At 64.0% G+C, this 57,671-nt stretch carries 44 protein-coding genes (2 of these 44 running past the window's edge); 22 read left to right on the forward strand and 22 right to left on the reverse strand.

What is annotated here, in order from left to right; genetic code table 11:
- The 4 genes in view from BJ6T_RS40150 to BJ6T_RS40165 are tightly spaced (at most 21 nt apart) and all read left to right on the forward strand, a layout consistent with a single transcriptional unit that may run on beyond the window.
- Positions 1–817, forward strand: the 3' portion of a protein-coding gene (locus BJ6T_RS40150) for a CpaE/TadZ family protein (RefSeq protein ID WP_014498230.1). 449 nt of this gene lie to the left of the window's left edge; only the last 817 of its 1,266 coding nucleotides appear in the window; the start codon falls outside the window, past its left edge; it ends in the stop codon at positions 815–817.
- A 21-nt stretch (positions 818–838) separates the two neighbouring features.
- Complete coding sequence (locus BJ6T_RS40155) at positions 839–2,302, forward strand: TadA family conjugal transfer-associated ATPase (protein WP_014498231.1); 1,464 nt, start codon at positions 839–841, stop codon at positions 2,300–2,302.
- A gap of 16 nt (positions 2,303–2,318) precedes the next feature.
- Complete coding sequence (locus tag BJ6T_RS40160; RefSeq protein WP_014498232.1) at positions 2,319–3,296, forward strand: type II secretion system F family protein; 978 nt, start codon at positions 2,319–2,321, stop codon at positions 3,294–3,296.
- A gap of 9 nt (positions 3,297–3,305) precedes the next feature.
- Entirely contained in the window at positions 3,306–4,280 is a 975-nt protein-coding gene (locus tag BJ6T_RS40165) for a type II secretion system F family protein (RefSeq protein WP_014498233.1), read from the forward strand.
- A gap of 63 nt (positions 4,281–4,343) precedes the next feature.
- Here BJ6T_RS40165 and BJ6T_RS40170 read toward each other — a convergent pair whose 3' ends face one another.
- The 3 genes from BJ6T_RS40170 to BJ6T_RS40180 form a co-directional block, all read right to left on the reverse strand.
- A complete protein-coding gene (locus BJ6T_RS40170) occupies positions 4,344–5,156 on the reverse strand; it encodes a tetratricopeptide repeat protein (RefSeq protein ID WP_028170324.1) in 813 nt (270 codons plus the stop codon).
- A 93-nt stretch (positions 5,157–5,249) separates the two neighbouring features.
- Positions 5,250–6,752: a metallophosphoesterase family protein gene (locus BJ6T_RS40175; RefSeq protein WP_014498235.1), complete on the reverse strand. Its 1,503-nt coding sequence runs from the start codon at positions 6,750–6,752 to the stop codon at positions 5,250–5,252.
- Between the two features lie 250 nt (positions 6,753–7,002).
- Positions 7,003–7,206, reverse strand: coding sequence for a hypothetical protein (locus BJ6T_RS40180; RefSeq protein ID WP_014498236.1), 204 nt, complete (start codon positions 7,204–7,206; stop codon positions 7,003–7,005).
- Between the two features lie 220 nt (positions 7,207–7,426).
- Between BJ6T_RS40180 and BJ6T_RS40185 the strand changes: the two genes are divergently transcribed.
- Together BJ6T_RS40185 and BJ6T_RS40190 are read left to right on the forward strand one after the other, a co-directional pair.
- The gene (locus tag BJ6T_RS40185) at positions 7,427–8,800 is read left to right on the forward strand and encodes a leucyl aminopeptidase family protein (protein WP_014498237.1); all 1,374 of its coding nucleotides are present in this window, start codon (positions 7,427–7,429) and stop codon (positions 8,798–8,800) included.
- Entirely contained in the window at positions 8,793–9,659 is an 867-nt protein-coding gene (locus BJ6T_RS40190) for a C40 family peptidase (protein ID WP_014498238.1), read from the forward strand. The genes BJ6T_RS40185 and BJ6T_RS40190 overlap by 8 nt, the downstream gene beginning before the upstream one ends.
- A gap of 95 nt (positions 9,660–9,754) precedes the next feature.
- On the opposite strand, the gene BJ6T_RS40195 is transcribed toward BJ6T_RS40190, so the two are convergent.
- The 6 genes from BJ6T_RS40195 to BJ6T_RS40220 all read right to left on the reverse strand — a co-directional run bounded on the left by BJ6T_RS40195 (position 9,755) and on the right by BJ6T_RS40220 (position 18,248).
- Positions 9,755–11,392, reverse strand: coding sequence for an ABC transporter ATP-binding protein (locus BJ6T_RS40195; protein WP_014498239.1), 1,638 nt, complete (start codon positions 11,390–11,392; stop codon positions 9,755–9,757).
- 7 nt (positions 11,393–11,399) lie between these two features.
- Positions 11,400–12,578 (reverse strand): ABC transporter permease, encoded by a 1,179-nt coding sequence (locus BJ6T_RS40200; protein ID WP_014498240.1) that lies wholly within the window; start codon positions 12,576–12,578, stop codon positions 11,400–11,402.
- Positions 12,578–13,687 carry a microcin C ABC transporter permease YejB gene (locus tag BJ6T_RS40205; protein WP_014498241.1) on the reverse strand — a complete coding sequence of 370 codons (1,110 nt, stop codon included), beginning with the start codon at positions 13,685–13,687 and terminating at the stop codon, positions 12,578–12,580. Before BJ6T_RS40205 ends, BJ6T_RS40200 begins: the two co-directional genes overlap by 1 nt.
- A gap of 2 nt (positions 13,688–13,689) precedes the next feature.
- Entirely contained in the window at positions 13,690–15,564 is a 1,875-nt protein-coding gene (locus tag BJ6T_RS40210; protein ID WP_014498242.1) for an extracellular solute-binding protein, read from the reverse strand.
- A 14-nt stretch (positions 15,565–15,578) separates the two neighbouring features.
- Positions 15,579–17,480: an extracellular solute-binding protein gene (locus tag BJ6T_RS40215; RefSeq protein WP_014498243.1), complete on the reverse strand. Its 1,902-nt coding sequence runs from the start codon at positions 17,478–17,480 to the stop codon at positions 15,579–15,581.
- Positions 17,481–17,693: 213 nt separating this feature from the next.
- Positions 17,694–18,248 carry a c-type cytochrome gene (locus BJ6T_RS40220; protein WP_014498244.1) on the reverse strand — a complete coding sequence of 185 codons (555 nt, stop codon included), beginning with the start codon at positions 18,246–18,248 and terminating at the stop codon, positions 17,694–17,696.
- A gap of 219 nt (positions 18,249–18,467) precedes the next feature.
- On the opposite strand from BJ6T_RS40220, the gene BJ6T_RS40225 reads away from it, so the two are divergent.
- Both BJ6T_RS40225 and BJ6T_RS40230 read left to right on the forward strand, forming a co-directional pair.
- Positions 18,468–19,208, forward strand: coding sequence for a 3-deoxy-manno-octulosonate cytidylyltransferase (locus BJ6T_RS40225; RefSeq protein ID WP_014498245.1), 741 nt, complete (start codon positions 18,468–18,470; stop codon positions 19,206–19,208).
- 21 nt (positions 19,209–19,229) lie between these two features.
- Positions 19,230–20,090, forward strand: coding sequence for a prephenate dehydratase (locus BJ6T_RS40230; protein WP_014498246.1), 861 nt, complete (start codon positions 19,230–19,232; stop codon positions 20,088–20,090).
- Positions 20,091–20,116: 26 nt separating this feature from the next.
- Here the strand turns inward: BJ6T_RS40230 and BJ6T_RS40235 are convergent, their stop codons facing one another.
- Complete coding sequence (locus BJ6T_RS40235; protein ID WP_014498247.1) at positions 20,117–21,133, reverse strand: LLM class flavin-dependent oxidoreductase; 1,017 nt, start codon at positions 21,131–21,133, stop codon at positions 20,117–20,119.
- 398 nt (positions 21,134–21,531) lie between these two features.
- On the opposite strand from BJ6T_RS40235, the gene metF reads away from it, so the two are divergent.
- The 3 genes from metF (at position 21,532) to BJ6T_RS40250 (ending at position 27,523) form a co-directional block, all read left to right on the forward strand.
- Entirely contained in the window at positions 21,532–22,473 is a 942-nt protein-coding gene (metF, locus tag BJ6T_RS40240) for a methylenetetrahydrofolate reductase [NAD(P)H] (RefSeq protein ID WP_014498248.1), read from the forward strand.
- Between the two features lie 7 nt (positions 22,474–22,480).
- A complete protein-coding gene (gene metH, locus BJ6T_RS40245) occupies positions 22,481–26,335 on the forward strand; it encodes a methionine synthase (protein WP_014498249.1) in 3,855 nt (1,284 codons plus the stop codon).
- Between the two features lie 399 nt (positions 26,336–26,734).
- Positions 26,735–27,523, forward strand: a complete 789-nt coding sequence (locus BJ6T_RS40250; protein ID WP_028170325.1) for a hypothetical protein — start codon at positions 26,735–26,737, stop codon at positions 27,521–27,523.
- A 12-nt stretch (positions 27,524–27,535) separates the two neighbouring features.
- On the opposite strand, the gene BJ6T_RS40255 is transcribed toward BJ6T_RS40250, so the two are convergent.
- The gene (locus tag BJ6T_RS40255; RefSeq protein WP_014498251.1) at positions 27,536–28,165 is read right to left on the reverse strand and encodes a glutathione S-transferase family protein; all 630 of its coding nucleotides are present in this window, start codon (positions 28,163–28,165) and stop codon (positions 27,536–27,538) included.
- Positions 28,166–28,544: 379 nt separating this feature from the next.
- Between BJ6T_RS40255 and BJ6T_RS49810 the strand changes: the two genes are divergently transcribed.
- A complete protein-coding gene (locus BJ6T_RS49810; protein ID WP_080593934.1) occupies positions 28,545–29,534 on the forward strand; it encodes a T6SS phospholipase effector Tle1-like catalytic domain-containing protein in 990 nt (329 codons plus the stop codon).
- A gap of 97 nt (positions 29,535–29,631) precedes the next feature.
- Here BJ6T_RS49810 and BJ6T_RS40265 read toward each other — a convergent pair whose 3' ends face one another.
- Positions 29,632–30,600, reverse strand: a complete 969-nt coding sequence (locus BJ6T_RS40265; protein WP_014498253.1) for an ABC transporter substrate-binding protein — start codon at positions 30,598–30,600, stop codon at positions 29,632–29,634.
- A gap of 847 nt (positions 30,601–31,447) precedes the next feature.
- Between BJ6T_RS40265 and BJ6T_RS40270 the strand changes: the two genes are divergently transcribed.
- On the forward strand, positions 31,448–33,010 hold the full coding sequence (locus BJ6T_RS40270; protein WP_014498254.1) for a winged helix-turn-helix domain-containing protein: 1,563 nt from the start codon (positions 31,448–31,450) through the stop codon (positions 33,008–33,010).
- Positions 33,011–33,197: 187 nt separating this feature from the next.
- On the opposite strand, the gene BJ6T_RS40275 is transcribed toward BJ6T_RS40270, so the two are convergent.
- The 9 genes from BJ6T_RS40275 to BJ6T_RS40315 all read right to left on the reverse strand — a co-directional run bounded on the left by BJ6T_RS40275 (position 33,198) and on the right by BJ6T_RS40315 (position 47,028).
- A complete protein-coding gene (locus BJ6T_RS40275) occupies positions 33,198–33,791 on the reverse strand; it encodes a GNAT family N-acetyltransferase (protein ID WP_014498255.1) in 594 nt (197 codons plus the stop codon).
- Between the two features lie 194 nt (positions 33,792–33,985).
- Positions 33,986–36,433: a penicillin acylase family protein gene (locus BJ6T_RS40280; RefSeq protein WP_014498256.1), complete on the reverse strand. Its 2,448-nt coding sequence runs from the start codon at positions 36,431–36,433 to the stop codon at positions 33,986–33,988.
- A gap of 124 nt (positions 36,434–36,557) precedes the next feature.
- On the reverse strand, positions 36,558–38,063 hold the full coding sequence (gene glpK, locus BJ6T_RS40285; protein WP_014498257.1) for a glycerol kinase GlpK: 1,506 nt from the start codon (positions 38,061–38,063) through the stop codon (positions 36,558–36,560).
- Positions 38,064–38,332: 269 nt separating this feature from the next.
- Entirely contained in the window at positions 38,333–39,106 is a 774-nt protein-coding gene (locus BJ6T_RS40290; RefSeq protein WP_014498258.1) for an SDR family NAD(P)-dependent oxidoreductase, read from the reverse strand.
- Between the two features lie 168 nt (positions 39,107–39,274).
- Positions 39,275–40,417, reverse strand: a complete 1,143-nt coding sequence (gene pimD / locus BJ6T_RS40295; RefSeq protein ID WP_014498259.1) for a pimeloyl-CoA dehydrogenase small subunit — start codon at positions 40,415–40,417, stop codon at positions 39,275–39,277.
- 163 nt (positions 40,418–40,580) lie between these two features.
- Complete coding sequence (gene pimC / locus BJ6T_RS40300; protein WP_014498260.1) at positions 40,581–41,771, reverse strand: pimeloyl-CoA dehydrogenase large subunit; 1,191 nt, start codon at positions 41,769–41,771, stop codon at positions 40,581–40,583.
- Positions 41,772–41,906: 135 nt separating this feature from the next.
- Complete coding sequence (locus BJ6T_RS40305) at positions 41,907–43,094, reverse strand: acetyl-CoA C-acyltransferase (protein ID WP_014498261.1); 1,188 nt, start codon at positions 43,092–43,094, stop codon at positions 41,907–41,909.
- Complete coding sequence (pimA, locus tag BJ6T_RS40310) at positions 43,091–44,773, reverse strand: dicarboxylate--CoA ligase PimA (RefSeq protein WP_014498262.1); 1,683 nt, start codon at positions 44,771–44,773, stop codon at positions 43,091–43,093. The genes BJ6T_RS40305 and pimA overlap by 4 nt, the downstream gene beginning before the upstream one ends.
- A 158-nt stretch (positions 44,774–44,931) precedes the next feature.
- Positions 44,932–47,028 (reverse strand): 3-hydroxyacyl-CoA dehydrogenase NAD-binding domain-containing protein, encoded by a 2,097-nt coding sequence (locus BJ6T_RS40315; RefSeq protein WP_014498263.1) that lies wholly within the window; start codon positions 47,026–47,028, stop codon positions 44,932–44,934.
- Positions 47,029–47,157: 129 nt separating this feature from the next.
- On the opposite strand from BJ6T_RS40315, the gene BJ6T_RS40320 reads away from it, so the two are divergent.
- From BJ6T_RS40320 to BJ6T_RS40360, 9 genes are all read left to right on the forward strand, one after another.
- Positions 47,158–48,024: an IclR family transcriptional regulator gene (locus BJ6T_RS40320; RefSeq protein WP_014498264.1), complete on the forward strand. Its 867-nt coding sequence runs from the start codon at positions 47,158–47,160 to the stop codon at positions 48,022–48,024.
- Positions 48,025–48,090: 66 nt separating this feature from the next.
- Positions 48,091–48,888: an ABC transporter ATP-binding protein gene (locus BJ6T_RS40325; protein ID WP_014498265.1), complete on the forward strand. Its 798-nt coding sequence runs from the start codon at positions 48,091–48,093 to the stop codon at positions 48,886–48,888.
- The gene (locus BJ6T_RS40330; RefSeq protein ID WP_014498266.1) at positions 48,885–49,598 is read left to right on the forward strand and encodes an ABC transporter ATP-binding protein; all 714 of its coding nucleotides are present in this window, start codon (positions 48,885–48,887) and stop codon (positions 49,596–49,598) included. The genes BJ6T_RS40325 and BJ6T_RS40330 overlap by 4 nt, the downstream gene beginning before the upstream one ends.
- 12 nt (positions 49,599–49,610) lie before the next feature.
- A complete protein-coding gene (locus BJ6T_RS40335) occupies positions 49,611–50,489 on the forward strand; it encodes a branched-chain amino acid ABC transporter permease (protein WP_014498267.1) in 879 nt (292 codons plus the stop codon).
- 2 nt (positions 50,490–50,491) lie between these two features.
- Positions 50,492–51,511: a branched-chain amino acid ABC transporter permease gene (locus BJ6T_RS40340; RefSeq protein ID WP_014498268.1), complete on the forward strand. Its 1,020-nt coding sequence runs from the start codon at positions 50,492–50,494 to the stop codon at positions 51,509–51,511.
- 40 nt (positions 51,512–51,551) lie between these two features.
- On the forward strand, positions 51,552–52,781 hold the full coding sequence (locus BJ6T_RS40345; protein ID WP_014498269.1) for an ABC transporter substrate-binding protein: 1,230 nt from the start codon (positions 51,552–51,554) through the stop codon (positions 52,779–52,781).
- A 129-nt stretch (positions 52,782–52,910) separates the two neighbouring features.
- Positions 52,911–54,137: an ABC transporter substrate-binding protein gene (locus BJ6T_RS40350; protein WP_014498270.1), complete on the forward strand. Its 1,227-nt coding sequence runs from the start codon at positions 52,911–52,913 to the stop codon at positions 54,135–54,137.
- 240 nt (positions 54,138–54,377) lie between these two features.
- Positions 54,378–55,607: an ABC transporter substrate-binding protein gene (locus BJ6T_RS40355; protein WP_014498271.1), complete on the forward strand. Its 1,230-nt coding sequence runs from the start codon at positions 54,378–54,380 to the stop codon at positions 55,605–55,607.
- Positions 55,608–55,790: 183 nt separating this feature from the next.
- Positions 55,791–57,074, forward strand: a complete 1,284-nt coding sequence (locus BJ6T_RS40360; protein WP_014498272.1) for a glycerate kinase type-2 family protein — start codon at positions 55,791–55,793, stop codon at positions 57,072–57,074.
- Between the two features lie 143 nt (positions 57,075–57,217).
- Here the strand turns inward: BJ6T_RS40360 and BJ6T_RS40365 are convergent, their stop codons facing one another.
- On the reverse strand, positions 57,218–57,671 hold the 3' portion of the coding sequence (locus BJ6T_RS40365) for a MarR family winged helix-turn-helix transcriptional regulator (RefSeq protein WP_014498273.1). Its footprint extends 68 nt past the window's final position; 454 of the gene's 522 nt are visible here — the last part of the coding sequence; the start codon falls outside the window, past its right edge — the gene reads right to left on this strand; the stop codon is at positions 57,218–57,220.

Genomic DNA, 57,671 nt, shown 5'->3' on the forward strand with positions numbered 1-57,671 from the left:
GGCGCCCGAAGCCAAGGCGGTCGGCCGCATCATTGCCGTGGTCGGTGCCAAGGGCGGCGTCGGCGCGTCCACCATCTCCCACAACGTCGCCTGGGCGATTGCGCGCGACCTCGCAATGGACTCGGTCGTCGCCGATCTCGACCTCGCCTTCGGCACCGCCGGGCTCGACTACAACCAGGACCCGCCGCAAGGCATTGCCGATGCCGTGTTCTCGCCGGATCGCGTCGACACCGCCTTCATCGACCGCCTGCTGTCGAAATGCACCGACCATCTCAGCCTGCTGGCGGCGCCGGCGACGCTCGACCGGGTCTATGATTTTGGCACCGACGCCTTCGATGCCGTGTTCGACACGCTGCGCTCCACCATGCCCTGCATCGTGCTCGACGTTCCGCATCAATGGTCGGGCTGGACCAAGCGCGCCCTGATCGGGGCGGACGACATCCTGATCGTGGCGGCGCCTGACCTCGCCAATCTGCGCAACACCAAGAACCTGTTCGATCTGCTGAAGGCCTCGCGCCCCAACGATCGGCCCCCGCTCTACTGCCTGAACCAGGTCGGCGTCCCGAAACGGCCCGAAATCGCCGCCGCCGAGTTCGCCAAGGCGATCGAGAGCCAGCCGGTCGTCTCGATCCCGTTCGAACCGCAGATCTTCGGCTCGGCCGCCAACAACGGCCAGATGATCGCGGAGATCTCCGCCAACCACAAATCGATCGAGATGTTCCTTCAGATCGCCCAGCGCCTGACCGGCCGCAGCGAGACGAAGAAGCAAAAGTCGTCCTTGCTTTCACCCCTGATTGACAAGTTGCGGGGAAAATAAGCCGCCGCATGGAGTTGTTAAGTGTTCGGTAAGCGTAGCGGAACAGACACCGATACTCGGGCTCCCAAGCCCGGCGCCGTGTCGCCAGAGCCTGCCCAGGCTCCGGCGCCCGCGGTGTCGCGCGCGCCGCCCCCGCCGGCCGTCGCCTCGCCGCCGCTCGCCCCCGCGCGGCCGGCGCCGGCCATGGAATCCCGCCGCTCGGACAATTACTACGAGGTCAAGGCGACGATCTTCGGTGCGCTGATCGAGGCCATCGACCTCGCCCAGCTCGCCAAGCTCGACTCCGAGTCCGCGCGCGAGGAAATCCGCGACATCGTCAACGAGATCATCGCGATCAAGAACATCGTGATGTCGATCGCCGAGCAGGAAGAGCTGCTCGACGATATCTGCAACGACGTTCTCGGCTACGGCCCGCTGGAGCCTCTGCTGTCGCGCGACGACATCGCCGACATCATGGTCAACGGCGCGGACACCGTCTACATCGAGGTCGCCGGCAAGATCCAGCGCACCGGCATCCGCTTCCGCGACAACCAGCAGCTCCTCAACATCTGCCAGCGCATCGTCAGCCAGGTCGGCCGGCGCGTCGACGAATCCTCGCCGATCTGCGACGCGCGCCTCGCCGACGGCTCCCGCGTCAACGCCATCGTGCCGCCGCTGTCGATCGACGGGCCCACGCTCACCATCCGAAAATTCAAGAAGGACAAGCTGACGCTGGATCAGCTGGTCAGGTTCGGCGCGATCTCGCCGGAGGGCGCGGAAATCCTCCAGATCATCGGCCGCGTCCGCTGCAACGTGCTGATCTCCGGCGGCACCGGCTCCGGCAAGACCACGCTGCTCAACTGCCTGACCAACTACATCGAGCACGACGAGCGCATCATCACCTGCGAGGACGCGGCCGAGCTCCAGCTCCAGCAGCCGCACGTGGTGCGTCTAGAAACCCGCCCGCCCAACATCGAGGGCGAAGGCCAGGTCACCATGCGCGAATTGGTGCGCAACTGCCTGCGTATGCGCCCCGAACGCATCATCGTCGGCGAAGTCCGCGGACCCGAGGCGTTCGACCTGCTCCAGGCGATGAACACCGGCCATGACGGCTCGATGGGCACGCTCCACGCCAACAATCCGCGCGAAGCGCTATCGCGCTGCGAATCCATGATCACGATGGGCGGCTTCTCGCTGCCCTCGCGCACCATCCGCGAGATGATCTGCGCTTCGATCGACGTCATCGTCCAGGCCGCGCGCCTGCGCGACGGCTCGCGCCGCATCACGCACATCACCGAGGTGATGGGCATGGAAGGCGACACCATCATCACCCAGGACATCTTCCTCTACGACATGGTCGGCGAGGACGCCAACGGCAAGATCATCGGTCGGCACCGCTCGACCGGCATCGGCCGCCCGAAATTCTGGGAGCGTGCGCGCTATTACGGCGACGAGAAGCGCCTTGCCGCTGCGCTCGATGCGGCGGAAGTCGCGCCGAAGACATGAGCAGATCGGCGCAGCCATGAACATGCAGGTCCTTGCCCTCGCTTTCCTCGCCACCGCCGCCGTCGGCGGCATCGCCTGGGTGTTCCTTTATCCGCTCCTGTCGGGAGAACGGAAGGCGGAAAACCGCCGCGCCTCGATCGCGCGCGCCGATGCGCCCGCGGCCAAGCAGACCGAAAAGAGCCAGCGGTCGCGCCGCGAGCAGGTCGAGACGTCGCTCAAGGATCTCGAGGCGCGGCGCCAGCAGGAGAAGAGCGTTCCGCTCGGTGTTCGCCTGTCGCAGGCAGGGCTCGACTGGACGCCACAGAAATTCTGGATCGTGTCCGCCGTCGTGGCGGGAATGCTGTTCGCGATCGCCCTGTTCGTCGGCGGCGGCCTGCTTGGCGCCGCCGGTCTTGCCTTTGCCGGCGGCTTCGGCCTGCCACGCTGGGCGCTGGGCTTCCTGAAGAAGCGACGCGAAAACAAGTTCCTGGCGGCGCTGCCCGATGCGGTCGACGTGATCGTTCGCGGCATCAAGGCGGGCCTGCCACTGTTCGAATCGATCAAGGTCGTCGCCGCCGACTCGCCTGAGCCGCTGCGCAGCGAGTTCCTGGCCATCATCGAGACGCAGGCGATCGGCATGCCGCTCGGCGAGGCCTGCTCGCGTCTCTACGAGCGCATGCCGCTGCCGGAAGCCAACTTCTTCGGCATCGTCATCTCGATCCAGCAAAAATCGGGCGGCAACCTCTCCGAAGCGCTCGGCAACCTCTCCAAGGTGCTGCGCGACCGCAAGAAGATGAAGGAAAAGATCCAGGCGATGTCGATGGAGGCCAAGGCCTCGGCCGGCATCATCGGTTCGCTGCCGCCGATCGTGATGTTCCTCGTCTATCTCACGACTCCGCACTACATCTCGCTGCTTTGGACCCATCCGACCGGCCAGCTCATGCTGGTCGGCTGCGTCGTCTGGATGTCGATCGGCATCATGGTGATGAAGAAGATGATCAATTTCGATTTCTGACGGTGCCGTATGGTCGAATTCCTCGTTTCGAAACTGCATGATGTCCGCTTCATGACCATGCTGCTGGCGGCCATCGCCGCCAGCGCCACCGTCTATACGCTGGTGATGCCGCTTTTCGCCGGCGAAGGCCTCGCCAAGCGCATGAAGGCGGTGGCGAGCGAGCGCGAGCGCATCCGCCAGCGCGAGCGCGACCGCCTCAACAAGAGCGAGAAGGTCTCGCTGCGCCAAACGCCGAAGCAGGTCGTCTCCCGGGTCGTCGAGGACTTCAACCTCACCAAATGGCTTGCGCAGGAAGCCGCGCGCGACAAGCTCATCATGGCGGGCTATCGCGGCCAGGCGCCCTACATCACCTTCCTTTTCGCCCGCGCGGTGGCTCCGCTCGTGCTGTTCATCGGCTCGATCATCTACGTGTTTCTGATCGCGCATATGCAGCAGGCGATGCCGATCAAGATCGGCATCTGCATCGGTGCGGCCTATCTCGGCCTTCAGGCGCCCATGCTGTTCCTCAAGAATGCGATTTCCAAGCGCCAGCTATCGATCAAGCGCGCCTTCCCCGATGCGCTCGACCTGCTCCTGATCTGCATCGAATCCGGCATGTCGGTCGAAATGGCGTTCCGGAAGGTCGCCACCGAGATCGTGGGTCAGTCGATCGCGCTGTCCGAGGAGTTCACGCTGACCACGGCCGAGCTGTCCTATTTGCAGGATCGCAAGGTCGCCTATGAGAACCTGGCGCGGCGCACCGGGCTCGAGGGCGTCAAGTCGGTGTGTCTCGCGCTTCAGCAGGCGGAGCGCTACGGCACCCCGCTCGGGCATTCCTTGCGCGTCATGGCGCAGGAAAACCGCGACATGCGCATGAACGAGGCCGAGAAGAAGGCCGCCGCGCTGCCGCCGAAGTTGACGGTGCCGATGATCCTGTTCTTCCTGCCGGTGCTGTTCGTCGTCATTCTCGGACCGACCGGCATCAAGATCAGCGAGCTGCATTGACGGTCAAGACGCGGACCGTGCGCGGTCCGCCGGCAGCTTCAGGATTGCAAGATCAGGGTCTGATCAGTCGGGCTGGCTGAGCGAGGCGACCGGCGTCCGCTTCGGTGCGCCGCGCGGAGCGTCGCTGCGGCTCAGCATTTCCTTCAGGTAAGCGACATTGGCCGCGGCCTGGTCCGGCGGCAGGTCGGCCTTCACGATCGTCTCGGCTTCGGCGAAGCGGCCCTGGAGACCGACGACGAGGCCGAGATTCTGCCGCGCTCGAGTACTGGCGCGCGGCGAGGCGTAGGCCTGCCGCAACGCCTCTTCGGCCTTCGGCAGGTCCTTCGACAACATGTAGGACAGGCCGAGATTGGAGAGCACGCCGGGATCGCCCGGCGCGATCCTCAGCGCGCTCGCATAATAGGAACGCGCCTCGTCGTGGCGGCCCATCTGATCGAGCGCGGTGCCCTGCACCGAGAGCAGGCGCCAGTCCGGATTGTCGGGCGAGTGCGCCTTCGACAGCACGTCAAAGGCCTGCTGAAAATTGCCGTTGTCTGCGAGCGCGCGGCCATACTGCGCGAGCAGCGCCTTGTTGCCGGGATTGGCGATGGTCGCCTGCTCGAGCACGGCGGCGGCCTGGGCGCGCTGGCCGTTGGCGCGCAAGGCCTGGCCGTAGCCGAGCGCCGCGTCGGCGTCCTTGGGATTGGCGCGGTAGCGCTCGCCATAGACCTCGACGGCGCGCGCGGGATCGGCGGTCGCGGCTTCCGTCCGCGGCCCGACAGAGCCGGTGACGTCGGAGAGTTTCGACACGGCCGTGCAGCCGCCGAGGCTCATCGCCACTGCCGCCACCAGCGAAGTGGACGCGAGAAGCCGGGCAAGACTGAACCGTTGACGCATGACGCTTTTGACTCACGAGCGATTGATCGAGCCGAACGTGCCAGCAATAGTCTGTTAACCCTAACAGCGGGTTAACGTCAGCCTGGCTGCCCCTCACGGCGGTGTCTGCGGCGGCGGCTCGCCACCGAGGGCCAGATCGAGACCGAGCACCTTCACCGGCTCGTTCAGGCCGTGCAGCAGCAATTGCAGTCGCCGCCGCGCCTGAGCAACATCGACGCCCGCGCTCGGCATCCCGGGCCATTCGCGCCGGAAGTCGTCGCGGTTGACCAGCCGCTTCGCAAGCAGCTCGTCGAGCTGAACATCGTCAATGCCGAGCACGTCGGCGCAGTGCTCGATCAGGCGGCGCAGCAGCAACTTCACCGCGGCCAGCGCCTCGGCGTCATCCCTGCGCTCCGATCTTGCGAACTTGCCCTCGATATCGGCCCAAGCCCATGAGGTGACGAGATAGGCGTGGAGCGCGCTCGGCCAGTCCACCTCGGCGCCGGCATAGAAAGCGCGGCGCATCAGCAGCCGGCGAGCCTGTGCGGCAACTTGATCACGCTTCAACATCGCACATGAGGCGATCTCGATGGCCGACTGGACCGCGGGATCACGAGAAAAATCCCGTCCTGCCGGCAACCTGATGACGCCGTCCGGCAGGTTCGAGTCGAGCAGCCCGAAGGTGCCGTCGTTGCGCGGCCGCGAATAGCGCGTGATCGCGAACTCGTGCTCCGCGCGGCCGGCCTGGGACGAGGCGCCAAAATGAATGATGTTGAAGCCGGCATCGTCACCGGCCTGCCCGGTCGAGGACGGACAGGAGAGCACGTAGATCGTACGCCAGAAGGCTTCGCCGCTCTCGCTCCGTGTGGCACGCGGATCCGGGATCGAATAACGGGTGAGCCCCTCGACATGCCGGTGTCCGTGCAGGACCAGATTGACGTTGAGCGACGTCGCCGCTTCGAGGAAAGTTGCAGGCGCCGCGAGATACATCAGCGGTTCGTCGGGCACGCCGAGAAACCGCTTTCCTTCGCCGGTCGCCTGCGGCAGCGGATGATGATGCAACGCCAGCACGCGCACCAGGTTTTCCGCCGGCTCGGCATAGTCGGCACGTCCCACGGATCCCATGCTGCCCGCGAGCTCGACGCTCAGCCGGGCGGAACCCGCGACAAGCGCGCTGTAGGCGCTCTCGTCGATATTGCCGCTCGCGAGCGTTGAGAGGCTCGCGCGGTTGGAGTCCAGCAGCACCAGATCGAGGCCGGCCTGGCGGTAATAGACGCTCTTCGAGCTCCGCGGCAGATGCAAATAATCATAGACGTCGTGGCGGCCCGCGCGCTGGCTCGGGCGCTTGACGTCGTGATTGCCCGCGAGCGCCTGGATGTCGGTGAACAGTCCTGTCTGCCGGAAGGACGCGATGACAGCGAGCGCTTCGTCCAGCGCGCGCGGCGTCGGGTCGTCCACGAGATCACCCGTGATCAGCAGAATGCGATCGGGAACGTCCGTAAATTCCGCCATCGCCTCGCGGATTGCGGCACCGAGCGCCTCGGTCGTCGCCAGCAGTCGGCCTGCCCCATCCAGGTGAAGGTCGGAAATCTGCGCAATAACAAACGCTCTATCCATTTTGCGCCGCTCATTTGCGAATGCTGCGCCGCCCAAACGATGAGAAGAATGCTTTCGACGAACAGGTTTGGCCGAATATCAAGCCGGCCCGCCGCGGCTCGATGCCAGCAGAGCCGCACGGCACAATCTAAAATATTCGTCAATAATGCCACAACCGCGGCGCTAGTAAAGCCCCGCGGCCGCGCTCTCGTGAACGGCAGTTCTCAGCATGAGATACGAGATCTGCCCGGCGATTGTTTCGCTCACCCGATCAGTATTCGATGGCAAGCCGCTTGCGGATTTCGTCGATGCGCTTGTCGAGCGCATCGAACCGCGCGTGGACGGAGCGGTCGTGGAGATAGAAGACGTAACCGCCGGCAAGGAATGCGAAGATCCAGTGATGATGCTCGACATAACCGAAAATCGCCTCGACGGCATGGCCGATGAATGTGACCACACTCCACACAAATTCCATTGCAATTTCCTCCCGGCAGGCCTCGTCTTCGGCCGCCGGTCATCTCCTGCACACTTTTCCCAGTCGATCCGGCAGCCGTTGCCGGAACCTAGCATGGGCCCCTTGCGGCGAGTAGCGGGTCGCTGAACGGTGACATCGAAGCCGATTGCAGCCGCGGCGAAACTCTGCGAAGTCTCGTCTATTCGCATGACCCGCTTGATCTGACGACCCGGACCCGCCAATGCCTTCTGTCTTCGAGACATCGCCCACCGCCATCCCGATCACCTTCGTCACCAAGTCGAGCTGGGATCAGATCGCCGAGACGCTGCCGCCGGTGCAGCGCCAGTTCGCCACCGCGAGCGCCTTTGCCGCCAAGCCGGGCAGCTATCTCGCGCTGCCTGCCCCGGACGGCGCGATCGCGCAAGTGCTGTTCGGACTCGAGGACGAGGGCGCGAGGTCACGCGACCTGTTCCGGCCGGGCGCCCTGCCCGGCCTGCTGCCGCCGGGCATCTATCGCTTTGCCAACGCACCGCACGATGCGCGGCTGGCGTCGCTCGCCTTTGCACTCGGCAGCTACCGCTTCGCCCGCTACCGCAAGGCGGACCGCCCCGCAGCCCGGCTCGTACCGCCCGATGGCGTCGACGCGGCCGAGATCGATCGTGTGGCGGATGCCACGATGCTCGCGCGCGACCTCATCAACACGCCGTCCAACGACATGGGGCCGGAGGAGCTGGCCGCTGCCGCCCACGACCTCGCCGCCGAGTTCGGTGCGAGCTTTGCCTGCACCATCGGTGAGGATCTGAAGATGAATTTTCCACTGATCCACGCCGTCGGCATGGCCTCGGACCGCGCGCCGCGGCTGATCGACATCGGCTGGGGCGATCCTGATCATCCCAAGGTGACGCTGGTCGGCAAGGGCGTCTGCTTCGACACCGGCGGGCTCGACCTCAAGCCGTCGAGCGGCATGCTGATCATGAAGAAGGACATGGGCGGCGCCGCCAACGTGCTGGCGCTCGCGCGCATGGTGATGGATGCGAAGCTCAAGGTCCGCCTGCGCGTGTTGATTCCGGCGGTCGAGAATGCCGTCTCCAGCAATGCCTTCCGGCCGCTCGACATCTTCACCTCGCGCAAGGGCATCACGGTCGAGATCGGCAACACCGACGCGGAGGGCCGGCTCGTGCTCGCCGACGCGCTGGCGCTGGCCGACGAGGAAAAGCCGGACCTTCTGATCGATCTGGGAACGCTGACCGGCGCGGCGCGCGTCGCGCTGGGGCCGGATTTACCGCCCTTTTACACCAATGATGAGACGCTGGCCGCGGACGTCGCGCGGTGCGCGGCGAAGGAGAACGACCCGTTGTGGCGCATGCCGCTCTGGCCACCTTACGATGCGTGGCTGGACTCCAAGACGGCCACGATCACCAACGCGCCTTCGGGCGGCTTTGCCGGCTCGATCACCTGCGCGCTGTTCCTGCAACGGTTCGTCGAGCAGGCGAAGAGCTGGCTTCACGTGGATATTTACGGCTGGACCCCGTCGGCGAAGCCGGCGCGGCCCGAAGGCGGCGAATGTCAGGCCGCGCGCGCCATCTACACTTTGCTGAGCGAGCGCTATGGATGATCCAGGACACGATCCAAGGCACGACCCAAGGCTGACACCGGCGCGCGGAGACCTCGCCGCGAAATATCTCGAAGGCAAGGTGCAAGCCGACCGCTTCGTCACGGGCGAGGAATTCGAGGTCTTCGAGGCGATCGCGCCGGTGCGCGAGCAGCCATCGTCGAACGCGATGCTGATGACGGAGGCGCTGCGCGGCGAGCGCGTCACGGTCTACGATCGCAACGGCGAAGGCTGGGCCTGGGGCCAGCTTGGCGGCGATGGTTATGTCGGCTGGCTCCCCGACGCAGCCCTGATGAAGCCGGCCGCCGCGCCGACCCACCAGGTCAGCGCGCTCCGGACATTCGCCTTCCCCGGTCCCTCGATCAAGCTGCCGCCGGCCGGCACGCTCGCGCTGGGCTCGAAGATCGCGGTGGTGCGCGAGGACGGCAGCTTCGCCGTGACGCGCGACGGACAATATCTGCCTAAGGCCCATCTCGCCCGGCTCGATCATCGCGAGCCGGACTTCGTCGCGGTCGCCGAACGCTTCGTCGGCACGCCCTACCTCTGGGGCGGCAAGAGCAGCCTCGGCATCGACTGCTCCGGCCTCGTGCAGGTCTCGCTGACAGCAGCGGGCATCGGCTGCCCGCGCGACAGCGACATGCAGCAGGCAGGGCTCGGCCGCGCGCTGGAGCCGCATGAGCGGAGCAAGCTGCAACGCGGCGATCTGATCTTCTGGAAGGGCCATGTCGCCATCGTCCGCGATGGCGGCACCATGGTTCATGCCAACGCGCATCACATGGCAACCGTGATCGAGGCAACCGAGCCGGCGATCGCGCGGATCAAGGCGGCGGGCAGCGAAATCGTCGCGATCAAGCGGCTCTAGCGCGACTTGGTAGGACGGGTAGAGCATAGCGAAACCCATCATTCTCACCATGCGCCGCGATGCGATGGGTTTCGCTTCGCTCTACCCACTGAAGACTAGGTCGCCACCGCCCCGTTCCCCGCCGTCTCCAGCCGGAACGCCGCCGCGAACAGCGCGCGCGTGTAATCCGTCTTCGGGCTCTTGAACAGTTCGGCGGCCTGTCCCTCCTCGACCACCTTGCCGCCGCGCATCACGATGAGATGGCTGGCGAGCGAGGCGACGACGCGCAAATCGTGCGAGATGAACATGTAGGTGAGATCGCGCCTGCGCTGGAGTTCCCGCAACAGGTCGACCATCTGCGCTTGAATCAGCATGTCGAGTGCGCTGGTCGGCTCGTCCAGCACGACGAAATCCGGCTCCAGCACCACCGCCCGCGCAATACTGATGCGCTGGCGCTGGCCGCCGGAGAATTCATGCGGATAGCGATAGCGGGTGTCAGCGTTCAGCCCGACGTCCTCGAGCGCCTTGACGACGCGCACCTCGCGCTCCTCGCGCGACAGTTTTGGCTGATGCACGGTGAGGCCCTCGGCAACGATGTCGGCAACGGACATGCGCGGGCTGAGCGAGCCGAACGGATCCTGGAACACGATCTGCATGTCGCGCCGGAACGGTCGCATCTCCTTGAAACGCAGCCCCTGGATGTCCTTGCCGAGGAACACGATGCGGCCGTTCGAGGAGATCAGCCGCATCAGCGCCAGCCCGAGCGTGGTCTTGCCCGAGCCGGACTCGCCGACGACACCGAGCGTCTCGCCCTTGCGCACGGCAATGCTGACGCCGTCGACCGCCTTGATGTGGCCGACCGTCTTGCGCATCAAGCCGCGCTTGATCGGAAACCAGACCTTCAAATCATCGGCGGACATCACCACCGGTGCATTCGGCTGTGGCGGCGCCGGATCGGGCTTCGGCTCCGCCGCGAGCAGGTCGCGCGTATAGGGATGGCTCGGGGTCCTGAAGACCTGCTCGACCGGCCCCTGCTCGACGATCTCGCCGCCCTTCATGACACAGACATGGTCGGCGATGCGGCGCACGATGCCGAGATCGTGGGTGATGAACAGCAGGCTCATGCCGAGCCGGGAGCGGATCTCTGCGAGCAGCGCCAGGATTTGCGCCTGCACGGTGACGTCGAGCGCCGTGGTCGGCTCGTCCGCGATCAAGAGGTCCGGTTCGTTGGCAAGCGCCATCGCGATCATGACGCGCTGGCGCTGTCCGCCGGAGAGCTGGTGGGGATAGCTGTTGAGCCGCGTTTCGGGCTCGGGGATGCCGACTTGCGTCAGCAGTTCCAGCGTCCGCTTGCGCGCCTCGGCATTGCTGGTCGGATTGTGGAGCTGGATGATCTCGCCGATCTGCGCCTCGATCGTGTGCAGCGGATTGAGCGAGGTCATCGGCTCCTGGAAGATGATGGAGATATCGCTGCCGCGAATCTCCCGCATCTGCTGCTCGGACTGGTCGATCAGCTCCCGCCCCTTGAAGCGGATGCTGCCCGAGGGATGCGAGGCGTTCGGATAGGGCAGGAGCTTCAGGATCGAGAGCGCGCTGACAGACTTGCCGGAACCGGACTCGCCGACCAGCGCGACGCATTCGCCGCGCTTGATCTGGAACGAGACCTTGTCGACCGCAAGCGTGGTGGCCCCGCCCTGGTGGAAGGCCACCGAGAGGTCGCGGACGGCAAGCAGGGGCTGGTTGATCGCGTCCATCACGCCCTCACTTGAACGTCTTGCGCGGATCGAAGGCATCGCGCACGGCTTCGCCGATGAAGATCAAGAGCGACAGCATGATCGCGACCGAGAAGAAGCCGGAAAAGCCCAGCCAGGGCGCCTGCACGTTGGACTTGCCCTGCGACAGCAGTTCGCCGAGCGACGGCGAGCCGGGCGGCAGCCCGAAGCCGAGGAAGTCGAGGGCCGTGAGCGTCATGACCGACGAGGAGACGATGAACGGAAGGAACGTCATCGTCGCGACCATCGCGTTCGGCAGCAGATGCTTGAACATGATCACGGCGTTCGACACCCCGAGGGCCCGCGCGGCCTGGATGTACTCGAAATTGCGCCCGCGCAGGAATTCCGCGCGCACGAGCCCGACCAGCGACACCCAGGAAAACAGGAGCAGGATGCCGAGCAGCACGAAGAATCCGGGCACGAGCACCGACGAGAGGATCAGCAAGAGGTAGAGCGAAGGGATCGCAGTCCATATCTCGATGAAACGCTGGAACAACAGATCGACCCAGCCGCCGAAATAGCCCTGCACCGCGCCGGCGGCGATGCCGACGACGGAGGAGACAATGGTCAGGCACAGGCCGAACAGCACCGAGATGCGGAAGCCGTAGATCAGGCGCGCAACCACGTCGCGGCCCTGATCGTCGGTGCCGAGCCAGTTGTATTCGAGGTCGCGGCAGCTCTTGAGGCCCTTCTTCTCGACGACAGGCTTGCACTGCGCCTCGGTCAACATCCAGGTCGGCGGCGACGGCGCCGGCGTCGGCAGGTCGAGATTGTGGGTGTCGTAGGAGTAGCGGATCAGCGGCCAGACGATGCTGCCGCCCTTGTCCTTGATCAGCTTCTGCAAATAGGGATCGCGGTAGTCGGCCGCCGTTTCGAAGTCGCCGCCGAAGGTCGTCTCGGAATAGGTGACGAAGGCCGGCCAGTAGAGATGGCCGTCGTACTTGATCAGAAACGGCCGGTCATTGGCGATCAGTTCGGCAAACAGCGACACCACGAACAGGATCATGAAGATCCAGAACGACCAGTAGCCGCGCCGGTTCGCCTTGAAATTCTGCCAGCGCCGCCGGTTGAGCGGCGATGGCACGAACGGCTTGCGCGTGATCGGCACAGCATCGCCGAGCGGCGACTTTGCGGTGGTTTCGATCGGGGTCGGGGCGGCCAGTGTCATCAGACCTCCCGTGCCTCGAAATCGATCCGCGGATCGATCCACATGTAGGTGAGGTCAGAGATCAGGTTGATCACGAGGCCGACGAGCGAAAAGATGAAGAGCGTGCCGAACACCACGGGATAGTCGCGGTTGAGAACGCTCTCGAAACTGAGCAGTCCGAGCCCATCCAGCGAGAAGATGGTCTCGATCAGAAGCGAGCCCGAGAAGAAAGCGTGAATGAAGGTGCTGGGAAAGCCCGCGATGACGATGAGCATCGCGTTGCGGAAGACGTGGCCATAAAGCACCCGATTTTCGCCGCAGCCCTTCGCGCGCGCAGTCATCACGTATTGCTTGCGGATCTCGTCCAGGAACGAGTTCTTGGTCAGGAACGTCATGGTGGTGAACGCACCGAGCCCCATGGCGATCAGCGGCAGCGTCAAATGCCAGAAGTAATCGATGATCTTCCAGTACCAGGGAAATTGCGACCAGCCGTCCGACGTCAGTCCGCGCAATGGGAACCAGTTGAAGAACGAGCCCCCGGCGAACAGGATGATCAGGAGGATCGCGAACAGGAAGCCGGGAATCGCGTAGCCGAGCACGAGTACGCTGGACGTCCAGGTATCGAAGCGCGTTCCGTCCTGGACCGCCTTGCGGATGCCGAGCGGAATCGAGATCAGGTAAGTCAGCAGCGTCAGCCAGATGCCAAGCGAGATCGAGACCGGCAGCTTTTCCTTGACCAGCTGGAGCACGCTGACATCGCGAAAATAGCTGTTGCCGAAATCGAAGCGGGCGAAATTCCACACCATCAGCGCGAAGCGTTCGGGGGCCGGCTTGTCGAAGCCGAATTGCTTCTCCAGCTTCTTGATGAAGTCGGGGTCCAGGCCCTGCGCGCCGCGATATTTCGAATTGATGGCATCGCCACCAGCGCCCAGCTGACCGGGCGCGCGCTGAGCGAAATCACCGCCGCCCGAGATGCGCGAGCTGCCGCCGGTGTCGGCGCCCGAGAGCTGCGCGATCACGCGCTCGACCGGACCGCCCGGCGCGAACTGCACGACGACGAAGGAGACGAAGAGAATCCCGAGCAGCGTCGGGATCATCAAGAGGATGCGGCGGGCGATATAGGCGCTCATGATTATTTCGCCTGCTCGAGCTTGGCCGCCTTGGCATTATCATGCCACCAGATTTCGGGAGCGCCGACGCCGTTGGCGTAACGCGGCAGCTTCTGCGGATGAGCGAATTGGTCCCAATAAGCGAGCCGGTGCGTCTTGTTATACCATTGCGGCACCCAGTAACGGCCGGCGCGGAACAGGCGGTCGAAGGCGCGGCAGGCGACGGTCAAATCCTCGCGGTTGTCGGCCGCCATGATCTTCTCGATCATGGCATCGATCGCCGGGCTGGCGACGCCCGCAAGATTGTACGAGCCCTTGGTCGCCGCGACCTGCGAGGAGAAGAACGATCGCATGGCGTCGCCGGGCGTCGCCGACATGCTGAAACGCTGGATCGTCATGTCAAAGTCAAAATCTTCCTGGCGCGCCTTGTGTTGCACGGCATCGACGAGACGCACGCTCGCTTCGATACCGAGCGTGCCCAGGTTCTTGATGTAGGGCGCGTGGTGCGGCTGGAAAGAAGGCTCGTCCAGCAGGAACTCGATCCTGAAGACGTCGCCATTCGGCAGCACCCGCTTGCCGTCCTTGATCGGCATGCCGGCCTCGGTCAGCAGTTGCTGGGCCTTGCGCAACAGGCTGCGATCTTGGCCGGAGCCGTCCGAGATCGGAGGCGTGAACGGCGAGGCGAACACTTCGTCGGGCACCTGGCCGCGAAACGGCTCCAGCAGCTTCAGCTCTTCCGGCGACGGAGGCCCATTGCTTGCCATGAGGTCCGAGTTCTGGAACGGTGACACCGTGCGGGCATAGGCGCCGTACATGATGGTCTTGTTGGTCCATTCGAAGTCGAAGGCATTGATCAAGGCCTCGCGCACGCGCGGGTCTTTGAACTTGTCGCGTCGCGTGTTGATGAACCAACCCTGCGCACCGGACGGCGTGTCGTCGGGGACCACCTCCATCTTGACGCGCCCGTCCTTCACCGCCGGAAAGTCGTAGCGCGTCGCCCAGATGCGCGAGGTGAATTCCTCCCGATAGAGATAGTTCTTGCCGGTGAACCCCTCGAACGCGACATCGCGATCTCGATAGAATTCATAGCGCACGACGTCGAAATTGTAGCTGCCGCGGCAAGCCGGCAGGTCGGCAGCCCACCAGTCCTTGACGCGCTCAAATTCGATATAGCGGTTGACCTCGAACTTGCCGACCTTGTACGGGCCAGAGCCGAGCGGGATATCGAGTGACGTTTCGTCGAAGGCGCGCGACGCGTAATACGTTTTCGAGAAGATCGGCAGGCTCGCGACATAAAGCGGCACGTCGCGGGCGCGCCCATTGGCGAAGGTCACAACGAGCGTCGCATCGTCGATCGCTTCCGCGGTCACCATGTCACGCATCTGCAGGATGATCAGCGGATGTCCCTTGGTCTTCAACGCCATCAACGAAAACGCCGCGTCTTGCGCGGAGAGCTTGCTGCCGTCGTGGAATTTCGCCTCCGGCCGCATGGTGAAGCGATAGACCAGTCTGTCCGGTGATATCTGCACGGATTTGGCGGCAAGTCCGTACATTGCATCAGGTTCGTCGTTTGCGCGCACCATCAGTGGCACAAACGTCATGTCCATGCCTTGCGCGCCGTCACCCTTCAGGATGAAGGCGTTGAGCGAATTGAAGGTCTGATAGGACTGGTTGTAGGCCCGCACCGAGGGAATGAGCGAGAACGTGCCGCCCTTCGGCGCATCGAGATTGACGTAGTCGAAGTGGCGGAAGTCGGCGGGATATTTGAGATCGCCGAACGCCGAGATGCCATGCACCTCAGGCGGCAGTTCCGACGCCACAGCGCCGCGCGACAGAGCGGCGCTGAGCGCACCGCCGGCACCCAGGGCCAGCACATGCCGGCGTGAAAGCTGCGCCATGCGGAGAGTATCCTTCACGACTTCTTTGCGATCCGCGCCGCCTTGTCAGCGTCGTACCACCAGATGAACGGGAAGCCGGACTGACCGTATCTGGGCAATTCCGTCGGCCGGCCGAAGCGATCCCAGCGCGCGGTGCGTACCTTCGTGTAGGTCCACTGCGGCACGACATAGTGATTCCACAGCAGCACGCGGTCGAGCGCTTTGGTTGCAGCGACGAGATCGTCGCGATCCCTCGCATAGATCAACCGCTCGATCAGCTTGTCGATCGCCGGATTCTTGATGCCGGTAATGTTGCGCGACCCGGGGATATCGGCGGTCTTGGACGACCAGAACTCGCGCTGCTCGTTGCCCGGCGACTGCGACTCGCCCCATGAGTTGGTGACGACGTCGAAATCCCACTCACGAGTCCTGTTCTCGTATTGCGTCGGATCGACCGTCCTGACGCTGACGGCAATGCCGAGCCGCTCCAGCGAGGGCTTGTAAAACAGAGTAACCCGCTCGAAGCTCGGATCCGAGTTCAGCAATTCGAGAGCGAACTGGGCACCGGTCTTTACGTCGATCAGCTTGCGATCGCGCACCTCGTAGCCCGCCTCCTTGAACAGGCGCAGCGCCTCGCGCAGATTGTCGCGCACGGCTTCCGGACTGCCGCCGACCGGATTGGTGTAGGCCGTTGTGAAGACTTCGGGCGGGACTTCGGCGCGAACGGTCTCGAGGATTTCGAGCTCTTTGCCCTGCGGCAATCCGGTCGCCATGAGCTCGTCGATGCCGTCGAAATAGCTGCTGATGCGCTTGTACTGACCGTAGAAGATCTGCTTGTTCATCTCCTCGAAGTCGAACGCGTAGTTGAGCGCACGGCGCACGCGGGGATCGCTGAACTTGGCGCGGCGCAAATTTGGCACGAAAGCCTGCATGACGCCCGAGCTGCGATTGGCGAATTCCTCGAGGATCACCCGCTTTTCGGTCACGGCCGGGAAGTCGTAGGCCGTCGCCCAGTTCTTCGCGCTGTTCTCGGTGCGCCAATCGACCTGATCGGCCTTGAAGGCCTCGATCGCCACGGTGGCGTCGCGGAAATACTCGTAGCGCAGCTCGTCGAAATTGTTGCGGCCGACATTGGCGGCGAGATCGCGGCCCCAATAGTCCTTGACGCGCTCCAGCGCGATCGAGCGGCCGGCAACGAATTCCTTGACCCTGTAGGGGCCGGAGCCTAGCGGCATTTCGAGCGTGGTCGCCGAAACATCGCGCTTGCGGCCCTGCGCGTCGGTTCCCTCCCACCAGTGCTTGGGCAGGACCGTGAGCTGTCCGACGATCTGCGGCAATTCGCGGTTACCCGGCGCGTCGAATGTGAATTTCACCTCGCGCTCGCCGACCTTCTCCGCCTTCACCACATGGCTGTAGTAGGCCGAATACATCGGGTGGTGCTTCTTGAAGGAATCCAGCGAGAAGATCACGTCATCGGTGGTAACAGGCTTGCCGTCATGCCATTTGGCCTGCGGCCGCAAGCGATAGGTGACGAAGGAGAAATCGTCCGGGTGGCTGACGGCTTCGGCCAGCGCGCCATATTCGGTCGAGACTTCGTCGAGCGCGGGCGTCAGCAGCGATTCGTAGATGAACGCGACGGCTCCGGAGACCTGCCCCTTCACTCCCGATACCACGATGTTGAAATTGTCGAAGGTGCCGACGGCAATCTGGCGCGCAACGCCGCCTTTGGGCGCTTCCGGATTGACGTAGTCGAAGCGCTTGAAGTCGGCGGGGTATTTGACCTTTCCAAACAGCGACAGAGCATGCCGCCAGGGCAACTCGCCAGCGGATTGCGCCGCGGCCGTGCCGATGACGGGAAGGCCCCCTACGGAACCGAGGGCGGGGAGCGCTACGGCTGCAGTGCCGGAGAGCAGGAGATCGCGTCGGGTAATGGCCAAATCAACATTCCTGATCTTGAAGGAGGTTACCCCTTTAAGTGCTCAATATAGGCGAGGTTTCGACGGAATATGTTGCTTTTTCCTCATGTTGGAAGCCCGGACGGCCTGCCGGATGCGGCCAAACGCCCCGATAAACTCACCGCGAGGCCCGGATAAGCAAACGGCCAGGCTTTTCAGCCTGGCCGCACTTTCCAAGATCGGTTTTTGACGGCCTTACTTCGACGCCGTCGGGATCGGTTGAGGATGCTCTGACAGCGAATTCAGATAGGCGATGACGTCGGCGCGCTCGGAGTCCTTCGGGATGCCGGCAAAGCCCATCGCGGTGCCCGGGATGAAGCCCTTGGGGTTCGCAATGAACTTGTTGAGGTCGTCGAACGACCAGGTGCCGCCCTTGGCCTTCATGGCGGCCGAGAAGTTGAAGCCGTTGCGGCCCTCGCCCCTGGCTTCGCCGACGACGCCATAGAGGTTCGGACCGACGCGATTCGGGCCGCCCTTCTCGAAGGTGTGGCAGGCGCCGCACTTCTTGGCGGCCGCCGCGCCCTTCTCGACGGAGGCGGTCTGGAGCAGCTTTTCGATCGGCTCGGAGGCAGCGGCAGCGGCGCCGCCTTCCTTGCCGTGGCCGGCGTCTTCCTTCACGACAATTTCGAAACCCGGCTTCTCGAGCGGCTTCGGCGTGAACAGCGCCTGGGCGGTGAAGCTCGTCACCAGCAGGATGAGACAGGTGCCCAACACGGCACCGAGAATCTTATTGAGTTCGAAAGAGTCCATTTCCGGCCAGGCCCCACACCACAGTAAGGAAATAGCGGCCGCGCGGCCGCCAGGACGAGCCTCGGGAGAATCAAACGTTCCTTGTTGTTTCCCCGAGTTTTGCCATTGAGATATCGGTTTGCCCGGGGTCTGGCAACCCGTATAAGCGACCCGGCTTTCAGCCCGTCCCCACCCCATTTCTCGACGCGGAAAACCTCTCGTTTCCAGGCCCTTGACCCGATGATCGATCCCCGCATCCTGGTGCTGATCCCCGCCCGCATGGCCGCCACCCGCCTGCCCGGCAAGCCGCTCGCCGACATCGCGGGCCTGCCGATGATCGTACATGTGATGCGGCGGGCAGAGGCCGCCGGCATCGGCCGGGTCGCGGTCGCAACCGATACGGACGAGATCGCCTCCGTGGTCACCGCCCATGGCGGCGAAGCCGTGATGACCCGCCCGGAGCACCCCTCTGGCTCGGACCGCATCCACGAGGCGATGCAGAAGCTCGATCCCTCGGGCAAGGCCGAGATCGTGGTCAATCTCCAGGGCGATTTCCCGACCATCACGATCGACAACATCCGCGAGGTGCTGCCGCCGCTGCAGGATCCGGCCGTGGACATCGCAACGCTGGCCTCGCAGATCCATACCGAGGAGGAGGACCTCGCGCCGAGCGTCGTAAAGGCGATCGGAACCTCGCTGGGCGGGAAACGCATGCGCGCACTTTATTTCACCCGCGCGACCGCTCCGACCGGCGACGGACCGCGCTACCACCATATCGGCCTCTACGCCTATCGCCGCGCCGCGCTGGAGCGCTACGTCTCCCTGCCGCCATCCCCGCTGGAGTTGCAGGAGAAGCTCGAGCAGCTCCGGGCGCTGGAGGCCGGGATGCGGATCGACTTCACCATCGTCGACACCGTGCCCCGCGGGGTCGACACGCCGGCGGACCTGGAGACCGCCCGCAGCATCCTTTCCAAATCCTGAGCCGCTGTTACAAGGCCGATCATGAGCAAGCTGAAAATCGCATTCCAGGGCGAGCCTGGGGCCAACTCCCACATCGCCATCGTCGAGGCCTATCCCGACGCCGAGCCGATGCCCTGCGCCACCTTCGAGGACGCGCTGTCGGCGATCTCGTCGGGCGAGGCCGATCTCGGCATGATCCCGATCGAGAATTCGGTCGCGGGCCGCGTCGCCGACATCCATCACCTGCTCCCCGCCTCCGGCCTCTTCATCATCGGCGAATGGTTTCTGCCGGTCCGCCATCAGCTGATGGCGGTGAAGGGGACGAAGCTCGAGGACATCAAGAGCGTCGAGAGCCACGTGCATGCGCTCGGCCAGTGCCGGCGCATCATCCGCAAGCTCGGCATCAAGCCGATCGTACACGCCGACACCGCCGGCAGCGCCCGCGACATTTCCGAGCGCAACGACAAGGCCGTTGCCGCGATCGCCTCGCGGCTTGCGGCAAAGATCTACGGCCTCGACATCCTGGCCGAGGACATCGAGGACGAGGCGCACAACACCACGCGCTTCGTGGTGCTGGCGCGCGAGCCGAAATGGGCGGCGCAGGGCTCGGGGCCGCTGGTCACGACTTTTGTATTTCGCGTGCGCAACTTGCCCGCCGCGCTCTACAAGGCGCTCGGCGGCTTTGCCACCAACGGCGTCAACATGACTAAGCTCGAAAGCTACATGGTCGACGGCAATTTCTTCGCCACGCAGTTTTATGCCGACGTCGACGGCCATCCCGAAGACAAGGGGCTGGCGTTCGCGATCGAGGAGCTGAAATTCTTCTCGCGCGAATTCCGCATCGTCGGCGTGTATCCGGGGCACCCGTTCCGCGCGACGTTCAGCGAGACGCAGCAGGATTGATTGGCTACCCTCCCCTGGAGGGTAAGCTACGCCGCGGCCGCTTTCAGCCCGAACGCCTCCGCCAGCAGCGAATACGATTTCTTCCGTGCGTCGTGATCGTACACGGCCGTAATCACCATCAGCTCGTCCGGCTTGCTCGCATCGATCAACGGCTGCAGCTTCTTCTGCACTGTCGCCGGATTGCCGACGAAGAGGCGCGAACGGTTGCGCGAGATCGAAATGCGCTCGGCGTCCGTATAGGGATAGGCCAGCGCCTCCTCGACACTCGGCAGCGGCAGATATTGCCCGCGGTCGCGGCGCAGGCGGTTGAGATCGAACGAGGCGGCGAGTTTTTGGGCCTCCTCATCCGTGTCGGCCGTGATGACGGCGACGGCGAGGATCGCGTGCGGGCTCGCGCTCCATGCCGAGGGCTGGAAACGGTTGCGGTAATGCACCATCGCATCGATCGCGTCATGGGATGCGAAATGATGGGCGAAGGCGAAGCCCATGCCGACCTGCGCGGCGAGCTCTGAGGAATAATCGCTGGAGCCGAGCAGCCAGATCGGCGGCAGCTTGGTGTCGTCGGGCATCGCGACGACGTTGTTGTAGGGATGCCCTGCGGGAAATTCGCGGGTCTCCCACAGAATCAGTTCGTGCAGCCGCTCCAGGAAGTCGTCGCCCTCGCGGCGATCCAGCCGGCTGCGCAGTGCGTAGGCGGTGGCGCCGTCGGTGCCGGGGGCGCGGCCGAGACCGAGATCGATGCGGCCGGGAAACAGGGCTTCCAGCATCTTGAAGCGCTCGGCCACCACGAGCGGGGCGTGGTTGGGCAGCATCACCCCGCCGGAGCCGACGCGGATGTGCTTCGTCACTGCCGCGATCTGCCCGATCATCACGTCGGGCGCCGGGCTCGCCACCGAGGCGAGGTTGTGATGCTCGGCGAGCCAGTAGCGGACATAGCCAAGCCCATCGACATGGCGCGCCAGATCGATGCTGTTGCGCAGCGCCGCGGCGGGTTTTGTACCTGTGGTGACGACGGAGAGGTCGAGGACTGAGAGCGGGATCATGGCGCGCTAAGGTAGTGAAGGCCGGCGAGGCGGCAATGGGCAGACTGCGCAGGTCTGGCGTGTGCAGACAGCGAGCCCGCACGGCAAGACCGGTTATGGCGATGGGACAATATTTGTCGTAGCCACATCATCCTCACATTGCCCACACCCCTATTTACTTCCGCCCGCCGCCAAAACCGTTACAATTAATTGATTTATCTTGTATTTTGTCATAAGTACACACTTCCCACCGTCCTTCTTACCTGTGCAATATTTCCACCGTTCCAGGTAAAAGTGGGCTACTTCCCATCCTCGATGGGCTGTCGAGTGCGACCGCTTTGGCTTATCTTGCCCACATCCAATCGAGACCCGACTGCCGGCCGCCGAAAGCCGGACGAGCCCTTGGAGTGAGTGGTGCCATGACCGATCTGACGACGCCTGCCCGGGCCGAAGGGCAAGACGGGCACCTCCAAAACGGGCACCTCTCCTCGAAGCGGCCCGCGATCTCCTTCGAGTTCTTTCCGCCAAAGACGGAAGAGATGGAGCGCAATCTCTGGGAGACCATCAACCGGCTCGCCCCGCTCGACCCGAAATTCGTGTCCGTGACCTATGGGGCCGGCGGCTCGACCCGCGAGCGCACCCATTCGACCATCACCCGCATCCTGAAGGAGACTGCGCTGCTGCCGGCCGCGCATTTGACCTGCGTCGGCGCCTCGCGCGGGGAGATCGACGAGATCGTCGACCGCTATCACGAGGTCGGCGTCCGCCACATCGTCGGCCTGCGCGGCGATCCCGCCGGCGGCATCGGCACGCCCTATTCCAGCCATCCCGACGGCTACCAGAGCTCAGCCGACCTCGTTGCGGGCATCAAGAAGCGGCACGGCGACATCGAAGTGTCCGTGTCCGCCTATCCCGAGAAGCACCCTGAAGCGCGCGACTTCGACGCCGATATCGACACGCTGAAGGCCAAGGTCGATGCGGGCGCGACGCGCGCGATCACCCAGGTGTTCTTCGATAACGACCTCTACTTCCGCTATCTCGACCGCGTCCGTGCCCGAGGCATCGACATCCCGATCGTGCCCGGCATCATGCCGATGCACAATTTCAAGCAGGCCCGCAATTTCGTCACCCGCGCCGGCACGACCGTGCCGGACTGGCTGGCGGAGAAATTCGACGGCCTCGACGACGACGCCGAGACCCGCAAGCTGGTGGCCGCGACGGTTGCCGCCGGCCAGGTGCAGAAGCTGGCGAAGCGCGGCGTCGACACCTTCCATTTCTACACCATGAACCGCGCCGATCTCGTGTTCGCGATCAGCCATTTGCTCGGCATCCGCGCCAAGAGCGCGCAGAAGGCGGCGTAAGAAGTCAATGACCGTATCCACCTCTCCCAAGCGAACTGCCCTGCTCAATGCCGCGCGCGAGCGCATCCTCGTGCTCGACGGCGCCATGGGCACGATGATCCAGAACCTGCAGTTCGACGAGGCCGCCTTCCGCGGCGAGCGCTTCAAGGATTTTCATCGCGATCTGCGCGGCAACAACGACCTGTTGATCCTGACCCAGCCGCAGGCGATCGAGGACATCCACGCCGCCTATTTGCGCGCCGGCGCCGACATCGTCGCGACCAACACCTTCTCGACGACGTCGATCGCGCAGGCCGATTACGACCTCACCGACATCGTCTACGAGATGGCGCGCGAAGGCGCCCGCCTCGCCGGCAATGCCGCTCGTCGCGTCGAGGCCGAGGACGGCAAGCCGCGCTTCGTCGCCGGTGCCATCGGCCCGACCAACCGCACCGCCTCGATCTCGCCCGACGTGTCCAATCCCGGCTACCGGGCCGTCACCTTCGACGACCTGCGCAAATCCTATGGCGAGCAGATCAACGGCATGCTCGACGGCGGTGTCGATCTGCTGCTGGTCGAGACCATCTTCGACACGCTGAACGCCAAGGCGGCGCTCTATGCGATCGCCGAGATCACCGAAGCGCGCGGCATCGACGTGCCCGTGATGGTGTCGGGCACCATCACCGACAAATCCGGCCGCCTGCTGTCGGGCCAGATGCCGGAAGCGTTCTGGAATTCGGTGCGACACGCAAAACCCGTGACCATCGGCTTCAACTGCGCGCTCGGCGCGGAAGATCTGCGCGCCCACATCGCCGACATCGGCCGCGTCGCCGACACGCTGGTGTGCGCCTATCCGAACGCCGGCCTGCCCAACGAATTCGGCCAGTACGACGAGACCCCGGAATACATGGCGCGCCTGGTCGGCGAATTCGCGCGCGATGGCCTCGTCAACATCGTCGGCGGCTGCTGCGGCACCACGCCGGACCATATCGCGGCGATTGCGGCGGCCGTCGCCCCGCACAAGCCGCGCATCGTACCGGAAATCGAACCGCGCTTAAGGCTCTCCGGCCTCGAGCCGTTCATCCTGACGGACGCGATCCCGTTTGTGAACGTCGGCGAGCGCACCAACGTCACCGGCTCCGCCCGCTTCCGCAAGCTGATCACCGCCGGCGACTACACCGCCGCGCTGCAGGTCGCCCGCGACCAGGTCGAGAACGGTGCGCAGATCATCGACGTCAACATGGACGAAGGGCTTCTGGATTCGGAAGCCGCGATGGTGACCTTCCTCAACCTCGTCGCCGCCGAGCCCGACATCGCCCGCGTCCCCGTGATGGTCGACTCCTCGAAATTCTCGGTGATCGAGTCCGGCCTGAAATGCGTGCAGGGCAAGCCGGTCGTCAATTCGATCTCGATGAAGGAAGGCGAGGAGAAGTTCATTCACGAGGCCAAGATCGCCCGCCGCCATGGCGCGGCCGTGGTGGTGATGGCGTTCGACGAGGTCGGCCAGGCCGACACGTTCGCGCGCAAGACCGAGATCTGCAAGCGCGCCTACGACATCCTGGTGGACCGTGTCGGTTTCCCGCCTGAGGACATCATCTTCGATCCGAACATCTTCGCGATCGCGACCGGCATCGAGGAGCACAACAATTACGGCGTCGACTTCATCGAGGCGACGCGCTGGATCCGCCAGAACCTGCCGGGCGCGCACATCTCGGGCGGCGTCTCGAACCTGTCGTTCTCGTTCCGCGGCAACGAGCCGGTGCGCGAGGCCATGCACTCGGTGTTCCTGTATCACGCCATCAAGGCGGGCATGGACATGGGCATCGTCAATGCCGGACAGATGATCGTCTATGACGACATCGATGCCGAGCTGCGCCAGGTGTGCGAGGACGTCATCCTCAATCGCGACCCCGGCGCGTCCGAGCGCCTGCTGGCGCTTGCGGAGAAATTCCGCGGCAACAAGACCCAGACCAAGGAAGCCGACCTCGCCTGGCGCGAATGGCCGGTGGAAAAGCGGCTGTCGCATTCGCTGGTGCATGGGATCACCGAGTTCATCGACGTGGACACCGAGGAGGCCCGCAAGGCATCCAAGCGTCCGCTCGACGTGATCGAGGGTCCGCTGATGGCCGGCATGAACGTGGTCGGCGACCTCTTCGGCGACGGCAAGATGTTCCTGCCGCAGGTGGTGAAGTCCGCGCGCGTGATGAAGCAGGCGGTGGCGTGGCTGATGCCGTTCATGGAGGAAGAGAAGGCGCGCAACCTCGCCAACGGCATCGGTACCGAAGGCTCCTCGTCTGCCGGCAAGATCGTGCTCGCGACCGTCAAGGGCGACGTCCACGACATCGGCAAGAACATCGTCGGCATCGTGCTCCAGTGCAATAATTTCGAGGTCATCGACCTCGGCGTGATGGTGCCGGCGGCCAAGATCGTCGAGACGGTGAAGGCGGAGAAGGCCGACATCGTCGGGCTGTCAGGCCTGATCACGCCCTCGCTCGACGAGATGGCGTTCTTCGCCGGCGAATTGCAGCGCGAAGGCTTGAAGCTGCCGCTCTTGATCGGTGGCGCCACCACGAGCCGCGTGCACACGGCGGTCAAGATCGACCCGAGCTATCGCGCCGGTCCCGTCGTGCATGTGAACGACGCCAGCCGCGCCGTCGGCGTCGCCTCCTCGCTGCTGAGCCCTGAGAAGCGCGAGGCCTACGCCGCCGAGGTGCGCGCCGAATACGCAAAAATCTCGGATGCGCACCTGCGCGCGCAGGCCGACAAGAAGCGCCTGAAGCTCGCGGCCGCGCGCGCCAACCGCGTGCCGGTCGATTTTGCCGCGAACAAGCCGGTGAAGCCGACCTTCCTCGGCATCCGCAGCTTCGACGATTACGATCTCGCCGAGCTCGTGCCCTATATCGACTGGACGCCGTTCTTCCAGACCTGGGAGCTCGCCGGCCGCTTCCCCGCCATCCTCGACGATTCCAAGGTCGGCGAGGTCGCGCGCTCGCTCTATGACGATGCGCGCAAAATGCTCGACCTGATCGTCAAGGAAAAATGGTTCCGGGCGCGTGCGACGGTCGGCTTCTGGCCGGCGAACGCGGAAGGCGACGACATCGTGCTCTATGCCGACGAAAGCCGGACCAGGCAGATCGCGACGCTGCACACGCTGCGCCAGCAGCTCGAGAAGCGCGAGGGCCGGTTCAACGCCGCGCTCGCCGACTTCGTCGCGCCGGCAGGTAGCGGCGTGCCCGACTATGTCGGCGGCTTCGTGGTCACGGCCGGCATCGGCGAGGACGTGGTCGCCGACCGCTTCAAGATGGCCAATGACGACTACTCCTCGATCCTGTGCAAAGCCTTGGCCGACCGCCTTGCCGAGGCCTTTGCGGAACGCATGCATGCCCGCGTGCGCCGCGAGTTCTGGGCTTATGCACCGGACGAGGCGCTCTCCAGCGAGGACCTGATCCTGGAGAAGTACCAGGGCATCCGCCCCGCCCCCGGCTATCCCGCGCAGCCCGATCACACCGAGAAGGCGACGCTGTTCGAGCTGCTCGACGCGGAAGCGACTGCCGGCGTGAAGCTGACCGAGAGCTTTGCAATGTGGCCGGGCTCTTCCGTGTCCGGGCTCTATTTCGCGAACCCCGAGAGCTATTATTTCGGCGTCGGCAAGATCGAGCGCGACCAGGTCGAGGACTATGCCGCACGCAAGGGCATGACGGTGGCCGAGACCGAGCGCTGGCTCGCGCCGGTCTTGAACTACATCCCGTCGCAGCAGACCGACAAGGCTTTCGCGGCGACGCCGGCGAACGACGAGACGTCAAAGGACCTCGCCTCGCATCCGCCCGGCTGCACCTGCGCGGTGCATCTCGTCTGGCAGAAGAAGCGCGCGGGGGCGGGGTAGGCCCGCCTTCGCTTCCCAGCCCGCTTTCGCTTCCCACGACTAAAAACGTGAAAAACAACCCCATGCACAGTAGAGCTGGGGTTGAAAGGCTTGAGGAATTTCGGTCTTACCGAAACGACTTGCTCCGTCGGGCAAAACACCGGTAATATTCCATCATCGCCCACCGCGCCCGTCTGATACTCGCCTCGACGGCTTTTCTCTCGCCGGAACCGGGCGGTGTGAACTCGTTCACTTGTCCGCTCAACCCTGATTCGATAATCTATCGGCCTACTACCTTCAAACCGATGGTTTGCTTGGGATCGAACATATGACGCAGTTCATTGCACTGTTCGTCGCCGCGATCGCCCTTGTCGTGCTGCCCACGATTGCCGCGGCTGACTGTCCGAAAGGCTACGTGCCATGCGGCGAACGAAACCAGTTGTGCTGCCCGCGAAAGTAGCAAGTCGCAAATGGCTCTGGCTTGGTAGCCTCGTCTTTGTCGCGATCGGCCTGGTGATGGTTGCAGCCTGGGTCGGATTCCCGCGAAAGAAACACACGATCACGGCCATCCTCTCCGAGACCGGATATTTCGAGGTGGTACCGCCGAGCACGTTCGGCGGTCCCGGCACCATCAACACGATCGAATATCTGAGCAATGGCCGACTGGAGTTGCATCCGACCTGCGATATCGACCCCACGCTGCTGGCCGACAAGATCCGGAAATCACCAACCATGGACCGGGACCTGAAGCAGTCGCTCGAGAAGAACCTCGACGTGTCCGCACAGGTCAGGGACAAGCTGTCGGCGGTCGCCGGAATGCAGCAAGTTGATTCAATTCACCTCAAGCTCGAGAACGCCAACATCCTCCTGATCTCCGACGAGTCGCTGATATCGACCCGCAATGCCTTGCTGAAGGCCGAATGCGAGGACGCGATCGCCATGAACATTTCGAGCGGCGGCGTGGTCTGCCAGACGCGCTCCGTGCTGGAAGCCGACGTCGTCTACGAGATCAAATATCACAACACGATTTCGATGGAGGAGCGGGCCAAGCTGACATCCGAGATCGCGGCGAAGCTCGAGCTGGACGCCCACCAGGGATCGGACGACAAGGTGTCCGGCTCTCAATTGTTCTTTGGCATCAGGCTGTCACCCAATCCGATCGTGCTGAAGACCGCGACGGGCGAGATCAAGCCCTGCAACAGGCGATAGGACGCCGCGCGCTCACCCCTTCGGCGGGGCCAGCGGCTGCAAGATCTCCCCGAACGGCGCCAGCGCCTCGCAGCGCTCGGCGTGGGCCGACAGCGCCGGATAGCGCGACGACTCGAACAGAAGCGGATGCGCTTCGCGGGTGAAGCGGACGACGCAGGCAACCGCAATGTCGGCGTGGCCGATCCGGCCGCCCAGCCAATACGGCGTCGTCACCCTCGCGCGTTCGGCCTCCAGCACGCCGAGCACATCGCCGATCTGCGCCTGGCAGCGCTCGACCCACAGCGCAAGCTGCTCCTTCCGCAGCACGCGCTCATAGAGCAGGCTGACCGCCTTGTCGCCGAGGCCGGTGGCGAGTGCGCAGATCCGCAGGTGCTTTCGCCGCTCGGCGCCGCCGCGCGGCAGCATCGCCTTCTCCGGCCCGACGAGCTCGTCGAGATAATCGAGAATGATCGTGCTCTCGATCAGTGCCTCGCCATCATCACACACCAGCGTCGGCACGCGCCGCAGTGGATTGTACGGCGCGATCTTGTCGGCATCGCCGAAGGTCGACCAAGGCTTGTGCTCGAAGGCGAACCCGTAAAGCCGGAGCGCAATCGCGACGCGGCGAACGAAGGGGGAGTCGTATTGGCCGATCAGGAACATGGTGAGCCTTCGTCATCACGGAGCTTGACCAGAGAACCGGTCGTGATTGCAGTTGCATTGAGATGGAGAATATCGCCTGCCAGCTTTTCACCGGCAAGCGCCGAATGGATGACGAGGCCGCGCGCCGCGGTCAGCGCTCCTATGGTCCGCTGTGCTCCTGATTGCGGCGCAATAGCGGACCTAATCAAAGGTCCGAGTTGGGCCAGCACCTGACGAAGAGATCTGCCAATCGGAAGAGATTTCGAAGCGTTCCGAAACCTCGACGATGCGCGAACACGTGTGCTGAACGCAGCGAAGACGTGGCAGAGTTGCTTGACCGATAGAACAACCTTTGGGATGTTTAGAAAGTGTACCTGATGCTCTAGTTGCGTTGGCTCCCATGGCACGCAGGCTCATACTGTGTATCGACGGTACTTGGAACTCGCGCGCAGAGGAGACTAGGTTCTTTGTCCACCCGACCAATGTGCAACGTATTAGCGAATTGTTGGTCAATGACGGCAAGCAACAACTCGTCTTCTACTTGCGCGGAGTTGGAACGGACAGTCTCGTTGACCGGTTTGTTGGTGGGGTTTGGGGCGCTGGAATACACGGCCGCGTTCGCGACGGATACCGCATCCTCTGTGAGAACTATAGAGAGGGCGACCAGATCGCACTAATCGGTTTCAGCCGCGGAGCCTTCGCGGTGCGGCAGATCACAGGAGTAATGGCGCTTATTGGCCTCTTGAAAGCCGACCGCCTCAATTTGTTTGATCGTGCGTTCTCGCTAGGTATGCGACGATTTGCACGCTCCATTGATAATGAAGAATCCCTATTTGTATCGACGAATTGCCATCGGCCCGTGCCGATCAGATTTCTTGGCGTTTTTGATACCGTGATCCGCTATGGGCCATTCTTGGCATTGTCCAGGATGATTCTAGAGCGCGCTATGGGGCGGCACATCGGTTTCCATGATCATGTTGCGCCATGGTTTGTTGTCCAGATAGCCCACGCTCTCGCGCTCGATGAATGCCGGATTAATTTCGAACCATGGCGTTACCTGCAGTCGGAGGATTGGCGTCAGCGGGTTGAGGAGAGGTGGTTCGCCGGCCATCATTCCGATGTTGGCGGCGGCTGTGCTGATTCGCGCGCCGCGGAAATCTCTCTGCGATGGATGGCGGAATGTGCTCAGGAGGCGGGCTTGATGTTTACCGAAATGCCGCATGTTGGAGATCGCTCGCATTGCGCCCCACTTAATCCTTCGCGAATCGGCGCTTGGCGCTTAATGCCGTTTCGTCGGCGAGTCGTTGAAATATCGGACTCCATTCACCCGTCCGTCGAGTTGAGGACGAACGCAACTGGCTATCGACCCTTTGCGAGATGCCGATTTTGACTCCAGTAGATACAGTACACGCGTAGCATTGATCGACGGGCCATCATGCCCGCTTTGGGTCATGACCTGACTCATGCACCGCAGAAAATCAGCACCTCTATTCGATCACCTCATCAGCGCGGACGAGTAGTGAGGGCTGCACGGTGAGGCCGAGCGCCTTGGCGGTCTTCATGTTGATGATGAGCTCGAATTTCGTCGGCCGCTCTACCGGCAGGTCGGCAGGCTTGGTGCCTTTGAGTATCCTATCGACGAAACTGCCTGCACGGCGGAATAGATCGGCTGTATCCGCGCCGTACACCGACAATCCGCCATTGGCGTAGACTCGAAACAAGTAGTTTGCAGGCAGACGATGCTTCGCCGCGAGTGCAATTATTCGCGGAGCCTCGACATAGGTGAGCGGATCACCGAAATCAATTATCGCATCGGCGTTTTGGGCAGAAGCCGATGCAAAGGCGATGTCCAGGTCCTCGGCCGTGGCCGCTTCAACTGTCAGCAGCACTATGCCAAGTTTCCGCGCCTTGTTGCGTGTCTCTTCCACCAAGTAGAGCATTGGATTCTTTGGATTGACCAAGATCGCGATTTTCGAGGCGCCCGGAACGAGTTCGCGAAGGATTTCGACACGTTTTCCGAAGAAATCTTCAGGTACGTTGGTCGTAATACCCGTTATGTTGCCACCCGGTCGCGATAGACTTTGCACGAGGCCAAGGCGGACGGGATCAGCCACAGCCACGAATACAATCGGAATGGTGGCAGTTGCCGATTTCAGGGCCAGGGCCGCTTGAGGTCCCGCAGCGATTAGCACATCGGGATTGAGAGCGATCAGGTCGGCGACTGAAGCTGGCAGTTGATCGGGTGGATGAGAAAAGCGGGATTCGGTAATCAGGTTTCCATCTACCCAGCCGTGGTGTCGCAGCCCATCAAGAAATGAACGCTCGGCTTGATTAAGGGCCTGCCCGCTCCCATCACCTATAGCAAGAAAGCCGATGCGCCGAGGCTTCCTCTGCGCCCACAAACGCTGAGGCGAAACGAGCAACACAGCAGCCGCTATGAACTCCCGCCGCTTCATTCGATCCTCATTGCAGTCTGAGGACGACCGGGCACAGAGTATCACATCTCTATGATCGTCGCGCTCACTGTGGCTGCAAAATCTTGCGTCGCCAAGCAATACGACGGCGTATGCCCGCAGTGGGTCATTCGCTTCCAATTAGCCGCGTTTCGACCACCTGAAATGAGAGAAGCGACCCGCCCCATTAGTCGTTCACGCACAGCTCGGCGCGACCTTAGAGCTGGCTCGTTGCTCACAACAGTTCCGACTGTGCAAAGGTCGATCTGGCTTGAGCAACACTCCTTGGTCATCTGAAGAGCAATTTTCGTCTCAAAGCTTCGGCACTGCGCAGGTTGCTGAGCTATGCCGGCGCTCGTCGATAGTGCCAGGATCATGGTCGAAGGAAAGGTTGCCTTCATCATGCCCTCGCTCTCAAATAGTGGTGCACTCTACAATTGATTGAACGGCAAAAATAGAGCGCGGCTGCTGCCAGATCGAAAGTCCGCTTAGGGTCGAATGCGGGCAATCGTCGGCCGAGGACGGAGCTTCCGCTATACACTTGAGACCAGGCATCCGCGCCAACGCACCGGCAGCGAAACCTGCTCGGCCCCTTCGACTATGGCAAGAACCGCTGCAACGCCGCCACCGGCCACATGCAGGTCTGCGTCCCGCGCTGACGCGGTCTCGCTTCGGGCCTAATACCAGCGTCCGCCTTTCTCCGCATCGCGGACCTGAGTCGGGCGTCACGCGATGGCGGCTTCACATCCCTTTTCACATCCCCTTGGCGCGCTTAACAGCTCGCTTACATTTTCCTCACTGGCAGCTTATTCTTGGGGTTGCAGAGGTGGCCCCTGAGAGGGAATGCAGCTTGCGGTTTCTTTTTGAGGATTACGAATTGGATACCGACAGGCGCGAACTGCAGCGCGCAACGGACGTGGTCGTTGTCGCCCCCCAAGTGTTCGATCTGCTTGAATACCTGATCCGAAACAGAGAGCGCGTCGTCAGCAAGGACGACCTCATCAACGCCGTTTGGAAGGGTCGCATCATTTCAGATGCTGCGCTGACGACCCGGCTGAATGCCGCCCGGAGCGCAATCGGCGACACGGGTGAGAAACAGCACTTGATCAAGACATTGCCGCGCAAAGGCTTCCGCTTCGTGGGTGCAGTGCAGGAAGCCCGGAGGCTCGCGAATGAGACGGTGGGCACAGTCGAGCGAACCGGCGACACGCCGCCGCGCCTATCCATCGTCGTGCTACCCTTCACGAACCTGAGCGGTGATCGTGAGCAGGACTATTTCGTGGATGGCGTAACCGAGAGTTTGACCACGGACTTGTCGCGCATCGCTGGTTCATTTGTAATCGCACGGAACAGCGCCGTCTCATACAAGGGTAGAGCCGTCGATGTACGGCAAGTCGGCCGCGAACTAAACGTTCGCTACGTGCTCGAAGGTTCAGTGCAACGCAGCGGCAAGCGGCTTCGGATGAACGTGCAGTTGATCGATGCTATTAGCGGCCAGCATCTTTGGGCCGAGCGCTTCGAGAAGTCTGTCGTCGACCTGTTCGACATGCAGGACGAAATCGTATCGAGGCTCGCCAATACATTAGGCGCCCAACTCGTCGAGGCTGAGGCGCGACGAGCCGAGCGTACGCTGCATCCCGATGCGATCGACTTGTGCTTCCAGGGCCGGGCCTGGTTGATGAAGGGGATTAGCCTTGAATGCGTGACGCAAGCGCGGGGCTTCTTCGAACGCTCGCTGGAGTTCGATCCCGGCAACGTCGAAGCAATGATTGGCATGGCAAATGTTGATACGGTAGTTGGAGGTAGCTTTACGACGGATGATGGGCCCACGCGGCTCGCGGCGGCCGAGGCGATGGTGAACAAGGTATTGTCGATCAGGCCGAACAGTGCCTCAGCCCACATGGCTCGGGGTTGGGTCCAGACCTTTACGAACCGGGCCGCCCAAGGCATCCGTGAGTTCGAACATGCGTTGGCGCTGGCTCCGAATTTGGTCCACGCTCATGCTGCCCTTGGTTTCGCAAAATCCTACATAGGTTGCGCTACCGAGACCGAAGGCCATATACTCGAAGCTTTACGGCTCTCTCCTCGCGACGTTTTCGCCTACCAGTGGGCGTGTTTTGCGGGCGTGGCCAAGCTGCTGCTTGGTTCAGACGTCGAAGCCGTCAGTTGGCTGCGACGAAGCACCGAGGCGAACCGTAACTTTCATCTCGCTCATATATCGCTCGCCGCTGCCTTGGCCTTGACCGGCGCGCTCGATGAGGCGCGAACTGCTGCGAGAACGGGACTTGCGCTCAACTCAGGTTTCACCATTCGTCGCTTGCTCGCAGCTCAACAAAGCGACAATCCAATTTACCTTGCCGGGCTGCAGCGCTTGTGTGAAGGCTGGCGCCTCGCTGGCGTGCCGGAGGGGTGATGTCGCCTTTGGGGTCACGGATCGCGCTGCGCGCCATCCGGGCTACGATGCCGTCGCGTCGAGGAGCGACGACGGCTGCGACACACTCCGTCATTGCGAGCGCAGCGAAGCAATCCGGCATCTTTCCGCAGAGACAGCCTGGATTGCTTCGCTGCGCTCGCAATGACGGTGAGGATGCAGCCGTGCACTACTCGATAATCGGCACATGCCTCGCCACGTCGCGCGGCGCCGTGCCGTCGAGGCGCGGATCGTCCGCAATTTCGATCTGGCGGCGGAACGGGCGGAAGCCGGAGCGCTGGTAGAACGCCACGGCCGAGGGATGGTCGAAGGTGCAGGTGTGCACCCAGACGCGGCGCAGATCGCGTGACCATGCGAGCTCCAGCGCGCGGTTCATCAGGAAGCGGGCGGCGCCCGTCCCGATCAATCCAGCGGTGACACCGAAATAGACCAGCTCGCACTGGCCGGCCTCGCGAAAATCCAGTTCCAGCAGGCCTTCGTCGCGACCGTCCACGACGAGGGCATACACCTCGACACCTGGCGCGTGGATGATCGTAGCAAGCTCCCCATCATTCAGGCGCGCACGCGAAAACCACAGCCACTCCTCGCCGACGCGGCGATGGAGATCGCGATACCAATGAAGCGCGGGCGCGTCGACCTTGCGCAAGGACCACGCGCCTGGAGGATCGTCGCGGCGCGCGGGAGGTGCGGTCATCTCCAGATGGGTGACGACCGCGGCGATCTTGCCGGGGGGGATGTCGGAATAACCGTTGGGGATGATCATGGGGCCTCTCGGAAAGACATGGCGAACAGCTCGCTTGCGGCCCATCCTTCGAGACGCCCGCCTACAGCGGGCCCTCAAGATGAGGTCGCGTTTCGCGGCGGGATATCAGACCCTCATGGCGAGGAGCCCGCCTGACCGGGCGTCTCGAACCATGCAGGCCGTGCTCTTCCGGCACTCTCCAGCCAACAAGTCGCTCATCGCGGCGTCAAAATGATCGCTTCCGCGGTCGCGGCTTCGACGGCCGGGCGGCTGTACAGCAGCGGGACGTATTGGCCCGTTGCCCAGAGCGGAGCGAGGTCGCGGTAATGGGCGCTGAAGGGATCGCCGGATTGGCCGGGCGTGTTGATGGTGCGGCTCGCATCCCAATTGCCGACGTCGAGCACCATGCGGAACGACGCGCCGGCGAACAACTGGTAATCGGCGCGGCGATAGGTGGCCGCGCGCGGCACGTTGGCGGCACCGCCATAGGCGAGCGGACCGACCGAGAGCTGCGCGGCGGTGGCCTTGTCGGCGAGCGGCATCAAGGCATGGTCGAATTTCGCGACATGCAGCCGGCCCCAGCGCCAGGTCGAGGCATCTGGCCCGAGCTTGCCCGTGACGTCGGCCACCGCGGCGCCGAGGCTGTCGCGCAGGATCTGGTCACGCGCGGCAGCGGGATCGGCGCCGAACGACGCATCCGGGGATTCCAGATAGGCGACGAGCGCCGAAATGCTCGACGCCTCCGGCGCGATCAAATCGGCGGCCTTGGGCGCGGTGGTCTTCAGCAGCACCGGCCCAAGATGATTGGCGATCCAGACCTCGAACACGGCGGCTGCCGCGCTGTCGGCGGCATCGCGCGCGTCCCATGGCTTGAGCAGATCGAGACCCTTCTTCACATTGGGATCGTCGGAGGTGAGCGGCTGCAACAGCTTGACGAGGCGCCGCCCCAGCATCGCGGTGTCGTCGTTCTGCAAATCCATGGCGTCGGCGAGCGTCACCTTGCTGTTGGCCGCGAGCACCTCGGTGATGCGTTGCCAGCGCGCGCTGTCGGACCATTCGAACCCGACCTTGCGTTCGGCTACCGGGTAATCGGCCGGCAGGTTCATCTGGTTGGCGGTGGCGAGAAAGCCCTGCTTCGGCTGATAGGCTTTCGGCAATTCGTCGAGCGAGAGAAAGCCCTGCCACTCATAGCGGCCGTCGCCCGGCACCGGCATCAGGCCGTCGAAGTTGGCGCGGCGCGGCGTCTTGCCGGCGGCAACCCAGCCGATATTGCCGCGGGTGTCGGCATAGACCTGGTTCTCCGACGGCGCGCCCCAGCGGCGCATGGCGGCGAGGAAGCCGTTCCAGTCCTTCGCGGTCATGTAATCGGACGAGCCGAAATAGGCTGACGTGCCGGGCTCGAACCAGATCGAGCGCACCGCGAAGGCGCGCTTGTTGCCATCGTCGACATAGATCACCGGACCGTGCCGGGTGAACTTCAGCTCGAGGTCGCGATCGGCCTCGCCTTTGACCTGCTCGGTCTCGTGCACGACGCGCATGTCCTCCCAGCCATTGCTGTAGCGGTACTGGTTGGGGTTTTGCGGATTGAGCTCGTAGACGTAGAGGTCTTCCTGGTCGACGTTGAAGATGGTGAGGCCGAACGCGATGGTGCCGTTGTGGCCGATCGAGATGCCGGGCAGCGCCGGCTCGCCGGCGCCGATCACGGAGAGGCCCGGCGCGTTGAGGCCGACGATGTAGCGCAGCGAGGGCACGCTGTGCTCGCGATGCGGATCGTTGGCGAGGATCGGGCGGCCCGTCGCAGTGCGCGAGGCCGCGATCACCCAATTGTTGGAGCCGATGGTGTCGCGCTGCTGGTCGGCCTCGGTGAGGTATTTGTCGGGATCGTGGGCGAGTGCGGCCTGCTTGTCCTTCGGCGCCGCGAAGGCCACCGGGCGGGTCGCGAGATCGTAGGCCGCGAGCACGGCCTTCGGCACGCCGCAGGGGTCGAGCCCATCGGGGACTTTCGTGGTCCATGCCGGTTCGAGCTTGACGCGGAAACGATCGGCATCGAGGCCGGCCGCGCAGGCGACCAGCGAGCGCTTGACCTCGGAGGCGACGTTGCGCGTCAGGCCGTGGCTGCGAATGCGGACGACGTCATCCGCCGTCCACGGATCAGGCATGGTGCCGGCGATCCTGAACTCGATCGGCAGCGGACGCTTTCCCGCCCGCACATCGGCGACATAGGCATTGACGCCGGCGACGAACGCGTCCGCATAGGTCTTCGCCTTGGGGCCGTAGGCCGCCCATTCCGCGTTCATGTCGCCGCGATAGAGAAACAGCCGCAGCGCCTTGTCCTGCTCGGCATAGGCCGGGCCGAAATCCTTTGCGAGCAGGCCGAGCCCGCGCTTGCGCCAGAGATCGATCTGCCAGAGCCGGTCGCGCGCGGCGTTGAAACCTTGCAGGAAGAACAGGTCGTGCTCGTTGCCGGCATAGATATGCGGGATGCCCCAGACGTCGACCAGGATCTGGGCGGGGGCGTCGAGGCCGGCGACATCGGTCTTGAGCTGCCGCGCACTGCCGAGCGGGTTCGGCTTGTCGCGCGCGATGGCTGTCGAGGTCAGCAGCGCGGCGCAGATGACTGCGCCGCCGAGTTTTTGGATGACCCGGTTGAGATCCGTGTTCATTGTCGTTCTCCCGTTGTTGTTATTTTAGTCCGTAGCCCGGATGGAGCGAAGCGTAATCCGGGAATCTTGCTCGTGGAGAAAACCCCGGATTACGCTGCGCTCCATCCGGGCCACAAGAATCCGACTATCCCTCCCCCTCGTCGCTCGCGAGCACGCCCTTCACCGCCCTCGCCCAACCCGCGAGCTTCCGCTCCCGCGTCGCCTGGCTCATGTTCGGCTTGAAGCGATGCTCGAGGCGCCAATTGTCGGCGAACTTCGTCGGCTCGGGATAGACGCCGGCCTGGAGGCCGGCGAGGTACGCAGCGCCCAGCGCCGTGGTCTCCTGGATCACGGGCCGATCGACCGGTGCGTCCAAGAGATCGGCGAGGCGCTGCATGGTCCAGTCGGAGGCGGTCATGCCGCCGTCGACGCGCAGCACGACGCTCGCGACTTCCGAGCTCGGCCAGTCCGCGCGCATCGCGGCCCAGAGGTCGAAGGTCTGGTAACACACGCTCTCCAGCGCGGCGTGCGCGAGCTCCGCCGGGCCGGTGTTGCGGGTGAGGCCGAACAGCGCGCCGCGCACCCGCGGATTCCAGTAGGGCGCGCCCATGCCGACGAAGGCGGGGACCAGATAGACGCTCTGCATGGAGTCCGACTGATCAGCAAGAGGTCCGGTCTCGGCAGCGTGCTTGATGATGCCGAGGCCGTCGCGCAGCCACTGCACCGCCGAGCCTGCGACGAAGATCGAGCCTTCGAGGGCGTAGGTGCGCTTGCCGTCGAGCTGATAGGCGACGGTGGTGAGCAGCTTGTTCTTGGAGACGACCGGCGTGGTCCCGGTGTTGAGCAGGGCAAAGCAGCCGGTGCCGTAGGTGGACTTCATCATGCCCGGTCGGAAACAGGCCTGGCCGATGGTCGCGGCCTGCTGGTCGCCGGCAATGCCTGAGATCGCGATCGCGCCGCCGAACAGGTCCGGCGTGCTCTCGCCGAAGCGGGCGGAGGAATCCTTCACCTCGGGCAGCATCGAGCGCGGCACGCCGATGATCTCCAAGAGCTCGTCGTCCCACTGGCCCGTGTGGATGTTGAACAGCAGCGTGCGCGAGGCGTTGGTGGCGTCGGTGGCGTGCACCTTGCCGCCGGTGAGGCGCCAGAGCAGATAGCAGTCGACGGTGCCGAACATCAATTCGCCGCGCGCGGCCCGCGCCCGTGCGCCGGGAACGTGGTCGAGGATCCAGGCGACCTTGGTGCCCGAGAAATAGGGATCGATGATCAGGCCGGTCTTCTGCGAGATCACGGGCTCGCGGCCTTCTGCTTTCAATTTCGCGCAGATGTCGGCGGTGCGGCGGTCCTGCCAGACGATGGCGCGGTGCACGGCCTGGCCCGTGGCGCGGTCCCACACCACGGTGGTCTCGCGCTGGTTGGTGATGCCGATCGCGGCGATGTCCTTTGCGGTGATGCCGGCCTGCTCGATCGCGTCGCGGCAGACCATCACGGTCGAGGTCCAGATGTCCTCCGGCTCGTGCTCGACCCAGCCCGAGGCCGGAAAATGCTGCGGAAACTCCTGCTGCGCGCGGGCGGCAATCGAGATGTCACTGCGAAAAACGATGGCGCGCGACGAGGTGGTGCCCTGGTCGATGGCGAGGACGAAAGACATGGAAGCTACCTTGGCGTTTCCCTGAGAGGGGTCATTGTGTCGCGCCAAAGGGAGCGGATTAGGGCGGGAAGGTCAAGATTGGATGCGGGGGCACGATCCCCTTACCTTCTCCCCTTGCGGGAGAAGGTGGCGCGCGAAGCGCGCCGGATGAGGGTATGTTTCGGCGAATTCAGCAGGAGGAGATTCACTCGCGGAGAGATACCCCTCACCCGTCTCGCCGCTTCGCGGCGATCCACCCTCTCCCTCAACAAGGGGGAGAGGGAAGAACCCTACACCGCGGCCGTCGTCACGCCGCCGTCGATGACGATGGTCTGGCCGGTCATGAAGCTCGAAGCGTCGGAGGCTAGGTAGGCCACTGCGCCGGCGATTTCGTCGGGTTCGCCGATGCGGCGAAGGGGCGTGGTGGCGGTGCGGCGCTTGAGGTTGGCTTCGTCTTCCCACAGCGCGCGGGCGAAATCGGTCTTGACGAGGCCGGGCGCGATGCAGTTGACGCGGACGCCTTTCGGGCCCCATTCGCCGGCGAGCGAGCGGCACAGCGCGAAGTCGGCGGCCTTGGAGATGCCGTAGGCGCCGATCACGGTCGAGCCGCGCAGCCCCCCGATCGAGGAGATGATGACGACGGAGCCGTTGCCGCGCTCGGCCATTTGCGGGATCGCCAGCGCGGAGAGCCAGATGTTGCTCTTGACGTTGCTGCCCATGATCTTGTCGAAGGCCTCGTCGGTGATGTCGAGCAGCGGGCCGTAATACGGATTCACCGCGGCGTTGCAGACGAGGATATCGATCTTGCCGTAGTGCTTGATCGTGCCCGCGATCAGCGCCTCGACCTCGGCCTTGCGCGCGATGTTGCAGGGAATGACGATCGCATCGCCACCGGCCGCGATGATGCCGTCGGCGACTTCCTTGCAGGCGTCCGCTTTCCGCGATGACACCACGACCTTGGCGCCGAGTTTTGCGAGCAGCTCCGCCGAAGAGCGGCCGATGCCGCGGCTGGAGCCGGTGACGATCGCGACCTTGCCGGTGAGATCGAACGGGGTGTTCTTCATTGTTGTTGGGCTCCGCTGATTCCATTTAATCGATGTCATCGCCCGGCCTTGTGCGCAATTGCGCACTGGATCGGGCGATCCAGTATTCCAGAGACGGCGCGGCCGGAATCGAAAGGCCGCGGCGTACTGGATCCCCCGCTTTCGCGGGGAATGACAGTCATCGTGTGGTCAGATCAACCCGCTCCCATCCGCGACGCGGCGCTGGTGGTAGTCGGTGTCGCCAAAGCTGTTCTCGATCATGGTGAGGCGCTTGAAGTAGTGGCCGATCTTCGCCTCCATGGTCATGCCGATGCCGCCGTGGAGCTGGATCGCCTGCTGTCCCACGAACTTCAGCGACTTGCCGATCTGCACCTTGGCCGCGGCGATCGCATTGGAGCGCTCCTTGGCGTCCTCGAAATCGCCGGCCATGGTCGCGAACATCGACATCGATCGCGCCTGCTCGGCGGCGACGAACATGTCGGAGGCGCGATGCTGCAACGACTGGAACGAGCCGATCGCGACACCGAACTGTTTTCGCGTCTTGATATATTCGACCGTGGTCTTCAGCGATTCGTCCATCAGGCCGACGGCCTCGGCGCAAAGCGCGATGCGGGCTTCGTCGACGACGCGCTCGATCAGCGCGAGCGAGTCGTCGGGATTGCCGAGGGCCGCATCGGCGCCGACCTCGACACCGGTGAAGGTGATGTCGGCGGCGTGCAGGCCGTCCTGGGTCGGGTAGGACTTCTTGGTCACGCCCTTGGCATTGGCCGGGACCAGGAACACGCCGATGCCGGACTTGTCGCGGCGGTCGCCCTTGGTGCGGGCGGTGACGATCAGGGTCTCGGCGTTCTCGCCGTTCAGCACGACGAACTTCTCGCCGTCGATGACCCAGCCGTCGCCCTTCTTCTTCGCCGTCGTCGAGACGTCGAAGAGATCGTAGCGCGAGTTCTTCTCGAGCTGGGCGAACGCCAGCGTCTTGCTGCCGTCGATGATCCCGGGCACATGCGCGACCTTCTGCGCATCGGAGCCGGCGTGGCGCAGGAAGCCGCCGCCGATCACGACCGTTGCCAGGTAAGGCTCGAGCACCAGCGCCTTGCCGAGCGCCTCCATCACGATCATGGTCTCGACACCGCCGCCGCCGAAGCCGCCATCGGCCTCCGCGAAGGGCAGGCCGAGCAGGCCCTGCTCGGCGAGCTTGCCCCAGACGGCCTGGCTCCAGCCGCCCTTCTCCTTCATGTACTTCTTGCGGCTCTCGAAATCATAGGAATCGGTCAGCAGGCCGTCGATGCTGTCCTTGAGAAGCTGCTGCTCCTCGTTCAGATCAAAATCCATGTCTCTCTCCAAATCGGCGGGAATTGCCCTACCGTCGCCTCACCCTCAGACGTCATCCCCGCGAAAGCGGGGATCCAGTAAACGCAGCCGCCTGCCGTACTCACGACCGCCGAGGCGTACTGGGTCCCCCGCCTTCGCGGGGGACGACACCGTCATTGTCGACTCACAGCCCCAGCACCGCCTTGGCGATGATGTTGCGCTGGATCTCGTTGGAGCCGCCGTAGATCGAGACCTTGCGGTTGTTGAAGTAGCTCGGCGCGATCTGGGCGGTCCACTCCATGGCTTCGTTCGAGCCGTCATCGCCGTGCACGTCGTAGGGTGCTGCGAACGGGCCGATCACTTCCATCAAGAGCTCGGTGGTGGTCTGCTGGATCTCGGAGCCCTTGATCTTCAGCACCGACGACGCCGGATTGGGCTTGCCCTTGCCGTGCTTGCCTTCGTCGGCGACGACGCGGAGCTGCGTCAGCTCGAGCGCCTTCAGCTCGATCTCGCAAGCCGCCAGCTTCTCGCGGAACGCGGCGTCCTGGATGATCGGCTTGCCGCCGGACTCGACCTTGCCGGCCAAGTCGCGGATGCGGCGCAGCCGCTCCTTGGAGACGCCGACCCGGGCGATGCCGGTGCGTTCATTGCCGAGCAGGAATTTGGCGTAGTCCCAGCCCTTGTTCTCCTCGCCGATCAGGTTCTCGATGGGCACCTCGACGTCGTCGAAGAACACCTCGTTGACCTCGACGCCGCCGTCGATGGTCTGGATTGGACGCACGGTGACGCCCTTCGACTTCATGCTGAAGACGATGAAGGAGATGCCCATCTGCTTCTTGGCGGAGGGGTCGGTGCGGCAGAGGCAGAAGATCATGTCGGCGTGCTGGGCGAGCGTGGTCCAGGTCTTCTGGCCGTTGATGATCCACTTGTCGCCCTTGCGCTCGGCCTTGGTCTTGAGCGAAGCGAGGTCGGAGCCGGAGCCGGGCTCGGAGAAGCCCTGGCACCACCAGTCGTCGACATTGGCGATGCGCGGCAGATACTGCTTCTTCTGCTCTTCGTTGCCGAAGGTGTAGATCACAGGACCGACCATGCTGACGCCGAAGGCGAGCGGCTGCGGCGCCGGATAGGACTGCAGCTCCTCGTTGAAGATGTAGTGCTGCACGGAGGTCCAGCCCGTCCCGCCATACTGCTTCGGCCAGTGGCTGACGCCCCAGCCCTTCTTGTTGAGGATGCGCCACCACGTCACCATCTCGTCCTTCGAGAGATGACGGCCCTCGACCAGCTTGCGCCGCGTATCCGGCGGCACGTTGTCGCGGAAGAATGAACGCACTTCCTCGCGAAACGCCTGCTCTTCCTTCGTGAATGCGAGATCCATCGGATCCTCCTGTGAAACGTTATTCCCTATTCGTCATTCCGGGGCGCGCGAAGCGCGAACCCGGAATCCAGAAGTTTGTGGCTCGAGGTTCCGGGTTCATTCGCTGGCGCGAATGCCTCGGAACGACGGAGCCCGTTACTGCAACACCTCGAAAAGTCCCGCCGCGCCCATGCCGCCGCCGACGCACATGGTGACGACCGCGTACTTGGCCTTGCGGCGGCGGCCTTCGATCAGCGCGTGACCGGTCAGGCGCGCGCCCGACATGCCGTAGGGATGGCCGACCGAGATCGCGCCGCCGTCGACGTTGATCTTCTCGGGGTCGATGCCGAGCTTGTCGCGGCAATACAGCACCTGCACCGCGAAGGCTTCGTTCAGCTCCCAGAGGCCGATGTCGTCGACGGTGAGGCCGTGGCGCTTGAGCAGGCGCGGCACGGCGAAGACCGGGCCGATGCCCATCTCGTCCGGCTCGCAGCCGGCGGAGACGAAGCCGCGGAAGATGCCGAGCGGCTTGAGGCCGCGCTTCGAGGCTTCCTTGTCGCTCATGATGACGGAGGCGCTGGCGCCGTCGGAGAGCTGGCTGGCATTGCCGGCGGTGATCGAAAAGCCTTCGCCGCGCACGGGCTTGAGGCCGGCAAGGCCTTCAGCCGTGGTCTCGGGGCGCGGGCCTTCGTCCTGCGACAAGGTCACCTCCTTGAACGAGACGGCGCCGGTCGCCTTGTCGGTGACCGCCATCTGCGTCGTGATCGGCGCCAGCTCGTCCTTGAACTTGCCGCCCTGCTGGGCCGCGGCGGTGCGGCGCTGGCTCTCCAGCGAGTACTCATCCTGCTTCTCGCGCGAGATGCCGTAGCGCTTGGCAACGACTTCGGCGGTGTCGATCATGGGCATGTAGACCTCGCCCTTGATCTTGAGCAGCGCCGGGTCCTGGGCGTGGAAGCCGTTCATCTTGTCGTTCTGCACGAGGCTGATCGACTCGCCGCCGCCGCCGACCGCGATCTCGACGCCGTCGAAGATCACCGAGCGCGCGGCCAGCGCGATCGCCTGGAGGCCCGAGGCGCATTGCCGGTCGATGGTGGTGCCGGCGACGGTCACGGGGAGACCTGCGCGGAGCAGCGCCTTGCGCGCGATGTTGCCGCCGGTCGCGCCCTGCTGCAGCGCCGCGCCCATCACGACGTCCTCGACCTCCTTCGGATCGACTTTTGCACGGGCGACGGCCTCGCCGATGGCGTGGCCGAGCAAGGTTGCGCCCTCGGTGGCGTTGAGCATGCCGCGATAGGCCTTGCCGATCGGGGTGCGGGCGGTGGAAACGATGACGGCGTCGGTCAAGAGCGACCTCCTGATGCGTGTTGGGTGGATTGTGATGGTTTCTGCTGCTGGCGCAATTCGTGGCGCGACAATTTTCCGACCGGCGTGCGCGGCAGATCGTCGACGAACTCGACCGCCGCCGGCAGCTCGTGCTTGCCGACCTTGCCGGCGAGCTGCGCGCGCAGCTCATCGAGCGAGAACGGCTTGGCGTCCGGCTTGAGCTTGATGAAAGCCTTGGCGGCCTCGCCGCGATACTGGTCGGGAATGCCGAGCACGATCACCTCGTGCACGCCTGGAATGGTGTAGATCGCCTGCTCGATCATCTGCGGATAGACGTTGAAGCCGCCGGAGATGATCATGTCCTTCTTGCGGTCGACCAGGAAGAAATAGCCGTCGGTATCGACATAGCCGATGTCGCCGGTGAGGAAGCGGCCGTCCGAAAAGGACTCCGCGGACTCCTTCGGCTTGTTCCAGTAACCCTTCGTGACGTTGGGGCCCTTGATGCGGATTTCGCCGACTTCGCCCGGCGGCAGCACTCTTGTCGGATCATCCAGCGAAACCACGTCGAGCTCGATGCCGGGCAGCATCAGGCCGATCGACCCCGGCTTGTCCGGTCCCGTCGGCGGGTGGCCGGTGCCGGGCGAGCAGGTCTCGGTCATGCCCCAGCCGCTGCGCAGCTTCTTGCCGACCTTGCGCTCGAAGAAGTTCGCGATCTCCACCGGCAGCGGCGCACCGCCGGAGCCGATGACGGCGAGCGAGGAGAAGTCGCGTTTGTCGAGATCAGGCAGCGCTGCGATCGCGATCCACATCGTCGGCACGCCCGGGAAGTACGTCGCGCGCTTGATTTCGATGTCGCGCATCACCGCCTCGACATCGAAGCGCTGATGGAGCGAGATCAGATTGCCGCGGCTGAGCGAGGACAGCAGCACGACGGTGAGCGCATAGATGTGGAACAGCGGCAGCACGCAGATCACGCGCTCGACGACGTCGCCACGTGCCGCACGCGACGGCTTGCCCCAGACATCGTAGATCGACACCGCGGAGGTGAGATTGCCGTGGGTGAGCATCGCGCCCTTGGGCAGGCCGGTGGTGCCGCCGGTATATTGCAGCAACGCGACGTCGTCCGCCGTCACGGACGGCCACTCGGCCGGCGCGGTCGCGCCCTCGGCGAAGCTCTTGAAGGTGACGATGCGGGGATCGTCGGGGATCGGTGCCTGCGGCGTGCCGACCTTGCCCCAATCGTCGTCCTCGCAGACGACGAGGCGATCGATCAGGCCCTTCTCCAGGAACTTCAGCGCGGTCGGCAGCAGCGCCGCGAGATTGGAGGTGACGAGCAGGCGCGAGCCGGAATCCGAGACCTTGTGCGTCAGCGCGATCTCGCCGTCGAGCGGGGAGAGATGCGCGACGCGGGCACCGGCCTTCAGCGCGCCGAAGAAATTGACCGGATGGTCCGGCGTGTTGCCGAGGAACAGCGCCACGGAACTGGTCTTGCCGCAGCCGGCGCGCAGGAAGGCAGCCGCGGCACGCTCCGCCATGGCGGCGAGCGCGGTATAGCTGATCGGGCGATCGCGGAATTCCAGCGCGGTGCGCGGGCCGAAATCGGCGGCGGCTTTCGACAAGAGGTCAGGCAGCGAGCCCTGGACGATGGTGTCGTCCCAACGCACGCCCTCGGGATAAAACTGTTCGCCGGGATGGGTCATTTTCTTGATTGCTTGAGCGAGCAACTAACATCGACCGTCATTCCGGGGCGCGACAAAGTCGCGAGCCCGGAATCCATAACCACCAGCTGGGGTTATGGATTCCGGGCCTGCGCCTTGCGGCGCATCCCGGAATGACGAAGGTTGAGCCGAACCGGCCATCACGCCGCCTTCGACGCCGCGGCCAGCGACGCGAACGTCTTGCCTTCGGCCGCGAGCTTCTTCAGCAGCGGCGCGGGCTCGAGGCTCGGATCGTTGGTTTCCTTGGCGTAGAAGGAGAGACGATCGGCGATGTGCTTGAGGCCGACGGTGTCGGCCCAGAACATCGGGCCACCGCGGTAGATCGGCCAGCCGTAGCCGTAGAGCCAGACCACGTCGATGTCGGAAGGACGCGCCGCGATGCCCTCTTCGAGGATCTTCGCGCCCTCGTTGATCATCGGGTACATCATGCGCTCGAGGATCTCCTCGTCGCTGACGACGCGCTTCTTGCGGCCGAGACGGAGCAGCGTCTCGTCGATCAGCTTTTCGACCTCCGGATCGGGCAGCGCCGAGCGGCTTCCTGCTTCATACTTGTAGTAGCCCTTGCCGGTCTTCTGGCCGAAGCGGCCGGCTTCGCAGAGCGCGTCCGCGATCTCCGACTTGATGCCGCGGTCCTTGCGCGAGCGCCAGCCGATGTCGAGGCCGGCGAGATCGCCCATCGCGAACGGCCCCATCGGCATGCCGAATTTGGTGACCACGGCATCGACCTGCTGCGGCAAGGCACCTTCGAACAGCAGCTTCTCGGACTGCTTGCCACGCTGCGCCAGCATGCGGTTGCCGACGAAGCCGTCGCAGACGCCGACCACGGCCGGCACCTTCGCGATCTTGCGCGCGATGGTCACGGCGGTGACCAGCGCATCCGGCGCGGTCTTGTCGGCGCGCACGATCTCGCACAGCTTCATGACGTTGGCGGGCGAGAAGAAGTGCATGCCGAGCACGTCCTGCGGCCGCTTGGTCGACTTCGCGATCTCGTCGATGTTGAGGTAGGAGGTGTTGGAGGCGAGCACGGCGCCGGGCTTGACGTATTGGTCGAGCTTGCCGAACACTTCCTTCTTCACCGCCATGGTCTCGAACACGGCCTCGATCACAAGGTCAGCATCGCCGACATTCTCGATGCCGACGACGCCGTTGATCAGCGCCATGCGCTTGGCGGGCGCGTCGGCCGGGATGCCGCCGCGCGCGGCGGTCGCTTCCCAGTTCTTCTGCATGATGCCCATGCCGCGCTTGAGCTGCTCCTCGCCGGTCTCGATCAGGGTGACGGGAACGCCGGCATTGGCAAAGGACATCGCGATACCGCCGCCCATGGTGCCGGCACCGAGGATGGCGACGCGGTTCACGGGCCGCGACTTGGTGCCCTCAGGCACGCCGGCGATCTTGCTGGCCTCGCGCTCGGCGAAGAAGGCATAACGCTGCGCCTTGGACTGGTCACTGGCGACGAGCTTGAGGAAGCCCTCGCGCTCCTTCTTCAGGCCCTCGTCGAACGGCAGGTCGATGGCGTAGCCGACGGCGTCGGCGGCCGCGAACGGCGCTTCCAGGCCGCGCGACTTCTTGGTCATGGCGGCGACCGCATTGGTGAAGATCGAGCGGTCGGCCTTGGCCGCGGCGAGCTTGGAATCGTCGTCGCGCAGGCGCCGCAGCGGACGCTTCTCGGCGAGCAGCTTGCGGACGAAGGCTTCGCCGCCGGAGGCCGGACCTTCGACGATCTCCTCGATCAGGCCGTTCTTGAGCGCCTCGGCAGCCCCGATCGGATCGCCGCCGACGATCATCTTGACCGCGAGTTCCGGCCCGACCGCGCGGGGCAGGCGCTGGGTGCCGCCGGCGCCCGGCAGCAGGCCGAGCTTCACCTCGGGCAGGCCGAGCTTGGCTTCCTTCACGGCCACGCGGAAATGACAGGCCAGCGCGACCTCGAGGCCGCCGCCGAGCGCGGTGCCATGGATCGCGGCGACGACCGGCTTGGGCGAGTTCTCGATCTCGGCGAGGACGTCGTTGAGGGCGGGCGGCTTCGGCGGCTTGCCGAATTCGGTGATGTCGGCACCGGCGATAAAGGTGCGGCCGGCGCAGGTCAGCACGACGCCCTTGATCGCGGGATCGGCGATCGCGGCCTTGATGCATTCGAGAATACCGCCGCGCACTGCGGCACTCAGCGCATTGACCGGAGGACTGTTGACCGTGACGATCCCGACTTCGTCATGACGCTCAAGCTTGACCACTTCGCTCACGGCTTCCCTCCTTGGTGGGGATTTACTTTGTTCGATTTCGCGGTGCGGAATTTAATTCCGCATCTTGACGGCAGGGTTATTTTGAAGCACGGACGTTGTCAACGACTCCGCGCAAGAAGCAGATCAGGGATGAAGCGTACAGGCAAGAAGACTGCGACCGATCGGAATTTCGTCGTCGCGCTTTCCCGCGGACTAGATGTTTTGCGCGCATTCCAACCCAGCGACGGACTTCTCGGCAACCAGGAGATCGCTGCGCGTACCAACCTGCCCAAGCCGACCGTTTCGCGCCTGACCTACACGTTGACGAAGCTCGGTTATCTGACACCGGTTCCCCGTTTCGAGAAGTATCAGCTCGCGCCCGCCGCGATGGCGCTCGGTTATGCGGCGCTATCCAATCTCGGCGTTCGGCATTTGTCCGAGCCATTTCGCGAGGAAGTGATGCGCGCGACCGGCGGCGCCGTCGCAATCGGCGGCCGCGACCGTCACAGCATGATCTATTTCGGGCAAAGTCGCGGCAGCGAGACGGTCGGCGTTCAACTGGACGTCGGCTCCCGCGTGCCGATTGCAACCAGCGCGATGGGACGTGCCTATTTCTGGGCGCTCGACGAAGAGGGCCGCGCCGAGGTCTCCCGCATTCTGCGCGAACATTACGGCAGCCGGTGGCCGAAGATGCGCGACGGACTGGAACGTTCGGGCGAAACGGTCGCGAAATACGGTTTCGCGATGTCCGTCGGCGACTGGCATGACGACATCGGCGCCGCCGGCGTCGCGCTCAAGCTCAACGACGGAACCGGACCTTACGCATTCAATTGCGGCGCGCCCGCATTCCGCTTCACGGAAGAGCGTTTGATCAACGACATTGGACCGCGTCTGCTGGCGATGGTAAGGAACATTGAAGCGGCACTCGGGGGACTGATGCCGCAATCCAAAAAAGAAGTCAGCAAAAAGCTGAAATCAGGAGGAAAAGTTGCGCGTGTGGCCGAGGGGTTCAGATAGCCTTTGTCATCACCGGGAGCGGTTCGCATCGCCCCTTCGCCCACTGACGTGTGTGGGCGAGACGAGATGACGCAGGCACAGCTCGCGCGGGGGACATCGCCCCTGCTCGCGGTTCGCGACGTCAGCGTCGTGTTCGGCGGCATCATCGCGCTCAACGGCGTGTCCTTTGACATGCACAAGGGCCAGATCCTCGGATTGATCGGCCCCAACGGCGCCGGCAAGACCACGCTCTTCAACTGCCTCTCGCGGCTCTATCAGCCGTCGTCGGGCGACATCCTGATGGAAGGCGTAAGCATCCTGTCGCGGCCTCCGCACCGGATCGCCGAGATCGGCATCGGCCGCACCTTCCAGAACGTGGCGCTGTTTCCGAACCTCTCGGTGATGGACAACGTCCGCGTCGGCGCCCATTCGAAGACCTCCAGCGACATCATCAGCGACTCCCTGAGGCTGGCCTGGGTCCGGCGCAGCGAGACCGACGTCAACAAGAAGGTGCAGGAGATCCTCGCCTATCTCAAGCTCGAGGACGTCGCCCACACCGTCGTGTCCGGCCTGCCTTTCGGCACGCAGAAGCGCGTCGAGCTGGCGCGCGCGCTCGCGGCGGACCCGAAGATCCTGCTGCTCGACGAGCCCGCCGGCGGCCTCAACCACGAGGAAGTCTACGTGCTCGGCGACCTCATCCGCCGCATCCGCGACGACCGCCACATGACCGTGCTGCTGGTCGAGCACCACATGGGCCTCGTGATGTCGATCGCCGACCACGTCGTCGCGCTGAATTTCGGCAAGAAGCTCGCGGAAGGCACGCCGGCCCAGGTGCAGGCGGACCCCAACGTCATCAAGGCCTATCTCGGGAGCAAGGACCAATGACGACGCTGCTCAACGTCAAGGACCTGCGCGCCTATTACGGCCAGGTCCAGGCGCTCCATGGCCTGTCCTTCTCGCTCAACGAAGGATCGTTGACGACGCTGCTCGGCGCCAATGGCGCCGGCAAGACCACCACCCTGCGCGCGATCTGCAACATGGTGCGTTCCACCGGTGCGATCGAGTTCGAGGGCAAGCCGCTGAGCAACCGCTCCACCGAGAGCATCGTGCGGTTCGGCATCGCCCACGTGCCGCAAGGCCGCGGCACCTTCACGACCATGACGGTCGAGGAGAACCTCCAGCTCGGGGCCATCACCCGCAAGGACAGCGCCGGCATCGTCTCCGACATCGAGCGCATGTACGCGCATTTCCCGGTGCTGAAGCAGCGCCATACCCAGCAGGCCGGCACGCTCTCCGGCGGCGAGCAGCAGATGCTCGCGGTCGCCCGCGCGCTGATGCTGCGGCCGCGCCTGATGCTGCTCGACGAGCCGTCCTTCGGACTGGCGCCGCTGGTCGTGCGCGACCTGTTCGGCATCCTCGGCAAGATCAACCGCGAGGACAAGGTGTCGATCCTGGTGGTCGAGCAGAACGCCCAGCTCGCGCTCGAACTCGCCGACCAGGCCTATGTGATCGAGACCGGACGCATCGTGATGTCGGGCAATGCCAAGGACATCGCCAACAACGAAGAAATCCGCAAATCCTATCTGGGTTACTGAGGAGCCGGCACGATGGAGCTGTTCACCAACCAAGTGCTGGCCGGCATCGCCACGGGCGCGATCTACGCCTGCATGGCGCTCGCCGTGGTCATGATCTACCAGGCTATCGACCATCTCAACTTCGCGCAGGGCGAGATGGCGATGTTCTCGACCTTCATCTCCTGGCAGCTGATGCAGTGGGGCGTGCCCTACTGGGCCGCCTTCGTCATCACGCTGGCACTCTCCTTCGTCGCCGGCATCGCGATCGAGCGCATTCTGTTCAAGCCGCTGGCGAAAGCGCCGGTGCTGACCAACGTGGCCGGCTTCATCGCGCTGTTTGCGATCATCAACTCCTCGGCCGGCCTGATCTGGGACTTCACCATCAAGCAGTACCCGACCCCGTTCGGCTCCGCACCGTTCCTGGGCAGCCAGCTGATCTCGACCCACCAGGCCGGCATGATCGGCGTCACGGTGCTGCTGCTGCTCGGCCTCTACTTCTTCTTCCAGTACACGCGCATCGGCCTGGCCATGCGCGCGGCCGCCTCGGTGCCTGAATCGGCCCGCCTCGTCGGCATCAACACGTCCTGGATGATCGCGCTCGGCTGGGGCATGGCGACCGCGATCGGCGCGATCGCCGGCATGCTGATCGCCCCCGTCGTGTTCCTCGAGCCCAACATGATGGGCGGCGTGCTGATCTACGGCTTTGCCGCCGCGGTGCTCGGCGGTCTCACGAGCCCGTTCGGCGCGGTGGTCGGCGGCTTCCTGGTCGGCATCTTCGAGAACCTCGCCGGCACCTACATCCCCGGCGTCGGCAACGAGCTGAAACTCCCGATCGCGCTCGCGCTGATCATCTCCGTCCTGGTCGTCAAACCCGCTGGCCTGTTCGGCCGGCACATCGTCAAGCGAGTTTGATCATGAGCGCTGCAGAAGAAGTCGTTGCAGAAGGCCACGAGGCGGTCGAGGCTGTTCCGAAGCGGGCCATGACGCTGGGCACCGGCACGTCGCTGGTGGTGCTCGCGGCGCTGCTGATCGCGCCCGTCTTCGTCAAGAACTTCATCATCTTCCAGATGACGATGCTCCTGATCTACGGGCTCGCGGTGCTGGCGCTGAACATCCTGACCGGCGGAAGCGGCCAGTTCTCGCTCGGCCAGAGCGCGTTCTACGCGGTCGGCGCCTATACGACCGCGGTGCTGATGGAGCACTTCAACGTCAATTACGCCCTGACGCTGCCGATCGCCGGCGTGGTCTGCTTCGGCTTCGGCTATCTGTTCGGCAAGCCGGCGCTGCGCCTCTCGGGCGTTTATCTCGCGCTGGCGACCTTCGCGCTCGCCACCGCGATGCCGCAGCTCCTCAAGCTCAACTTCCTCGAGCACTGGACCGGCGGCGTGCAGGGCCTCGTCGTCACCAAGCCGGACGCGCCATTCGGCCTGCCGATGTCGCAGGACATGTGGCTGTACTACTTCACGCTCGTCGTGACGATCGCGATCTACATCTTCTCGGTGAACCTGTTGCGCTCCCGTTCGGGGCGCGCCTTCATGGCGATCCGCGACAACGAGATCGCGGCATCCGCCATGGGCGTGGACGTCGCGCTCTACAAGACGCTGGCGTTCGGCGTCTCCGCCGCCATCACCGGCATCGCCGGCTCGCTCGGCGCCATCGCCGTGCAGTTCGTCGCGCCCGACAGCTACACCATCACCCTCGCGATCTCGCTGTTCCTCGGCATGGTCGTCGGCGGCGTCGGCTGGCTGCCCGGCTCGATCGTCGGCGCCGCCTTCATCATCTTCGTGCCGAACATCGCGGAGGGCATCTCCAAGGGCCTCTCCGGCGCGGTGTTCGGCGTGCTCCTGTTCCTCGTCATCTACCTCGTGCCGCATGGCGCAAGGCAAGTCGCGATCCTGGGCCAGCAGCTCGCCGGCCGGCTCAGGAAGAATTGAAACGTCCATCCAGACTGTTGTTTTAACCAAGGAGACCCAATTGCTTTTCGGAAGAATACTGCGAACCACCGCACTCGTAACGGCGGTCGCGACCCTCGCCTCCGGCGCAGCACTTGCCCAGAAGAAATACGACACCGGCGCGTCCGATACCGAGATCAAGATCGGCAACATCATGCCGTACAGCGGTCCGGCGTCGGCCTATGGCATCATCGGCAAGACCGAAGAAGCCTATTTCAAGATGATCAACGACAAGGGCGGCATCAACGGCCGCAAGATCAACTTCGTCACCTATGACGACGCCTATTCGCCGCCGAAGGCCGTCGAGCAGGTCCGCAAGCTGGTCGAGAGCGACGAAGTGCTGGCCGTGTACAATCCGCTCGGCACGCCCTCGAACACCGCGATCCAGAAGTACCTGAACGCCAAGAAGATCCCGCAGCTGTTCGTCGCCACCGGCGCCACCAAGTGGAACGACCCGAAGAACTTCCCCTGGACCATGGGCTGGCAGCCCTCCTACCAGAGCGAAGCGCAGATCTACGCGAAATGGCTGATGAAGGAAAAGCCGAACGCCAAGGTCGCGATCCTCTACCAGAACGACGATTTCGGCAAAGACTATCTCAAGGGCACCAAGGACGGTCTCGGCGCCAAGGGCGCGTCCATGATCATCATGGAAGAGAGCTACGAGATCTCCGAGCCGTCGATCGACGGCCACATCGTCAAGATCAAGGCGGCCAATCCCGACGTGCTGCTGATCTACGCGACGCCGAAGTTCGCGGCCCAGACTATCAAGAAGACCGCCGAGCTCAGCTGGAAGCCGCTGCAGATCCTCACCAACGTATCGATCTCGGTCGGCAGCGTGATGAAGCCGGCCGGCTTCGAGGCCTCGCAGGACGTGCTGTCGGCGGCCTATGCCAAGGACTCCACCGACCCGCAGTGGACCAACGATCCCGGCATGAAGAAGTGGAACGAGTTCGTCGACAAGTACATGCCCGGTGCCGACAAGACCGACACCGGCATGGTCTACGGCTATGGCGCAGCGTCGACCCTGGTCAAGACGCTGGAAATGTGCGGTGACGACCTCACCCGCGCCAACCTGATGAAGCAGGCCGCTTCCTTGAAGGATTTTGCACCGGACACGCTGCTGCCCGGCGTCAAGATCAACACCAGCGCCACCGACTTCGCCCCGATCTCGCAGCTCCAGATGCAGCGCTTCAAGGGCGAGAAGTGGGAACTCTTCGGCGAGATCATCAGCGGCGACGTCGCCTCCGAGTGACGCGCTGACGCGATCGTCCAAGTCTAGTCAAATCTGACAAAGCCCCCGCGGGCGACCGCGGGGGCTTTTTGTTGACGTCAGGCGTCAATCTTGTTCAATGCGGCGCCGATCCATTCCGGGTGGAGAAAGATGACTGTCGTTCGATTTCAGGTTGCGGCCGTTTCGGCCGCGCTCGCTTTGTGCACTGCGGTGAGCAGCCCGGCACTGGCGCAAAAGAAATACGACAGCGGCGCTTCCGATACCGAGATCAAGATCGGCAACATCATGCCCTATAGCGGGCCGGCCTCCGCCTATGCCGCGATCGGCAAGGCCGAGGAAGCCTATTTCAACAAGATCAATGCCGAGGGCGGCATCAACGGCCGCAAGATCAAGTTCATCTCCTACGACGACGGCTATTCGCCGCCGAAGACGGTGGAGCAGGCGCGCAAGCTGGTCGAGAGCGACGGTGTGCTGCTGATCTTCGGCTCGCTCGGCACCTCCACCAACGGCGCCATCCGCAAATACATGAACGACAAGAAGGTGCCGCAGCTGTTCGTGGCGAGCGGCGCCTCCAAATGGAACGATCCGAAGCAATATCCGTGGACCATGGGCTGGCAGCCGAGCTACGCCAGCGAGGCGCGCATCTACGCCAAATACATCATGAAGGAAAAGCCGGACGCGAAGATCGGCGTGCTCTACCAGAACGACGATTTCGGCAAGGACTATCTGAGGGGGCTGAAGGACGGCCTAGGGGCCAAGGCGTCGATGATCGTGCTCGCAGACAGCTACGACACGTCGGAGCCCGCGATCGACGAGCACGTCGTGAAGCTGAAGGCCTCGGGCGCCGACGTCTTCCTCAGCATCACCACGCCGAAATTCGCCGCGCAGGCGATCAAGAAGGCGGCCGAGATCAACTGGCATCCGGTCCACATCATCTCCAACGTCTCGGCGTCGGTCGGCGGCGTGCTCGAGCCCGCGGGCCTGGAGATCTCGCAAGGCATCCTGTCGGCGAGCTACACCAAGGACGGCTCCGACCCGCAATGGAATGCCGATGACGGCATGAAGAAATTCTATAACTTCCTCGCGCAGTACGACCCCAAGGCCAACAAGCTCGATGCCGGCGTGGTGTTCGGCTATGCCGCGGCCCAGACCATGGTGAAGGTGCTGCAGATGTGCGGCGACGAGCTCACCCATGAGAACGTCATGAAGCAGGCCGCTTCGTTGAAGGATTTCGAGCCCGACACGCTGCTGCCCGGCATCAAGATCAACACCTCCGCCGATAATTTCGCCCCGATCGAGCAGCTCCAGATGATGCGGTTCAAGGGCAGGAAATGGGAGCTGTTCGGCGACATCATCTCGAGCGAGCTCGGCCACTGAAGCCGCGCAACTCAAAATCGCCTCCGGCTGGTTAATCAACTTAGGACAGCCGTACCGTCTCGCAGTCGCACACGGGCGCGCGCCGGTCCCTGACTACTAAAGGAGCAGCCCCTGCGACACAGCCGCGGGGGCTTTCGGTTGAAGGCCCCCGGTAAATCGTATTGAATTGCGTCCGCGCCGCCAAAAATCATCAAGCCAAGAAAAGGGACGCACACACACCAAGAAAATAGGGAGATAGGAATGCCCGCTGTCACCGGCAAACTTGCGGCCGCGTCACTGGCGCTTGCGCTCATTGCGGCCTCGGCCTCCACTGCATCGGCCCAGAAGAAATACGATACCGGCGCGACCGACACCGAAATCAAGATCGGCAACATCATGCCCTACAGCGGACCGGCTTCCGCCTACGGCATCATCGGGCGGACGGAAGCCGCCTATTTCAAGAAGATCAACGACGAGGGCGGCATCAACGGCCGCAAGATCAATTACATCTCCTATGACGACGCCTACTCGCCGCCGAAGACGGTGGAGCAGGCCCGCAAGCTGGTCGAGAGCGACGAGGTGCTGTTCATCTTCAACTCGCTCGGCACGCCGCCGAACTCGGCGATCCACAAATACATGAACTCGAAGAAGGTGCCGCAGCTGTTCGTCGCGACCGGCGCCACCAAGTGGAACGATCCGCAGAACTTCCCCTGGACGATGGGCTGGCAGCCCAATTACCAGAGCGAGACGCAGATCTATGCGAAATGGCTGCTCAAGAACAAGCCGGACGCCAAGATCGCGGTGCTCTTCCAGAACGACGATTACGGCAAGGACTATCTGAAGGGCCTCAAGGATGGCCTCGGCTCGAAAGCCGCCTCGATGATCGTCATCGAAGAGAGCTACGAGACCTCCGAGCCGACCATCGACAACCACATCGTCAAGCTGAAGTCGACCGGCGCCGACGTCTTCATGAACATCACGACGCCGAAATTCGCCGCCCAGGCGATCAAGAAGAATGCCGAGATCGGCTGGAAGCCGCTGCACTTCCTCAACAACGTCTCGGCCTCCGTCGGCAGCGTGATGAAGCCGGCCGGCTTCGAGAACGGCCAGGACATCGTCTCGGCCGACTATCTCAAGGACGTGTCGGATCCCGCGTGGAACAACGATCCCGGCATGAAGGAGTTTCTGGCGTTCATGACCAAATACTTCCCCGAGGGCGACAAGCTCGATAAGGGCACGATCGTCGGCTATGCCGTGGCACAGACGCTGGTCCAGGTCTTGAAGCAGTGCGGTGACAATCTCACGCGCGAGAACATCATGAAGCAGGCGGCGAACCTGAAGGACTTCCGCACCGAGGCGCTGCTGCCGGGCGTCAAGATCAACACCTCGCCGACCGATTTCGCGCCGATCAGCCAGCTTCAGCTCGAGAAATTCAAGGGCGAGAAGTGGGAGCTGTTCGGAGACGTGATCAGCGCCGACGTCGGCGGCTAACCCCAAACGACTGAGAGCCCCCTGCGCGGCCATCGCAGGGGGCTTTTGCTTGCGCGCGGATTATGATCACGCGATTGCACAATCGAATGATGGTAAAGCCCGCTTACGCTCTGGCGCCTGATGCGGTAGGCAGGGAGCCGGCGATTTTGTCGCCATCATTTCAGTTCGCTGAAGGCCTTCGTCATGACCGACCGACGTCCCCTGCTCCGCGCGCTCTACGACGCCGCCGTTGCCGCCGCCCATCCCAGCACGATTCTGGCGCCGCATCTGCGGCCCGCGCCGAAAGGGCGCGTGATCTGCCTCGCCGCCGGCAAGGGCGCGGGTGCGATGGCCGCGGCCGCCGAGCGGCATTATCTCGATACGCTCAAGCTCGCGCCGGAGCGCCTCGTCGGCATCGCCACCACGCGCCACGGCTACGGCGTGCCGACGCGCCGCATCCGCGTGGTCGAGGCCGGTCACCCCGTGCCCGATGAGGCCGGCCTGAAGGGCGCCGCCGATACGCTTGCGCTCGCGAGCGAGGCCGGGCCGGACGATCTGCTGCTGGTGCTGCTCACCGGCGGCGGCTCGGCGAACTGGATCGCGCCGGTGGACGGCATCAGCTTCGCGCAGAAGCAGGCAGTCAACAAGGCGCTGCTCCGCTCGGGCGCGCCGATCGGCGAGATGAACACGGTCAGGAAGCATTTGTCGCGGATCAAGGGCGGCCGGCTGGCGCGCGCCGGCAAGAATGCCGCCGAAATCGTGACGCTGGCGATTTCCGACGTGCCGCACGACGATCCGTCCGCCATCGCCTCCGGCCCCACCGTGCCGGACCCGACCACGCTGGCAGATGCGCGCGCGATCGTCGCGAAGTACAAGCTCGCCATCGACGACGCCGTCCGCCGCGCGCTCGACGATCCCGCCAACGAAAGCGCCAAGCCGGGTGACGCCGCCTTTGCGCGCGCGCATTTCGAACTGATCGCGCGGCCCAAGCAATCGCTCGACGCCGCGGTGAAGCTCGCCAAGGAAGCGGGCTATGAAACCATCGATCTCGGCGCCGATCTCGAAGGCGAGGCCCGCGAGGTCGCCGCCAATCACGCCAGGCTCGCGCTTGAAGCACGCGCGCAGGGCAAGCGCCTCGCGATCCTCTCCGGCGGCGAGCTCACCGTTACCGTGCGCGGCAATGGGCGCGGCGGCCCCAACCAGGAATACGCGCTGGCGCTCGCCTCCCTGTTGAAGGACACGCCTGACATCTCCGCTCTCGCCGGCGACACCGACGGTGCCGATGGCGGCGCCGGCCATCCCACCGATCCCGCCGGCGCGCTGATCGATGCTGCAACGTTCGCGAAGATGAAGGCGCTGGCGCTTCAGCCGCAGGCGTATCTGGACAACAACGACGCGACGACGTTCTTCGAGGCGACCGGCGATCTGCTGATGCCGGGACCGACGCTGACGAACGTGAACGATATCAGGGTGATTTTGGTGGATTGAGGCACCTGCCCAGGTCTCGCTGTCATTCCCCGCGCAGGCGGGGAATCCAGTACGCCGCGGCCTGTCGGTTCGATCACAAACGTCTCGGAGTACTGGATCGCCCGGTCAAGCCGGGCGATGACAGCAGAGAACGTGAATCCCCCTCAAAACTCGTTCGCGATCTTCGAGAGCATCACGATCAGGGCTTCGCGGTTGGACTGCCCGAGCAGCTCGTTCAGCCGGGACTCGTGCTTGGTGGCGACGAGCTTTTTCGCTCGGGTCAGCACGGCCTTGCCCTTGTCGGTCAAGACCAGGATGTGCGAGCGGCGGTCGTTGGTGGAGCGGATCCGCGCGCAGAGGTCGCGGCTCTCCAAATTGTCGAGCATCGCCACGAAGTTTGGGCGCAGGATGCCTAGCGTCGAGGCGATCTCGGTCTGGTTACGGCCCGGATTCTTCTCGACCAGCAGCAGCACGGAGAACTGCGCGGGCGTGAGCTGGAGCGAGGCCATGCAGCGCAAGAAGTTCTCGAACACCTTGAGCTGCGCCCGCTTCAGCACGTAGCCGAGCTGCTCGGAGAGCTCGCCAAGCTGGAGGGCTTCGGGCTGGGCCTCGGCCGCG

This window comes from Bradyrhizobium japonicum USDA 6 (genome assembly GCF_000284375.1).
Taxonomy (GTDB): Bacteria; Pseudomonadota; Alphaproteobacteria; order Rhizobiales; family Xanthobacteraceae; genus Bradyrhizobium; species Bradyrhizobium japonicum.

Coding starts and splice junctions, on each gene's coding strand:
- BJ6T_RS40160 (WP_014498232.1), top strand. CDS start 2,319: ATGAACATGCAGGTCCTTGCCCTCGCTTTCCTCGCCACCGCCGCCGTC.
- BJ6T_RS40165 (WP_014498233.1), top strand. CDS start 3,306: ATGGTCGAATTCCTCGTTTCGAAACTGCATGATGTCCGCTTCATGACC.
- BJ6T_RS40170 (WP_028170324.1), bottom strand. CDS start 5,156: ATGCGTCAACGGTTCAGTCTTGCCCGGCTTCTCGCGTCCACTTCGCTG.
- BJ6T_RS40175 (WP_014498235.1), bottom strand. CDS start 6,752: ATGGATAGAGCGTTTGTTATTGCGCAGATTTCCGACCTTCACCTGGAT.
- BJ6T_RS40180 (WP_014498236.1), bottom strand. CDS start 7,206: ATGGAATTTGTGTGGAGTGTGGTCACATTCATCGGCCATGCCGTCGAG.
- BJ6T_RS40185 (WP_014498237.1), top strand. CDS start 7,427: ATGCCTTCTGTCTTCGAGACATCGCCCACCGCCATCCCGATCACCTTC.
- BJ6T_RS40190 (WP_014498238.1), top strand. CDS start 8,793: ATGGATGATCCAGGACACGATCCAAGGCACGACCCAAGGCTGACACCG.
- BJ6T_RS40195 (WP_014498239.1), bottom strand. CDS start 11,392: ATGGACGCGATCAACCAGCCCCTGCTTGCCGTCCGCGACCTCTCGGTG.
- BJ6T_RS40200 (WP_014498240.1), bottom strand. CDS start 12,578: ATGACACTGGCCGCCCCGACCCCGATCGAAACCACCGCAAAGTCGCCG.
- BJ6T_RS40205 (WP_014498241.1), bottom strand. CDS start 13,687: ATGAGCGCCTATATCGCCCGCCGCATCCTCTTGATGATCCCGACGCTG.
- BJ6T_RS40210 (WP_014498242.1), bottom strand. CDS start 15,564: ATGGCGCAGCTTTCACGCCGGCATGTGCTGGCCCTGGGTGCCGGCGGT.
- BJ6T_RS40220 (WP_014498244.1), bottom strand. CDS start 18,248: ATGGACTCTTTCGAACTCAATAAGATTCTCGGTGCCGTGTTGGGCACC.
- BJ6T_RS40225 (WP_014498245.1), top strand. CDS start 18,468: ATGATCGATCCCCGCATCCTGGTGCTGATCCCCGCCCGCATGGCCGCC.
- BJ6T_RS40230 (WP_014498246.1), top strand. CDS start 19,230: ATGAGCAAGCTGAAAATCGCATTCCAGGGCGAGCCTGGGGCCAACTCC.
- BJ6T_RS40235 (WP_014498247.1), bottom strand. CDS start 21,133: ATGATCCCGCTCTCAGTCCTCGACCTCTCCGTCGTCACCACAGGTACA.
- metF (WP_014498248.1), top strand. CDS start 21,532: ATGACCGATCTGACGACGCCTGCCCGGGCCGAAGGGCAAGACGGGCAC.
- metH (WP_014498249.1), top strand. CDS start 22,481: ATGACCGTATCCACCTCTCCCAAGCGAACTGCCCTGCTCAATGCCGCG.
- BJ6T_RS40250 (WP_028170325.1), top strand. CDS start 26,735: ATGCGGCGAACGAAACCAGTTGTGCTGCCCGCGAAAGTAGCAAGTCGC.
- BJ6T_RS40255 (WP_014498251.1), bottom strand. CDS start 28,165: ATGTTCCTGATCGGCCAATACGACTCCCCCTTCGTTCGCCGCGTCGCG.
- BJ6T_RS49810 (WP_080593934.1), top strand. CDS start 28,545: ATGGCACGCAGGCTCATACTGTGTATCGACGGTACTTGGAACTCGCGC.
- BJ6T_RS40265 (WP_014498253.1), bottom strand. CDS start 30,600: ATGAAGCGGCGGGAGTTCATAGCGGCTGCTGTGTTGCTCGTTTCGCCT.
- BJ6T_RS40275 (WP_014498255.1), bottom strand. CDS start 33,791: ATGATCATCCCCAACGGTTATTCCGACATCCCCCCCGGCAAGATCGCC.
- BJ6T_RS40280 (WP_014498256.1), bottom strand. CDS start 36,433: ATGAACACGGATCTCAACCGGGTCATCCAAAAACTCGGCGGCGCAGTC.
- glpK (WP_014498257.1), bottom strand. CDS start 38,063: ATGTCTTTCGTCCTCGCCATCGACCAGGGCACCACCTCGTCGCGCGCC.
- BJ6T_RS40290 (WP_014498258.1), bottom strand. CDS start 39,106: ATGAAGAACACCCCGTTCGATCTCACCGGCAAGGTCGCGATCGTCACC.
- pimD (WP_014498259.1), bottom strand. CDS start 40,417: ATGGATTTTGATCTGAACGAGGAGCAGCAGCTTCTCAAGGACAGCATC.
- pimC (WP_014498260.1), bottom strand. CDS start 41,771: ATGGATCTCGCATTCACGAAGGAAGAGCAGGCGTTTCGCGAGGAAGTG.
- pimA (WP_014498262.1), bottom strand. CDS start 44,773: ATGACCCATCCCGGCGAACAGTTTTATCCCGAGGGCGTGCGTTGGGAC.
- BJ6T_RS40320 (WP_014498264.1), top strand. CDS start 47,158: ATGAAGCGTACAGGCAAGAAGACTGCGACCGATCGGAATTTCGTCGTC.
- BJ6T_RS40325 (WP_014498265.1), top strand. CDS start 48,091: ATGACGCAGGCACAGCTCGCGCGGGGGACATCGCCCCTGCTCGCGGTT.
- BJ6T_RS40330 (WP_014498266.1), top strand. CDS start 48,885: ATGACGACGCTGCTCAACGTCAAGGACCTGCGCGCCTATTACGGCCAG.
- BJ6T_RS40335 (WP_014498267.1), top strand. CDS start 49,611: ATGGAGCTGTTCACCAACCAAGTGCTGGCCGGCATCGCCACGGGCGCG.
- BJ6T_RS40340 (WP_014498268.1), top strand. CDS start 50,492: ATGAGCGCTGCAGAAGAAGTCGTTGCAGAAGGCCACGAGGCGGTCGAG.
- BJ6T_RS40350 (WP_014498270.1), top strand. CDS start 52,911: ATGACTGTCGTTCGATTTCAGGTTGCGGCCGTTTCGGCCGCGCTCGCT.
- BJ6T_RS40355 (WP_014498271.1), top strand. CDS start 54,378: ATGCCCGCTGTCACCGGCAAACTTGCGGCCGCGTCACTGGCGCTTGCG.
- BJ6T_RS40360 (WP_014498272.1), top strand. CDS start 55,791: ATGACCGACCGACGTCCCCTGCTCCGCGCGCTCTACGACGCCGCCGTT.